The 56453-nt window shown below is 70.2% G+C and carries 51 protein-coding genes and 4 pseudogenes (1 of these 55 running past the window's edge); 35 read left to right on the forward strand and 20 right to left on the reverse strand.

Going from position 1 to position 56453, the window contains the following annotated elements; all coding sequences use genetic code 11:
* Positions 1 to 627, forward strand: a pseudogene (locus ACFU95_RS29165) (hypothetical protein); the annotation flags it as partial.
* 16 nt (positions 628 to 643) lie between these two features.
* Here ACFU95_RS29165 and ACFU95_RS29170 read toward each other — a convergent pair.
* Positions 644 to 1846: an amino acid deaminase/aldolase gene (locus ACFU95_RS29170; protein WP_383833069.1), complete on the reverse strand. Its 1203-nt coding sequence runs from the start codon at positions 1844 to 1846 to the stop codon at positions 644 to 646.
* A gap of 278 nt (positions 1847 to 2124) precedes the next feature.
* On the opposite strand from ACFU95_RS29170, the gene ACFU95_RS29175 reads away from it, so the two are divergent.
* Both ACFU95_RS29175 and mycP read left to right on the forward strand, forming a co-directional pair.
* On the forward strand, positions 2125 to 3846 hold the full coding sequence (locus tag ACFU95_RS29175; RefSeq protein WP_383833072.1) for a hypothetical protein: 1722 nt from the start codon (positions 2125 to 2127) through the stop codon (positions 3844 to 3846).
* An 80-nt stretch (positions 3847 to 3926) separates the two neighbouring features.
* Entirely contained in the window at positions 3927 to 5090 is a 1164-nt protein-coding gene (mycP, locus tag ACFU95_RS29180) for a type VII secretion-associated serine protease mycosin (protein ID WP_383833300.1), read from the forward strand.
* On the opposite strand, the gene ACFU95_RS29185 is transcribed toward mycP, so the two are convergent.
* Positions 5087 to 6046, reverse strand: a complete 960-nt coding sequence (locus ACFU95_RS29185; protein WP_383833075.1) for a serine hydrolase — start codon at positions 6044 to 6046, stop codon at positions 5087 to 5089. The two genes, mycP and ACFU95_RS29185, sit on opposite strands and share 4 nt — an antisense overlap.
* A gap of 149 nt (positions 6047 to 6195) precedes the next feature.
* On the opposite strand from ACFU95_RS29185, the gene ACFU95_RS29190 reads away from it, so the two are divergent.
* Entirely contained in the window at positions 6196 to 6927 is a 732-nt protein-coding gene (locus ACFU95_RS29190; protein WP_383833078.1) for an SseB family protein, read from the forward strand.
* Between the two features lies 1 nt (position 6928).
* On the opposite strand, the gene ACFU95_RS29195 is transcribed toward ACFU95_RS29190, so the two are convergent.
* On the reverse strand, positions 6929 to 7303 hold the full coding sequence (locus ACFU95_RS29195; protein ID WP_062722680.1) for a DUF1844 domain-containing protein: 375 nt from the start codon (positions 7301 to 7303) through the stop codon (positions 6929 to 6931).
* Positions 7304 to 7637: 334 nt separating this feature from the next.
* On the opposite strand from ACFU95_RS29195, the pseudogene infC reads away from it, so the two are divergent.
* From infC to ACFU95_RS29245, 10 genes and pseudogenes are all read left to right on the forward strand, one after another.
* A pseudogene (gene infC / locus ACFU95_RS29200) lies at positions 7638 to 8334 on the forward strand (translation initiation factor IF-3).
* A 111-nt stretch (positions 8335 to 8445) separates the two neighbouring features.
* Positions 8446 to 8640 (forward strand): 50S ribosomal protein L35, encoded by a 195-nt coding sequence (gene rpmI / locus ACFU95_RS29205; RefSeq protein WP_003977225.1) that lies wholly within the window; start codon positions 8446 to 8448, stop codon positions 8638 to 8640.
* A 100-nt stretch (positions 8641 to 8740) separates the two neighbouring features.
* A complete protein-coding gene (rplT, locus tag ACFU95_RS29210; protein WP_020938960.1) occupies positions 8741 to 9124 on the forward strand; it encodes a 50S ribosomal protein L20 in 384 nt (127 codons plus the stop codon).
* A gap of 97 nt (positions 9125 to 9221) precedes the next feature.
* Complete coding sequence (locus ACFU95_RS29215) at positions 9222 to 10070, forward strand: TrmH family RNA methyltransferase (protein WP_383833082.1); 849 nt, start codon at positions 9222 to 9224, stop codon at positions 10068 to 10070.
* 53 nt (positions 10071 to 10123) lie between these two features.
* Positions 10124 to 11260, forward strand: a complete 1137-nt coding sequence (locus ACFU95_RS29220; RefSeq protein ID WP_383833085.1) for an ATP-binding protein — start codon at positions 10124 to 10126, stop codon at positions 11258 to 11260.
* Positions 11261 to 11406: 146 nt separating this feature from the next.
* Positions 11407 to 12528, forward strand: coding sequence for a phenylalanine--tRNA ligase subunit alpha (gene pheS, locus ACFU95_RS29225; protein ID WP_383833088.1), 1122 nt, complete (start codon positions 11407 to 11409; stop codon positions 12526 to 12528).
* Positions 12528 to 15041: a phenylalanine--tRNA ligase subunit beta gene (gene pheT, locus ACFU95_RS29230; protein ID WP_383833091.1), complete on the forward strand. Its 2514-nt coding sequence runs from the start codon at positions 12528 to 12530 to the stop codon at positions 15039 to 15041. The genes pheS and pheT overlap by 1 nt, the downstream gene beginning before the upstream one ends.
* A gap of 223 nt (positions 15042 to 15264) precedes the next feature.
* Positions 15265 to 16290, forward strand: coding sequence for a PP2C family protein-serine/threonine phosphatase (locus ACFU95_RS29235; protein ID WP_383833094.1), 1026 nt, complete (start codon positions 15265 to 15267; stop codon positions 16288 to 16290).
* A gap of 256 nt (positions 16291 to 16546) precedes the next feature.
* A complete protein-coding gene (locus ACFU95_RS29240; RefSeq protein ID WP_383833097.1) occupies positions 16547 to 17887 on the forward strand; it encodes a transcriptional regulator in 1341 nt (446 codons plus the stop codon).
* 96 nt (positions 17888 to 17983) lie between these two features.
* Positions 17984 to 18529 carry an NUDIX hydrolase gene (locus tag ACFU95_RS29245; protein ID WP_383833100.1) on the forward strand — a complete coding sequence of 182 codons (546 nt, stop codon included), beginning with the start codon at positions 17984 to 17986 and terminating at the stop codon, positions 18527 to 18529.
* 15 nt (positions 18530 to 18544) lie between these two features.
* Here the strand turns inward: ACFU95_RS29245 and ACFU95_RS29250 are convergent, their stop codons facing one another.
* Together ACFU95_RS29250 and ACFU95_RS29255 are read right to left on the reverse strand one after the other, a co-directional pair.
* Positions 18545 to 18802, reverse strand: a complete 258-nt coding sequence (locus ACFU95_RS29250; protein WP_383833103.1) for a hypothetical protein — start codon at positions 18800 to 18802, stop codon at positions 18545 to 18547.
* A 193-nt stretch (positions 18803 to 18995) separates the two neighbouring features.
* Positions 18996 to 19868 (reverse strand): 3-hydroxybutyryl-CoA dehydrogenase, encoded by an 873-nt coding sequence (locus tag ACFU95_RS29255; RefSeq protein ID WP_383833107.1) that lies wholly within the window; start codon positions 19866 to 19868, stop codon positions 18996 to 18998.
* 196 nt (positions 19869 to 20064) lie between these two features.
* Here ACFU95_RS29255 and ACFU95_RS29260 point away from each other — a divergent pair, with 196 nt between their 5' ends.
* Positions 20065 to 21339 carry a glycoside hydrolase family 10 protein gene (locus ACFU95_RS29260; RefSeq protein WP_383833303.1) on the forward strand — a complete coding sequence of 425 codons (1275 nt, stop codon included), beginning with the start codon at positions 20065 to 20067 and terminating at the stop codon, positions 21337 to 21339.
* A gap of 501 nt (positions 21340 to 21840) precedes the next feature.
* On the opposite strand, the gene ACFU95_RS29265 is transcribed toward ACFU95_RS29260, so the two are convergent.
* Positions 21841 to 22287 (reverse strand): hypothetical protein, encoded by a 447-nt coding sequence (locus ACFU95_RS29265; RefSeq protein ID WP_383833109.1) that lies wholly within the window; start codon positions 22285 to 22287, stop codon positions 21841 to 21843.
* Positions 22288 to 22398: 111 nt separating this feature from the next.
* Between ACFU95_RS29265 and ACFU95_RS29270 the strand changes: the two genes are divergently transcribed.
* Together ACFU95_RS29270 and ACFU95_RS29275 are read left to right on the forward strand one after the other, a co-directional pair.
* The gene (locus ACFU95_RS29270; RefSeq protein WP_383833306.1) at positions 22399 to 23652 is read left to right on the forward strand and encodes a helix-turn-helix domain-containing protein; all 1254 of its coding nucleotides are present in this window, start codon (positions 22399 to 22401) and stop codon (positions 23650 to 23652) included.
* Positions 23653 to 24594: 942 nt separating this feature from the next.
* Positions 24595 to 25977: a replication initiator gene (locus ACFU95_RS29275; protein WP_383833309.1), complete on the forward strand. Its 1383-nt coding sequence runs from the start codon at positions 24595 to 24597 to the stop codon at positions 25975 to 25977.
* A 201-nt stretch (positions 25978 to 26178) separates the two neighbouring features.
* Here the strand turns inward: ACFU95_RS29275 and ACFU95_RS29280 are convergent, their stop codons facing one another.
* The gene (locus tag ACFU95_RS29280; RefSeq protein ID WP_383833112.1) at positions 26179 to 27747 is read right to left on the reverse strand and encodes a recombinase family protein; all 1569 of its coding nucleotides are present in this window, start codon (positions 27745 to 27747) and stop codon (positions 26179 to 26181) included.
* Positions 27748 to 27778: 31 nt separating this feature from the next.
* Between ACFU95_RS29280 and ACFU95_RS29285 the strand changes: the two are divergent.
* Positions 27779 to 28102 (forward strand): annotated as a pseudogene (locus ACFU95_RS29285) (hypothetical protein); the annotation flags it as partial.
* Between the two features lie 12 nt (positions 28103 to 28114).
* Here ACFU95_RS29285 and ACFU95_RS29290 read toward each other — a convergent pair.
* Positions 28115 to 28309: a DUF1918 domain-containing protein gene (locus ACFU95_RS29290; protein WP_030050395.1), complete on the reverse strand. Its 195-nt coding sequence runs from the start codon at positions 28307 to 28309 to the stop codon at positions 28115 to 28117.
* Positions 28310 to 28403: 94 nt separating this feature from the next.
* Positions 28404 to 29318, reverse strand: a complete 915-nt coding sequence (locus ACFU95_RS29295) for a DMT family transporter (protein WP_383833115.1) — start codon at positions 29316 to 29318, stop codon at positions 28404 to 28406.
* Between ACFU95_RS29295 and ACFU95_RS29300 the strand changes: the two genes are divergently transcribed.
* Complete coding sequence (locus ACFU95_RS29300) at positions 29317 to 30780, forward strand: PLP-dependent aminotransferase family protein (RefSeq protein ID WP_383833118.1); 1464 nt, start codon at positions 29317 to 29319, stop codon at positions 30778 to 30780. The genes ACFU95_RS29295 and ACFU95_RS29300 overlap by 2 nt on opposite strands.
* Here the strand turns inward: ACFU95_RS29300 and ACFU95_RS29305 are convergent.
* Together ACFU95_RS29305 and tnpA are read right to left on the reverse strand one after the other, a co-directional pair.
* The gene (locus ACFU95_RS29305) at positions 30777 to 31283 is read right to left on the reverse strand and encodes a DUF6461 domain-containing protein (RefSeq protein ID WP_383833312.1); all 507 of its coding nucleotides are present in this window, start codon (positions 31281 to 31283) and stop codon (positions 30777 to 30779) included. The two genes, ACFU95_RS29300 and ACFU95_RS29305, sit on opposite strands and share 4 nt — an antisense overlap.
* Positions 31284 to 31375: 92 nt before the next feature.
* The gene (tnpA, locus tag ACFU95_RS29310; protein ID WP_383833121.1) at positions 31376 to 31804 is read right to left on the reverse strand and encodes an IS200/IS605 family transposase; all 429 of its coding nucleotides are present in this window, start codon (positions 31802 to 31804) and stop codon (positions 31376 to 31378) included.
* A gap of 50 nt (positions 31805 to 31854) precedes the next feature.
* Between tnpA and ACFU95_RS29315 the strand changes: the two genes are divergently transcribed.
* The gene (locus tag ACFU95_RS29315) at positions 31855 to 32985 is read left to right on the forward strand and encodes an RNA-guided endonuclease InsQ/TnpB family protein (protein ID WP_383833315.1); all 1131 of its coding nucleotides are present in this window, start codon (positions 31855 to 31857) and stop codon (positions 32983 to 32985) included.
* A 63-nt stretch (positions 32986 to 33048) separates the two neighbouring features.
* On the opposite strand, the gene ACFU95_RS29320 is transcribed toward ACFU95_RS29315, so the two are convergent.
* Entirely contained in the window at positions 33049 to 33189 is a 141-nt protein-coding gene (locus ACFU95_RS29320) for a DUF6461 domain-containing protein (RefSeq protein ID WP_383833124.1), read from the reverse strand.
* A 90-nt stretch (positions 33190 to 33279) separates the two neighbouring features.
* On the opposite strand from ACFU95_RS29320, the gene ACFU95_RS29325 reads away from it, so the two are divergent.
* Both ACFU95_RS29325 and ACFU95_RS29330 read left to right on the forward strand, forming a co-directional pair.
* On the forward strand, positions 33280 to 33750 hold the full coding sequence (locus ACFU95_RS29325; protein WP_383833127.1) for a GNAT family N-acetyltransferase: 471 nt from the start codon (positions 33280 to 33282) through the stop codon (positions 33748 to 33750).
* 129 nt (positions 33751 to 33879) lie between these two features.
* Positions 33880 to 34473: a histidine phosphatase family protein gene (locus tag ACFU95_RS29330; RefSeq protein WP_383833130.1), complete on the forward strand. Its 594-nt coding sequence runs from the start codon at positions 33880 to 33882 to the stop codon at positions 34471 to 34473.
* On the opposite strand, the gene ACFU95_RS29335 is transcribed toward ACFU95_RS29330, so the two are convergent.
* The gene (locus ACFU95_RS29335) at positions 34455 to 34898 is read right to left on the reverse strand and encodes a DUF6314 family protein (protein WP_383833133.1); all 444 of its coding nucleotides are present in this window, start codon (positions 34896 to 34898) and stop codon (positions 34455 to 34457) included. The genes ACFU95_RS29330 and ACFU95_RS29335 overlap by 19 nt on opposite strands.
* Positions 34899 to 35024: 126 nt before the next feature.
* Here ACFU95_RS29335 and ACFU95_RS29340 point away from each other — a divergent pair, with 126 nt between their 5' ends.
* A complete protein-coding gene (locus tag ACFU95_RS29340) occupies positions 35025 to 37505 on the forward strand; it encodes an alpha-L-arabinofuranosidase C-terminal domain-containing protein (protein WP_383833136.1) in 2481 nt (826 codons plus the stop codon).
* A gap of 12 nt (positions 37506 to 37517) precedes the next feature.
* Here the strand turns inward: ACFU95_RS29340 and ACFU95_RS29345 are convergent, their stop codons facing one another.
* The gene (locus tag ACFU95_RS29345) at positions 37518 to 38207 is read right to left on the reverse strand and encodes a DUF6215 domain-containing protein (protein ID WP_383833139.1); all 690 of its coding nucleotides are present in this window, start codon (positions 38205 to 38207) and stop codon (positions 37518 to 37520) included.
* Positions 38208 to 38381: 174 nt separating this feature from the next.
* Here ACFU95_RS29345 and argC point away from each other — a divergent pair, with 174 nt between their 5' ends.
* Genes argC through ACFU95_RS29370 form a run of 5 tightly spaced genes read left to right on the forward strand, consistent with a single transcriptional unit; the run spans position 38382 to position 43227 of the window.
* Positions 38382 to 39410, forward strand: a complete 1029-nt coding sequence (argC, locus tag ACFU95_RS29350; RefSeq protein ID WP_383833142.1) for an N-acetyl-gamma-glutamyl-phosphate reductase — start codon at positions 38382 to 38384, stop codon at positions 39408 to 39410.
* A complete protein-coding gene (argJ, locus tag ACFU95_RS29355; protein ID WP_383833145.1) occupies positions 39407 to 40558 on the forward strand; it encodes a bifunctional glutamate N-acetyltransferase/amino-acid acetyltransferase ArgJ in 1152 nt (383 codons plus the stop codon). Before argC ends, argJ begins: the two co-directional genes overlap by 4 nt.
* A complete protein-coding gene (gene argB / locus ACFU95_RS29360; RefSeq protein WP_383833148.1) occupies positions 40555 to 41466 on the forward strand; it encodes an acetylglutamate kinase in 912 nt (303 codons plus the stop codon). The genes argJ and argB overlap by 4 nt, the downstream gene beginning before the upstream one ends.
* Positions 41466 to 42662: an acetylornithine transaminase gene (locus ACFU95_RS29365; RefSeq protein ID WP_383833151.1), complete on the forward strand. Its 1197-nt coding sequence runs from the start codon at positions 41466 to 41468 to the stop codon at positions 42660 to 42662. The genes argB and ACFU95_RS29365 overlap by 1 nt, the downstream gene beginning before the upstream one ends.
* 19 nt (positions 42663 to 42681) lie before the next feature.
* On the forward strand, positions 42682 to 43227 hold the full coding sequence (locus ACFU95_RS29370; RefSeq protein WP_383833154.1) for an arginine repressor: 546 nt from the start codon (positions 42682 to 42684) through the stop codon (positions 43225 to 43227).
* An 85-nt stretch (positions 43228 to 43312) separates the two neighbouring features.
* Here ACFU95_RS29370 and ACFU95_RS29375 read toward each other — a convergent pair whose 3' ends face one another.
* The 5 genes and pseudogenes from ACFU95_RS29375 to ACFU95_RS29395 form a co-directional block, all read right to left on the reverse strand.
* Positions 43313 to 44116: an FAD:protein FMN transferase gene (locus ACFU95_RS29375; RefSeq protein ID WP_383833157.1), complete on the reverse strand. Its 804-nt coding sequence runs from the start codon at positions 44114 to 44116 to the stop codon at positions 43313 to 43315.
* Positions 44109 to 45191: an FMN-binding protein gene (locus ACFU95_RS29380; protein ID WP_383833160.1), complete on the reverse strand. Its 1083-nt coding sequence runs from the start codon at positions 45189 to 45191 to the stop codon at positions 44109 to 44111. Before ACFU95_RS29380 ends, ACFU95_RS29375 begins: the two co-directional genes overlap by 8 nt.
* 38 nt (positions 45192 to 45229) lie before the next feature.
* Complete coding sequence (locus ACFU95_RS29385; protein WP_383833163.1) at positions 45230 to 46612, reverse strand: ferric reductase-like transmembrane domain-containing protein; 1383 nt, start codon at positions 46610 to 46612, stop codon at positions 45230 to 45232.
* Positions 46613 to 46729: 117 nt separating this feature from the next.
* Positions 46730 to 47314, reverse strand: coding sequence for a pyridoxamine 5'-phosphate oxidase family protein (locus ACFU95_RS29390; protein ID WP_383833166.1), 585 nt, complete (start codon positions 47312 to 47314; stop codon positions 46730 to 46732).
* A gap of 126 nt (positions 47315 to 47440) precedes the next feature.
* Positions 47441 to 47884: pseudogene (locus ACFU95_RS29395) on the reverse strand (hypothetical protein); the annotation flags it as partial.
* Positions 47885 to 48215: 331 nt separating this feature from the next.
* Between ACFU95_RS29395 and argH the strand changes: the two are divergent.
* The 4 genes from argH to ACFU95_RS29415 all read left to right on the forward strand — a co-directional run bounded on the left by argH (position 48216) and on the right by ACFU95_RS29415 (position 52969).
* On the forward strand, positions 48216 to 49649 hold the full coding sequence (gene argH / locus ACFU95_RS29400; RefSeq protein ID WP_383833169.1) for an argininosuccinate lyase: 1434 nt from the start codon (positions 48216 to 48218) through the stop codon (positions 49647 to 49649).
* A gap of 171 nt (positions 49650 to 49820) precedes the next feature.
* The gene (locus ACFU95_RS29405; protein ID WP_383833172.1) at positions 49821 to 50792 is read left to right on the forward strand and encodes an aldo/keto reductase; all 972 of its coding nucleotides are present in this window, start codon (positions 49821 to 49823) and stop codon (positions 50790 to 50792) included.
* A 102-nt stretch (positions 50793 to 50894) separates the two neighbouring features.
* Positions 50895 to 51446 (forward strand): TetR/AcrR family transcriptional regulator, encoded by a 552-nt coding sequence (locus ACFU95_RS29410; RefSeq protein ID WP_383833175.1) that lies wholly within the window; start codon positions 50895 to 50897, stop codon positions 51444 to 51446.
* Positions 51443 to 52969, forward strand: coding sequence for an MFS transporter (locus ACFU95_RS29415; protein ID WP_383833177.1), 1527 nt, complete (start codon positions 51443 to 51445; stop codon positions 52967 to 52969). The genes ACFU95_RS29410 and ACFU95_RS29415 overlap by 4 nt, the downstream gene beginning before the upstream one ends.
* Before the next feature lie 139 nt (positions 52970 to 53108).
* Here the strand turns inward: ACFU95_RS29415 and ACFU95_RS29420 are convergent, their stop codons facing one another.
* A complete protein-coding gene (locus ACFU95_RS29420; protein ID WP_048581140.1) occupies positions 53109 to 53783 on the reverse strand; it encodes a 1-acyl-sn-glycerol-3-phosphate acyltransferase in 675 nt (224 codons plus the stop codon).
* A gap of 380 nt (positions 53784 to 54163) precedes the next feature.
* On the opposite strand from ACFU95_RS29420, the gene ACFU95_RS29425 reads away from it, so the two are divergent.
* The 3 genes from ACFU95_RS29425 to ACFU95_RS29435 form a co-directional block, all read left to right on the forward strand.
* Positions 54164 to 55336, forward strand: a complete 1173-nt coding sequence (locus tag ACFU95_RS29425) for a glycerophosphodiester phosphodiesterase (RefSeq protein ID WP_383833180.1) — start codon at positions 54164 to 54166, stop codon at positions 55334 to 55336.
* A gap of 74 nt (positions 55337 to 55410) precedes the next feature.
* Positions 55411 to 55920, forward strand: a complete 510-nt coding sequence (locus ACFU95_RS29430) for a sigma-70 family RNA polymerase sigma factor (protein ID WP_383833183.1) — start codon at positions 55411 to 55413, stop codon at positions 55918 to 55920.
* Between the two features lie 45 nt (positions 55921 to 55965).
* Positions 55966 to 56453, forward strand: partial view of a GNAT family N-acetyltransferase gene (locus ACFU95_RS29435; RefSeq protein WP_383833186.1) — the 5' portion only. Its footprint extends 10 nt past the window's final position; 488 of the gene's 498 nt are visible here — the first part of the coding sequence; it begins with the start codon at positions 55966 to 55968; its stop codon lies beyond the right edge, outside the window.

The raw sequence follows: 56453 nt of genomic DNA on the forward strand, positions 1-56453 counted from the left end.
GCACCCACGCTCGCCACCTCGCAGTCCACACCCCCGGAGCCGGCCACCGACCCGCCCACCCCCACCCCGTCCGAGTCCACTTCGGAGCCCTCCGCCGACGACCCGGCCGTCGTGGTGGACCAGCTCAACGGCATCACCCTGCCGCTGCTCACCGGCTGGGTCAGGCCGCGGAACGCCACCGAGGCCGACATCCTCATGACCACGGACGGCACCTACGAATGCCCCGGCGACCGCGGCTACTGCCGACACGGCAAGGTCAGCTCGCGCACGGCCGCAGCGGGCGACGGGACCTCCCCCGAGGCCCTCGCCGAGGCCGACATCCAGGACGCGGCCGACGACGCCTATCACCGTGACGGCATCGGCCGGCGCCCCTTCGGCGGCATCGAGTCACACCAGGTCGTCAGGTCCGGCCCGGCCCAGGTGGCGGGCCGCGCCGGCTACCTCGTGCGCTGGCGGGTCAGGACGGCCGAGGGACCGGGCGGCTACGTCCAGTCACTCGCCTTCCCGTCCCGCGTCGGCACCGAGGCGCCGGTCATCGTCCGCTACGTCTTCGACGCGGGCGAGGACGGGCCGCCACTGGCCGACATGGACCTCCTGACCAAGGGCATCCGGTCCACGTCGCAGTGAGCGACGCGGGACGTGGCTACAGGAAGGTTCGGCCCTCGCCCCGGTACGTCGGCACCGCCGCTGTCACCGCGTCGCCCTCGACGAGATGCAGCGTGTCGAACCGCTCGCACAGCTCACCCGCCTTGGCATGCCGGAACCACACCTTGTCGCCGAGCAGCAGATCGTCGGCGGGGGAGCCCATCAGCGGCGTCTGCACCTCACCGGGCCCCTCCTGGGGGTCGTAGCGCAGGCCCTCCGGCAGATACGGCACCGGCAGCCGGTCGGGTCCCGCCGCGCCCGAGGCCGGATACCCGCCGCCCAGGACGGTCACCACCCCGACCCCCGGCCGGCGCACGACGGGCTGCGCGAACAGCGCGGCCGGACGCCCGCTGAAGGACGTGTAGTTGTCGAACAGCCGCGGCACATACAGCCCCGACCCGGCCCCGATCTCCGTGACGCAGTCCTCGGCGGCCGTGAACTGCACACTGCCCGTCCCGCCGCCGTTGACGAACTCCAGCCCCGGCGCCACGGCCCGCACCGCCCGCACCACCTCGGCCCGCCGCTCGGCGAGCTCCCGGCGGGCGGCGGCCTGCATCAGCCGCACGGCCCGCGACCGCAGCGGCCGCCCCGCCACGGAGTCCCCGACCCCGGCGATATGACCCTCGTAGGCCATGATCCCGACCACCTCGAACCCCGGCCGCCCGGCGACGAACCGGGCCATGTCGGCGACCTGCCCGGGGGAGTGCAACGGCGAACGCCGGGCGCCGACGCGCACCCGCCCGCCGAGCAGCTTCAGCGAGGTGTCCAACTCCAGGCAGACCCGCACCACTTCCCGCCCGCCGTCCCGGGCCTCGTCGATCAGCCGGAGCTGCGCCGGGTCGTCGATCATCACGGTGACGGCGGAGGCGAGCTTGGGATCACTCGTCAGCTCGGCGAAACCGGCCCGGTCGGCGGACGGGTAGGCGAGCATGACGTCGTCGAACCCGGAGCGCGCCAGCCACAGGGACTCGGCGAGGGTGAAGGACATGAGACCCGCGAAGCCGTCCTTCGCGAGGACGCGTTCGAGCAGGGCCCGGCAGCGCACGGACTTGCTGGCGACACGGATCGGCTTTCCTCCGGCCCGGCGGACGAGATCGTCCGCGTTGGCGTCGAAGGCGTCCAGGTCCACGATCGCGAGAGGGGCGTCGAGATGGGCGGTGGCCCGGTCGTAACGGGCCCGGTCGGCGGCGCGCGCAGTCATGAACGAAGCCTGCCATGCAGGATTACCGCAGGGTAGGGGGATGTTCCGGGCAGATGCACACGGGGTCCAGGACTGGTTCCCGTTCGCCCGGGGTCAACCCGTAGAGTGACGCGCACGCATGTGGGGAACGTTCCCGGGCGCACATCCCGCCGGGATGACGCTCCTCCGGTGCGGGTATGCGTGCCTGGTCGGACGAGTCCGTGCCGGGCCGGGCGGGGAACACGGAACAACGGCCCGCGTACGGGATCGGGCCCGGGACATGAGGAAACGGGGGGTGCATGAGCACGGAAGCGCGGCGCGCCCCCATCCCCCCACGCCCGGGAACACCCCCACCGCCTTCCCTCCCGCCCCGCCCCGCGACCCCGCCGAGACCCACCGACCCGCTGCCGCCCGACGACGCGCGAGGCGGGCAGACGGACACCCCCGGCTCCTTGGCCGCCTCCGGCGCGCAGCCCCTCCCGGACCTGCGCGTCCCGACCTCGGAAGACAGCGCACCCATGGCTCCGCCACCGCCCCGGGCGTCCGCCCGCTTCCCGGACGCGCCGCCCTCGGCCGGGCAGGCGGAGAGCGGCGGACCGCCCCACCGCCACAGCGCCGCCCAGCCCGCGACCGGCGGCACACCGCCCCGCCCGGCCGACCGGCCCTCGCCGCCCCGCCGTCCGGGCGCCCCCGCCGAGACTGCGGCGGAGACCACCTTCCGCCTCCGGCCGATCCCGGCGGCCCCGGCCCCCGGGTCCGGCAACCCCCGGCCCACCACAGCGGGCCCGACGGGCGCGCCCGCACGGTCCGGCTCCGGTCCGGCGCAGGGATCCGCCGGTCTGCCTCGGCAGCAGGCCACCGGGCCCGCGCGGGGTACTCCCGGTCCGCCCCCGCAGCCGGCCACCCCACCCGCCCGGGGCGCCGTGGGCATGCCCCCGCAGCCGGCCGCCCGCCCCGGCTCCGCCCCCGCCGAGCCGCCTCGTCGCCCCGCCTCCGTCCCGCTGCCCCCGCAGCGACCCGTGCGCGAGCCCGCGACCGGTGACGGACCGGTGGCCCCCGGGTACACGGGCCGGGCGCCCGCCGGACCCTCCCGCACCGCCGACCACTCGCCGCACGGCCACGGCACCGCCGCGTTCGCGCCCGACCCGTCCCTCTCCTGGAGCGCCCCGATGGCGCCGGGCGGGGCTCCGGGGAGCGGGCGGCCCGTTGTGTCGTTCGGGCAGCCCGAGGGGTACGACGAGCAGGCGCGACCCCGGCCCCTCGGCGGGCGCTTCCGCCCGCGGATCGCCGCGGCGGCCGCCTGTGTCGTGCTCGGGCTGGGACTCATCGGCGGGGCCGCGACCGGGAGTTGGCTGATCGGCGACTCGGGCGACGGCGACGCGCAGGACACCTTCGCCGCGGCCGGAAACCTGTGGCACAGCATCCCCGTCGACCAGCTGTTCCCGCCCAGCGTGACCGGGCAGGGTGCCGGACCCGGCGGCGCCGACCGGGTCTGGACGCGGATCGCCGTCGCCCCGGACACCGGCTGCGCGAGCGCCTTCGACCCGCTCCTGCGCAGGACCCTCGCCCCCGTCGGCTGCGAACGGCTCCTGCGCGCCACCTACATCGACGCCACCCAGAGCTACGTCACCACCGTCGGCCTGCTCTTCACCGACGCCGACGCCGCCGCCATGCGCTCACTCGACACCAGCGTCACCAAAGAGGGCCTCGACCGCCGTACGGACCTGATGCCCCGCCCCTACGCCCCGAAGGGCACCCTGGCCGCCGGATTCGGCGACGAACAGCGCGCTTCCTGGACCATCTCCGTCCTGACCGACGCCCCGGTCGTCGTCTACGCGGTCTCCGGCTGGGCCGACGGCCGCACCGTCGACGAGCCCGAGCCCGCCGAGGAGGCCATGCGGTCCGGCGACACCACGGCCGTCGCCCAGGCCGGCCTCGGCCACGAGGCACAGGGCCTCGCCGACCGCGTCGAACGCGCCCTGCGCAAGAACGTCGGCCCGTCCACGGAGCAGTCGTCATGAACAGCGGCATGAGCCCCGCCCCGCACCCCGGGGTGAACAGTGCGACGCCCGGCGCCGTGACCAGAGCTGTGAAGACCTTCATGACCCGGCCGACCGGCCCCCTCGCCGTCCTGCTCGGCGCCTGCCTCGCCGTCCTGCCGTCCACCGCCGCGCACGCCGACTCCATACGTGCCCAGCAGTGGGCCCTGGACGCCATGCACACCGAAGAGGCCTGGCGGACCACCAAGGGCGCGGGCGTCACCGTCGCCGTCCTCGACACCGGCGTCGAGAGCGACCACCCGGACCTCGCCGGCAACGTCCTCGAAGGCAAGGACATGGTCGGCTTCGGAGCCGAACGCGGCGACCGCGCCTGGGCCCGGCACGGCACAGCGATGGCCGGCATCATCGCCGGCCACGGACACGGCACCGACAACGGCGACGGCGTCATGGGCATCGCCCCCGAGGCAAAGATCCTCCCCGTCCGCGTCATCCTGGAGGACGGCGACCCCGCGCGCTCCAAGGCCCGCAGCACCCGGGGCAACGCGCTCGCCGAAGGCATCCGCTGGGCCGCCGACCACGGCGCCGACGTCATCAACCTCTCCCTCGGCGACGACTCCAAGTCCGCCCACCCCGAAGCCGGCGAGGACGAGGCCGTCCAGTACGCGCTGAAGAAGGGCGCCGTCGTCGTCGCCTCGGCCGGCAACGGCGGCGAGAAGGGCGACCACATCTCGTACCCGGCCGCCTACCCGGGCGTCATCGCCGCGACCGCCGTCGACAAGTTCGGCACCCGCGCCTCCTTCTCCACCCGCCGCTGGTACGCCACGGTCAGCGCCCCCGGCGACAAGGTCGTCATCGCCGACCCCGACCACAAGTACTACGAGGGCTGGGGCACCAGCGCCGCCGCCGCGTTCGTGTCCGGCGCGGTGGCCCTGGTCAAGGGCGCCCACCCCGGCCTGACCCCGGCCCAGATCAAGAAGCTCCTGGAGGACACGGCCCGCAACCCCCCGGCCGACGGCAGGGACGACTCCCGCGGCTACGGCTTCATCGACCCGGCCGCCGCCATCAAGGAGGCCGCCCGCACGGAGCGGGAGAACCTCAAGCCGGCGGCCTACGGCGAGGAGTACTTCGGCGCGGGCCCTGACGCCGCCGAGTCGGGGGACGACGCCTCCGGTTGGACCGCCCCGCTCGCGGGCGGCGCCGGTGCCCTCCTGCTGGTGTGGGCGGTCGTACTGTGGCGCGGCCGACGCGCACGCCCAGACTTCTAGGAAACGGCCGCGGTCGCGTCCTGCGCGGCGAACACCGACACCGCCGCCACCGACGCCGCCTCGACCAGCGCGATCCCCGCCGCCTGCGTCGAGTTGCCGTCCGACAGCGCGGCCACCAGACAGTCGCGGCCGTCGACCGTGACCCGGCCGATGCTGTTGATGTCCCACAGCCCGGTCGCCGTACGCGGCAGCCATCCGTTCTTCAGCGCCCACCCGGAGCCGTCGGCCGCCGCCGACACCCCCCACCGCTGGCCCACGGCGATCTGTCCCATCAGCCCGCCCAGATACGCCCGCGAGGCGGCGCTCAGCTCCGAGTCCTCCCCGAACACCTGCCGCAGCAGCCGGAGTTGATCGGCGGCGGTGGTCTGCGTCAGCCCCCACAGCATCCCGTCACCGCCCTCGGTCCCCGTGAGCCCGAGGCGCTCGTTCGCGGCGTCCAGCCCCTCCGCCTGCCCGATCGCCCGCCACAGCTCCGACGCGGAGGCGTTGTCGCTGTTCTCGATCATCGCGGTGGCGTACGACCTCTCCGTCGCCGTCGGCCGCCGCCCCGCGTCCTGCGCCTGAAGCAGCAGCGCCGCCAGAATGTCGACCTTGACGATGCTCGCCGTGTCGAAGACACCGTCCCCGTACGAGGCGCTCGCGCCGGACGCCATGTCCAGCACCGCCACCGCCACCTCGACGCCTTCGGGGACGTCCACCGCCTCCATGGCCGTCGCCAGCAGCTCGTCGTGGTCCACCGTCGGCCGCGCCACCGATTCCACCGAAGCCTCCTCGCTCGCCGACGGCGTCGCCGCCGACGATACGGCGCCCGTCCCGGAGTGCGCCCGCGCCTGCACGTAGACGGTCCCGGCGGCCGTGGCCCCCAGAACGGCGACGGTGGCGAGAGCGCCGTACAGCAGCGAGCGGCATCCGGTCGCACGAGCGCGGCGGCCGCGGCGGGCTCTGGAGGACTCCATGCCGCGATCGTCGGGGCGGCGACTGTGCGGGCGGTTAGACGGACGTTAGATGTGCGTCAGGGAAATCTGAGATTCCGGTGAAACGCGTCACAGCCGGGTTTCCGGGCCCGCACAAGCGCAGCAGCATCCCCCCGATAGGGTCGGTGACCGTGGCGAACAAGAACATTCCCGACTCTCCCTTCTCCGACGACGACGGCTCCGCCTCCCCCCGGCTGAGCGCCGCGCTCGCCGCCTGGGCGGAGGACCGCACGGCCGAGGGCCCGGTCCTGGAGGCCCTCAAGGAGGCCCGGCTGCTCGTCCCCGTCGTGGCCGTGCTCGGCGAGGTCGAGGAGGACGAGAACGGGCTGCGCCGCGAGAAGACCAGCGACATGGCCGTACCGACCCTCAAGGCCGGCGATCGCGTCGCTCTGCCCGCCTTCACGTCCACCGACTCGCTCGCCCGCTGGGACCCGGCGGCCCGCCCCGTCGCCGTACCGCTGCACCAGGCCCTCCAGGCCGCGGCGCACGAGAAGGCGGACACGATCGTGCTGGACCTGGCCGGGCCGGTGCCCTACGAGCTGACGGGCCGCTCGCTGCTCGCGCTGGCCGAGGGCCGGACCACGACCGACCCGCTGGCCGACCCGGCGGTGCGGGCGGCGGTGCGGGCCGCGGTGGTCGCCGAGTCCTCCGTGCTCAGCGCCCACCTCGGGCCGGGGCAGGCCGACGGCACCCTCGCCCTCGTGCTGGACGGGTCCGCCGCACCCGCCCGGGCCGCCCGCGCCGTCGCCGAGCGGCTGGCCGCGGACGAGACACTGAGGGCCCGCCTGGTGCGCGGTCTCGACCTGGCACTGCTGCCGGCCGGGACGACGCCGCCGGGCGAGCCCCTGTATGTACGAGGATGAGCTAGCCGTAGACCGGGCCGGTGTACTTCTCGCCCGGTCCCTGGCCGGGCTCGTCCGGGACGATCGACGCCTCACGGAAGGCCAGCTGGAGCGACTTCAGGCCGTCGCGCAGCGGCGCCGCGTGGAAGGAGCTGATCTCGGTCGTGCTGGCGTCCAGCAGACCGGCGAGGGCGTGCACCAGCTTGCGGGCCTCGTCCAGGTCCTTGTGCTTGTCGCCCTCCTCGGTCAGACCGAGCTTCACGGCGGCGGCGCTCATCAGGTTGACGGCGACCGTCACGATCACCTCGACGGCGGGGACCTCGGCGATGTCGCGGGTCATCTCGTCGAAGTCGGGGCCCGCGGCAGACTCGGCGGACTCGGCAGGGGTGTCACTCATGTCCCACACGATAGGCCCCGGTGTACACGGATTAGCACCACCCCCGGGTAGCTGCTAACCTTGTGTAACGACCGGCTGGACAGCTACTGCCCAGCCCACAAGTGGAGGCTCCGACTTCCCACCTGACCGTCCTCCGGGGCGGCGGGTCACCCGGTCAGGCGGCCACCATCGTTCCGTACGGACGATGGAGTCGCCCGAAATCGCGCCCCGCGTCATCGCGGCGGTGCTCCGGCAGTGTTTTGGAGCCCCGCCTGTGATCGTCCGGGGCATTTTTTGTGCTTCGGCGCGGTTAGGTCTTATGAAAAAGACATACGCGGCTGTCCGCCAGACCGCCGTGTGGTGCTAACCGAGGAGGATCCATCAGCGCCGAGCCCCGCATCAACGACCGGATTCGCGTTCCCGAGGTGCGACTTGTCGGTCCCAGTGGCGAGCAGGTGGGCATCGTCCCGCTGGCCAAGGCACTGGAGCTTGCGCAGGAGTACGACCTGGACCTGGTCGAGGTCGCGGCGAACGCCCGTCCGCCCGTCTGCAAGCTCATGGACTACGGGAAGTTCAAGTACGAGTCGGCCATGAAGGCCCGTGAGGCGCGCAAGAACCAGGCGCACACGGTCATCAAGGAGATGAAGCTCCGGCCGAAGATCGACCCGCACGACTATGACACCAAGAAGGGTCACGTCGTCCGGTTCCTCAAGCAGGGCGACAAGGTCAAGATCACGATCATGTTCCGTGGTCGCGAGCAGTCCCGGCCCGAGCTGGGCTACCGACTGCTGCAGCGTCTCGCGACGGACGTCGAGGACCTCGGGTTCGTGGAGTCGAACCCGAAGCAGGACGGCCGAAACATGATCATGGTTCTCGGTCCGCACAAGAAGAAGACCGAGGCGATGGCCGAGGCCCGCCAGGCGCAGGAAGCCCGCAAGGCCGACGCGAAGGCCAACCCCGGCAAGTCGCAGAACGCCGCGGAGTCCGAGGGCGCCGCGGAGTCCGACGCCGTGGAGACCGAGGTCTCTGCCGAGGCTTCCGCCGAGGCGTGATCCCGGGGGACGCGAGTCCCCAGGACGTAACCGATACAAAGAGCGACGTTCCACCGTGCCCGGTTTCACGACCGGGCACCGGAACGCCACCGACGAGGAGAGAACGGCGCTATGCCGAAGAACAAGTCGCACAGCGGTGCCAGCAAGCGCTTCAAGATCACCGGCTCCGGCAAGGTGCTCCGTGAGCGCGCCGGCAAGCGCCACCTGCTCGAGCACAAGTCGTCCCGCGTGACGCGCCGCCTGACCGGCAACGCCGAGATGGCCCCGGGCGACGCCGCGAAGATCAAGAAGCTTCTCGGCAAGTGACGTACGCGGCGCTTCGACCGAGCGCCGTACGTCTGGACCGGGACCCAATCGATACCGGGCCGTGTGAGTCCAACCACGGCCCCGCTACAAGGAGTTAAAAGTGGCACGCGTCAAGCGGGCAGTCAACGCCCACAAGAAGCGCCGGGCGATCCTCGAGGCGGCCTCCGGCTACCGCGGTCAGCGTTCGCGCCTGTACCGCAAGGCCAAGGAGCAGGTCACCCACTCGCTGGTCTACAACTACAACGACCGCAAGAAGCGCAAGGGTGACTTCCGCCAGCTGTGGATCCAGCGCATCAACGCCGCTGCCCGCGCCAACGGCATCACGTACAACCGCTTCATCCAGGGTCTGAAGGCCGCGAACGTCGAGGTCGACCGCAAGATCCTCGCCGAGCTGGCCGTCAACGACGCCAACGCCTTCGCGGCGCTGGTCGAGGTCGCCCAGAAGGCGCTGCCGAGCGACGTCAACGCGCCCAAGGCTGCGTGACCACTGCGCTCGGTTGAACCGACGTGACTGAACGGACCCGTGGGTTTTACCCGCGGGTCCGTTGTGTTGGCGGAAAGATCCCTTGAAAGTGAGCCCCATGCCTTCCGGCGCCCCCGAGCTGATCTCCCCCCGTTCCCCCCGAGTCCTGGCCGCCCGGCGGCTCGGCAAGCGGAACTTCCGGGGCAAGGAGCGGCTGTTTCTGGCCGAGGGACCGCAGGCGGTGCGGGAAGCGGCCGGGCACTCGGACACCCTGGTGGAGCTGTTCGCCACGCCGGACGCCGCGGAACGGTACGCCGACATCATCGGCGAGGCGCGGGCCGCGGGCGCCCGAGTGCACCTTGCCGCGGAGCAGGTGATCGCCGACATCTCCACCACCGTCACACCGCAGGGGCTCGTCGGTGTCTGCCGGTTCATCGACACCCCGTTCGAGGAGATCCTCGCCGCCCGGCCCAGGCTCGTGGCCGTCCTCGCCCATGTGCGGGACCCCGGGAACGCCGGCACCGTGCTGCGGTGCGCCGATGCCGCCGGGGCCGAGGCCGTCGTGCTGACCGACGCCTCCGTCGATCTCTACAACCCCAAGGCCGTGCGGGCCTCCGTCGGCTCGCTGTTCCATCTGCCCGTCGCCGTCGGGATCCCCGTGGAGCGGGCCGTGGCCGGGCTCCAGGACGCCGGGGTGCGGATCCTCGCCGCCGACGGGGCGGGGACGGACGATCTCGACGACGAGCTCGACAAGGGGAGCATGGGCGGGCCCACCGCCTGGGTGTTCGGCAACGAGGCCTGGGGGCTTCCGGAGGAGACCCGCGCGCTGGCCGACGCCGTCGTGCGCGTCCCGATCCACGGGAAGGCCGAGAGCCTGAACCTCGCCACCGCCGCCGCCGTATGTCTCTATGCGTCGGCCCGTGCACAGCGCGCCTCCGGAGGGTGCCGCACCGTCACCGAGAGCTAGTAGGGTGACCAGCTCGGGGGCCCCAAAGCCGTCGTGAGAGGTGGGGTACGGGGATGAGTGTCGGCACGAGCAGCGCACCTGGGGCACGGGAGGTGCAGCGGCCGTCCGCGTCCCGGCCCGGTGATCCGGCCGGGCTCGGCATCGATCCCGACGACCTGCCCGACGGCCTTGTCGTCGCCGACGAGCAGGGGCACGTCGTGTGCTTCAACGCCGCCGCCGAGCGCATCACCGCCGTCCGCGCCGCCGACGCCCTCGGGCAGCGGCTGGAGAAGGCCCTGCCGTTAGAGGACCTGGAGGGGCGGCGCTGGTGGCAGCTGACCGACCCGTACGGCGGGCTCGCCATCCGGCGACGGCAGCCCGAGCGCAATCTGCTCCTCCCGGGCGGGCGTGAGGTGCTCGTCTCGGTGCGGTACGTCCGTGCCGAGCCGACCGGCCCCGTCCGCCGCGTCGTCGTCTCGCTGCGCGACACCGAGGCCCGCCGGCGCACCGAGCGCAGCCACGCCGAACTGATCGCCACCGTCGCGCACGAGCTGCGTTCGCCGCTCACCTCGGTCAAGGGCTTCACCGCCACCCTCCTCGCCAAGTGGGCACGGTTCACCGACGACCAGAAGCGGCTGATGCTGGAGACCGTCGACGCCGACGCCGACCGGGTCACCCGGCTCATCGCCGAGCTGCTCGACATCTCCCGGATCGACAGCGGGAGGCTGGAGGTGCGCCGCCAGCCCGTCGACATCGGCGCGGCCGTGGGGCGGCACATCCAGGCGTACGTCGCCGCCGGCCAGCCCGCCGACCGGTTCCTGCTGCGCATCGAGCAGCCGCTGCCCGACCTGTGGGCCGACCCCGACAAGATCGACCAGGTGCTCAGCAACCTCATCGAAAATGCGGTGCGGCACGGCGACGGAACGGTCACCATTGACATCACGGCCACCGCGTCCCCCCGCGAGGGGGAGGACACCGGCACGTCGGTCACGGTGAGCGACGAGGGGCCCGGCATCCCGGAGGAGTCCATGAACCGCGTCTTCACCCGCTTCTGGCGGGGCAGCAAGCGCGGCGGCACGGGCCTCGGGCTCTACATCGTCAAGGGCATCGTCGAGGCACACGGCGGTGCCATCGAGGTCGGCCGCGCCCCCGGCGGCGGCGCGCAGTTCCGATTTACGTTGCCCGTGGCGGCACCGGCGTATCTCACCTGAGACCCGGACCGAGCCCCACGGGCGCATTCGCTTACCCCAACCCCGTTAGACTCGGCCATTGGCACCTTTGCGTCCAAAACCAGAGACGGATCGTCTCCAGGTCGAGACGGGGCACTTCAGCCAGCCAACCGGAAGCACGGGAAGAGATGTCGGCACCGAATAAGTCGTACGACCCTGTCGAGGTCGAGGCGTTGAAACCGGAAGAGATCGAGCGCATGCGGGACGAGGCGCTCGCCGCCTTCGCCGCCGCGGACTCCCTCGAAGCGCTCCAGGAGGCCAAGGTCGCCCACACCGGCGGCACGTCCCCGCTGGCGCTCGCCAACCGGGAGATCGGCGCTTTGCCCCCGCAGGCCAAGGCAGCCGCCGGCAAGCTGGTCGGCCAGGCCCGCGGCGCCGTGAACAAGGGCCTCGCCGCCCGCCAGGCGGAGCTGGAGGTCGAGCGCGACCAGCGGGTACTGGTCGAGGAGGCGGTGGACGTCACGCTGCCGTACGACCGCCTGCCGGCCGGCGCCCGCCACCCGCTCACCACCCTGTCGGAGCGCATCGAGGACGTCTTCGTGGCCATGGGCTACGAGGTCGCCGAGGGCCCGCAGGTCGAGGCCGAGTGGTTCAACTTCGACGCCCTGAACATCGGCCCGGACCACCCGGCCCGCGGCGAGGCCGACACCTTCTTCATCGAGGGCTCCGACGGCGGCGGCGACTCCGGTGTCGTGCTGCGCACCCACACCTCGCCCGTGCAGGTCCGCTCGCTGCTCGACCGTGAGCTGCCGGTCTACGTGATCTGTCCCGGCCGCGTGTACCGCACCGACGAGCTGGACGCCACGCACACCCCGGTCTTCCACCAGGTCGAGCTGCTGGCCGTGGACGAGGGCCTGACCATGGCCGACCTCAAGGGCACCATGGACCACATGGTCCAGGCCCTGTTCGGCGAGGGCATGAAGACCCGGCTGCGGCCGAACTTCTTCCCGTTCACCGAGCCGTCCGCCGAGATGGACATGGTGTGCTACGTCTGCCGCGGCGAGTCCGTCGGCAACCCCGACCGCCCCTGCCGTACCTGCTCCTCCGAGGGCTGGATCGAGCTCGGCGGCTGCGGCATGGTCAACCCGCGGGTGCTCACCGCCTGCGGTGTCGACCCGGAGAAGTACAGCGGCTTCGCCTTCGGGTTCGGCATCGAGCGGATGCTGATGTTCCGCCACAACGTCGAGGACATGCGAGACATGGTCGAGGGTGACGTCCGGTTCACCCGGCCGTTCGGGATGGAGATCTGATGCGGGTCCCGCTTTCTTGGCTGCGGGAGTACGTCGACCTGCCGGCCACCGAGACCGGCCGTGACGTCCAGGCCAAGCTCATTTCGGCCGGTCTGGAGGTCGAGACCGTCGAGCAGCTCGGCGACGGCCTCAAGGGCCCGCTCGTCGTCGGCCAGGTGCTGACCATCGAGGAGCTGACGGAGTTCAAGAAGCCGATCCGCTTCTGCACCGTCGACGTCGGCCAGGCCAACGGCACCGGCGAGCCCCAGGAGCTCATCTGCGGCGCCCGGAACTTCCAGGTCGGCGACAAGGTCGTGATCGTACTCCCGGGCGCGGTGCTGCCCGGCGGCTTCGCGATCGCCGCGCGCAAGACCTACGGCCGTGTCTCGCACGGCATGATCTGCTCCAGCAACGAGCTGGGCATGGGCGACGACGGCACCCACGGCATCATCGTGCTGCCGCCGGAGACCGAGGTCGGCAAGGACGCCATCGAGCTCCTGGAGCTGGTCGACGAGGTCCTGGACATCGCCGTCACCGCCAACCGCGGCGACTGTCTGTCCATCCGCGGCGTCGCCCGCGAGACCGCCATCGGCTACGGCCTCCCGCTGCGCGACCCGGCCCTGCTCGACGTGCCCGGTCCCAACGCCTTCGGCTACCCGGTGCAGGTCTCCGACCCGATCGGCTGTGACCGCTTCACCGCCCGCACGGTGACCGGCCTCAGCCCCGAGGCGCGCTCCCCGATCTGGCTCCAGCGCCGGCTGCAGAAGGTCGGCATGCGCCCGATCTCGCTCACCGTCGACGTCACCAACTACGTGATGATGGAGCTCGGCCAGCCGCTGCACGCCTACGACCGCAACCTGGTCCACGGCACCATCGGGGTGCGCCGGGCCGAGGAGGGCGAGCGGCTCGTCACCCTCGACGACGTCGAGCGCGAACTGCACGCCGAGGACCTGGTCATCACCGACGAGCGCGGTCCGATCGGCCTCGCGGGCGTCATGGGCGGCGCCCACACGGAGATCGCCGACCACGACGACGTGGAGAACGCGACGACCGACGTGGTCATCGAGGCCGCCCACTTCGACCAGGTCGCCATCGCGCGCACGGCTCGCCGGCACAAGCTGTCCTCGGAGGCGTCGCGCCGCTACGAGCGCGGTGTCGACCCGGCGGCCGCCGCGGCAGCGGCCCAGCGCACGGTCGACCTGCTGGTACTGCTCGCGGGCGGCACCGCCGACGCCGGTGTCACCGAGGTCGTCACGCCGTCCGCCCCGCACACCCTCACCGTCCCGGCCGACCACCCGGACAAGGTCGCGGGCGTCGAGTACGGCCGCGAGACCGTCGTCCGGCGACTCCAGCAGATCGGCTGCGACGTGTACGGGCAGGACGAGCTGATCGTCACCGTCCCGTCCTGGCGGCCCGACCTGCTCGAGCCGAACGACCTGGCCGAAGAGGTCATCCGCCTGGAGGGCTACGAGAACCTGCCCTCCACGCTGCCCAAGCCGCCGTCCGGACGTGGGCTGACCCACCGCCAGCGGCTGCACCGCCGGGTCGGCCGCGCGCTGGCCGGGGAGGGCTATGTCGAGGCGCCGAACTACCCCTTCGTCAGCGAGCAGGTCTTCGACCAGCTCGGACTGGCGGCGGACGACCCGGCCCGCCGCGTCGTCAAGCTGGTCAACCCGCTCAACGACGAGGAGCCCGCGCTCCGTACGTCGCTGCTGCCGGGTCTGCTCGGTGCGCTGCGCCGCAATGACGGGCGGGGCTCGCACGACCTGGCGCTGTTCGAGACGGGTCTGGTCTTCCAGCCGCGTGCGGAGCGGCGCGTCGCCGGGCATCTGCCGGTCGACCGCCGCCCGACCGACGAGGAGATCGCCGCGCTGAACGCCGTACTGCCCGAGCAGCCGCGCCATGTCGCCGTCGTGCTCGCCGGTGCGCGTGAGCAGGCCGGCTGGTGGGGCAAGGGCCGTCCGGCCGACTGGGCCGACGCGGTCGAGGCGGCACGGGTCGTCGCGCGGGAAGCCGGTGCCGAGCTGATCGTGCGGACCGGGCAGTACGGGCCGTGGCACCCCGGTCGGTGCGCCGAGCTGGCGATCACCGCCGACGGCGGGGAGCGGGTCATCGGTCACGCCGGTGAGCTGCACCCGAGGGTGCTCAAGGCGCTGGGGCTGCCCGCGCGCACCGGCGCCATGGAGCTGGACCTGGACGCCCTGGAGCAGGTCGGCGACGGTGCGCCGCAGGCGCCGAGCATCTCCACGTTCCCGGTGGCCACGCAGGATGTCGCCCTCGTCGTCGACAAGCCGGTGCCGGCCGCCGATGTCGAGGCCGCGCTGCGGGAGGGGGCGGGTGAACTCCTCGAGGCGATCCGGCTGTTCGACGTGTACGTCAACGACGAGCAGCTCGGGGACGGGAAGAAGTCGCTCGCGTACGCGTTGCGCTTCCGCTCGGGGGACCGGACGCTGACCGTGGACGAGGCTTCGGCGGCTCGGGATGCCGCGGTGGCCCTCGCGGGCGAGCGTACGGGGGCTGTACTGCGGGGTTAGTTCGCCCAAGAGGGGGCGGGATCGTGGTTGCTCGCGCCCACGCAGCGGAGCCGCACATCGACACAGTCCCGCGCCCCTGAAGGGGCGCGTTGCGGTCACCTCACTCAATAGGGTGACTTCTCTGGGTGATCCGGTACTTCCGGGGCATCCCCCGACAGAATCGGACCGGCCTTTCGGGGCCGGTCCGTTCTGCGTTGTCAGGGCCTATTGGGGGGCCATCGGCATGTTCCGCATCAAGGGTCGGGTTCCCCGCAAGGTCCTGGCGTGGGGGCTGCCCACCGCCTGGGGCGCGATGGCGATCTCGTACAAGCTGGCCTGTCCGCTCGCGCAGGACGACGACCTCGGTGCCCGGGTCGTCACCAGTGCCGTCTTCTTCGCCGTGGGCACGGGGCTCATCGTGCATGTGCGGCAGGCGCTGCTGCGCGAGCTTCGGCAGGTGCGCAAGGTCGCGGGTGCCGCGCAGAGCGCGCTGCTGCGGCCGCTGCCCGCGCGGATCGGCGGGCTGAACGTCGCCGCCGCCCAGCTCTCCGCGGATCGCAGCGCCTGTGTCGGGGGTGACCTGTACGAGGTCATCGCCACCGAGCACGGCGTACGGGCGGTGATGGGCGATGTGCGCGGCCATGGCATCGCCGCCATCGGCACCGTCGCCGCGGTCCTCGGCAGCTTCCGCGAGGCCGTGCACGACGAACCCGACCTTGGGCGGGTGCTGGGCAGACTGGACCGGGCCCTGGCGCGGCATCTGCGCCAAGGGGCACACGACGAGCATGCCGAGGAGTTCGTCACCGTCCTGCTGCTGGAGATCGGCAGGGACGGCGAGATCACGATCCTCAACTGCGGTCACCCCTGGCCGTATCTGCTGAGCGACAGGGGCGTGGAGCCCCTCGCCCGCGCCGACCCCCTCCCGCCCCTCGGCCTCTTCCCCCTTCCCGCCGAACTGACCCCGCTGCCCTGCGGTTCCCTGCTTCCCGGCGACGCCCTGGTCCTGTACACGGACGGTGTCGAGGACGCGAGGGACGCGAGAGGCCGGTTCTTTTCCCTCCAGGCGGCCCTCATCGGCGTACGACATCACCCGATCACGCCCCAGGCGATCCTGCGTACCCTCTTCACGGCCGTCCTCCGGCACACAAGGGGCAGGCAGTCGGACGACATAGCTCTCCTGGTCCTGGGCAACGATCGAGGGATGCCCGCCTGCCACCCGCCAGGGACGCGACCTGCCACAACGAACCCGCAGCCGACGAACCACCTTTGACGCGACGGCGATGAGACGCCATCCGCCCAGCCACGGAGTGTCGGGCAGGCAGCTGGGCGGACGGCGCGGGAGCGGGCCGCCGCACTGTACGAGGGGGAGCCGGCGGCCCGGCCGGCCTCTTGCGAGGCATTTCAGTCAACCGGCCGGAAACTCTCCGCAACAGCGCGCGCACGCTGCGGATTCGGGCACTCCGTTCACACCCCGTGTGAAGCGGTTCGCACTACTCTGTCGGCACCGAGCCACCCGGGGGGCATATATGCAGCCCAACACTCTGCTCGACGCGATCCTGGACGAGGCGGGGATCTCGCATGCGGGGCTGGCCGCGCACGTGAACCAGGCAGGGAGGGCGCGCGGGCTCGCGCTCAGATACGAACACACCGCCGTGGCGCGGTGGTTGAAGGGGCAGCGGCCGCGCGGCCAGGTGCCCGACCTGATCTGCGAGGTGCTCGCCGGCCGACTGCACCGTACGGTCACGCTCGACGACATCGGTCTCGGCGTGCCCGGTGAGCAGTCCGCCGCGCACACCACCTCGTTGTCCGGCTTCGTGGAGCGGGCCACCGCCCTGTGGCGCTCCGACGAGCAACAGCGGCCGCACATCCTGGGCGCCCCGGCGGTCACGGGCACGCCCGCCGTCATGCCCGTCTGGGAGTGGGAGAACCCGCCCGAGGACGTCGACGTGTCGCGGGGTGGCCGGCACCGGGTCACCCCCGCCGACCTGGAGATGCTGCGTGCCGCCCGGACCCACTACGAGCAGATGTACCGCAAGGCGGGCGGCATGGCGACCCGCACCCGGATCGTCGGCTTCCTCAACTCCGAGGCCGCTCCGCTGCTGCGCGGCAGCTACACCGACGCCACCGGCCGTCAACTCCACCGGGCGACGGGCGGGTTGGTGGCCATCGCGGGCATCTGTGCCTACGACTCCGACGCGCACGGCCTCGCCCAGCGCTACTTCCACCAGGCGCTGCGGCTCGCGAAGGCCAGTGGGGACCGGGGACTCGGCGCGTATGTGATCGCGCTGCTGGTCAACCAGGCGCTGTTCATGCGGGAGTTCCGGCAGGCCGTCGCCTTCGCGGAGGCCGCGCTGCGGGCCGCCGGCAAGCACATCACCCCGGCCCTCGCCTCCGACCTGTACGCGATGCAGGCGAAGGCGTACGCCCACCTCGGTGACGGCACGAGTGCCCTGTCCTGCATCCGTCGTGCCGAACAGGCCGCCGAACGCATCCGGCGCGGATACGAACCCGACGAAACCGGCTATGTCCAGCCGGGGTTGGTCAATGTCCAGGTGGCGGAGGCGCTGCTCAGTCTCGGGGAGCTGATGGCGGCGGGGGAGCACGCCGCGGCGGCCGTCGACAATCCCGCCCACGACCGGGGCCGGGTGCACCGGCTGGCCATGCTCAGCACGATCGAACTCCGTCAGGGCAACGCGGACAAGGCGGTTGCCATCGCGGTGCAGATGGCCGAGCAGGCCCGGGGAATGGAGTCCCAGCGCCTGCGCGACAGACTCCGGGCGGTGCGCGAACACCTGGTGCGCAACGGCTGTGCGGGCACGGCCGAGGCCGCCGAACTCATCGACGGAGCACTGCGCGTACCGCTGTAGGCCGCTACAAGTCGGTGCAGGCCGGTACTCGAACACCGACACCTTCATAGTCCCTGCTGCGATATTGCCACTTACTCGACGGAAGGTGGCAGAACCGTGCAGTGGACGAAACAGAACGAACAAACTGTGTATGAAAACCGCTGGTTCACCGTCAACCTGGCAGACGTGGAGCTGCCGGACGGCCGGCACCTGGATCACTTCCTCATACGGCTGCGGCCGGTCGCCGTGGCCACGGTGGTCAACGAGGCCAATGAAGTCCTCCTTCTGTGGCGCCACCGTTTCATCACCGACAGCTGGGGGTGGGAACTCGCGGCGGGCGTCGTCGAGGACGGCGAGGACATCGTCCGCGCGGCCGCCAGGGAACTGGAGGAGGAGACCGGCTGGCGGCCGGGACCTCTGCACCACCTCATGAGCGTGGAGCCCTCCAACGGGCTCACCGACGCCCGGCACCACATCTACTGGGCCGACGAGGGCGAGTACGTAGGGCATCCCGTGGACGACTTCGAGTCGGACCGCCGGGAATGGGTGCCTCTCAAGCTCGTCCCCGACATGGTCGCCCGTGGGGAGGTCCCGGCCGCCAACATGGCGGCCGCGTTACTGCTGCTGCACCATCTCAGGCTCGGTCAGGATGCCCGGCCCTGAAGTGACGCCCCGGAACTAGTGCCCGACGGCCTGCCAGATCGCCACGACGAGCGCACCCACGGCGGTGACTGCGGCGACCGCGGGCAGCGGCCAGCGCGCGTGTTCCAGTGCGTTGATCCGGGTGTTCAGCTCGTCGAGCTCCTTGGCGGTCTCCTCGGTGCGGTGGGTGAGCAGAGCCAGCCCGCCCTCCACACGGGCGTAGGCGACGTCGAGACGACGTCGTAACTCTGCGAGTTCTCCAGTGACGACCGGATGCTCGGGATCGACGGTCACGAGTCCGCTCCTTTCCGTAGTGGTCTCACATCCCTTGCATGCGCAGGGAAAGTGAACTCGCCTGGTGGACGCGTGGGGAGCGTGTGCGAGGGGCATATGCGGGCCCGGCGCGCACACGGTGTGTGAATGACGCGGGCCCGGCACCTTATCGGTGCCGGGCCCGTGTGGTTGGCCGGAATCTGACCGTCTGTAATCAGCCGTAGGTGTAGAAGCCGGAGTTCGTCTTGCGGCCCAGCCGGCCCGCGTCGACCATGCGCAGCAGCAGCGGGGGAGCGGCGTACAGCGGCTCCTTGAACTCGTCGTACATGCTCTGCGCCACCGACGCGACCGTGTCCAGGCCGATCAGGTCGGACAGCTTCAGCGGGCCCATCGGGTGGGCGCAGCCGAGCTCCATGCCGTTGTCGATGTCCTCGCGGCTGGCGATGCCCGACTCGAACATCCGGATCGCGGAGAGGAGATAGGGGATCAGCAGCGCGTTCACGACAAAGCCGGAGCGGTCCTGGGCGCGGATCGCGTGCTTGCCGAGCAGCTTCTCGGCGAAGGTCTGGGCGCGGGCGATCGTGCCCTCGGAGGTGGTGAGCGCCGGGATCAGCTCGACGAGCTTCTGCACGGGTGCCGGGTTGAAGAAGTGGACGCCGATGACCTGGTCGGGGCGCGAGGTGGCGACCGCCAGCTTCACCAGCGGGATCGAGGAGGTGTTGGAGGCCAGGATCGCGTCCGGCCGGGTCACGACCTGGTCGAGGACCTGGAAGATCTCGGTCTTCACCTGCTCGTTCTCGACGACGGCCTCGATCACCAGGTCACGGTCGGCGAACTCGCCGAGGTCCGTGGTGAAGGACAGCCGCGCCTGCGTCTCGTCCCGCTCCTCCTCGCTGATCTTGCCGCGCTCGGCGGCCTTGGCCAGGGAGTTGAGCAGCCGGGTACGGCCGATCTCCAGGGCCTCGCCGGTGGTCTCGGCGACCTTCACGTCCAGGCCGGAGCGGGCGCACACCTCGGCGATGCCCGCTCCCATCTGGCCGCAGCCCACCACGCCGACGCGTGCAATATCTCCGGAGATGCCGGTCACATCGTCCCCTTCGCTGATCCACGACTGCGGCAGGTCCGCCGTTGTTCGGCGCCTGCTCCAAACCTGCACGTTACCTTCGGCGAAGCTTGATCGATCGTTCGGGTGCCTCATGAAAGGCTGACGCGGGGATGGTCCGGTACGCCCGGATCCGTCTCGGGGTGGGCCTTTGACCACGGCACACGGAGGTACGAAGAAGATGCTGCACCGCAAGTCCCGGATCTCACGACGGGCGTTCACGGTGACCGCCCTGTCGGCACTCGTGGCCTCGGGCGGCGCGATGGCCGCAGGATCCGCCATGGCGGGCGGAAAGGACCGGGACCGGCGACGGGCGGCCCGGGAGATGCGCGGCGTGTGGGTGGCGACCGTGGCGAACCGGGACTGGCCCTCCGCGCAGGGGCTGACCGCGCAGAAGCAGCGCGCCGAGCTGATCGCCCACCTCGACGCGGCGGAGAAGTCCCACCTGAACACCGTGGTCCTCCAGGTACGGCCCACGGCCGACGCCCTGTGGCCCTCGCCGTACGAGCCGTGGTCGCAGGTCCTCACCGGTACCCAGGGCGAGGACCCCGGCTGGGACCCGCTGGGCACGGCCGTCGAAGAGGCCCACGCCCGCGGCCTTCAGCTGCACGCCTGGTTCAACCCGTACCGCATCGCCAACCACACGGACCTCGGCAAGCTGGCCGCTTCGCACCCCGCCCGGGTGCACGAGGACTGGGTGGTGTCGTACGGCGGCAAGCTCTACTACAACCCGGGGCTGCCCGAGGTCCGTGCCTTCGTGCAGCGGGCGATGCTCGACGCGGTGGAGAAGTACGAGATCGACGCCGTCCACTTCGACGACTACTTCTATCCCTATCCGGTGGCCGGCCAGACCTTCGACGACGACGAGGCCTACGACCGCTACGGCGGCGGCTTCGCGGTCCGGGCCGACTGGCGGCGGGACAACATCGACCAGCTGGTCCGCGAGATGGCGGCCGGCATCAGGAAGATCCGGCCCGGCACGGAGTTCGGCATCAGTCCGTTCGGCGTGTGGCGCAACGCCGGCACCGACCCGCTCGGCTCCGACACCCGGGCCGGGGTGCAGACGTACGACGATCTCTACGCCGACACCCGCAAGTGGGTCCGCGAGGGCTGGATCGACTACATCTGCCCGCAGCTGTACTGGTCGGCACACCCTCTTGACCAGCAGGTTCCTGCGAATTATGCAGTGCTCGTGCCCTGGTGGTCGGAGGTGGCGCGGGGCAGCAGGACGAAGCTGTACGTCGGTGAGGCGCTGTACAAGGCCGGTGATCCGGCGCAGCCTGACGAGTGGCGGGACCCGGCCGAACTCTCCCGGCATCTCACGCTGGCCGCGAAGTGTCCGGAAGTGCGGGGGCACGTCTTCTTCGCTGCGAAGGAGGTCGGGGCGGACCGGATCGGCGCGATGGCCCGCGTGGTTGCCGATCACTACCAGCAGCCAGCGAGGGCGCCGCGATGACGGACAGCGGTAGCTCGGGACTCGATGATCCCTACACCGTGCTGGCCAAGCTTCTTGATCAGCACAGCGAGCGAGAGCAGGACCACATTCGAGGGGCGTTGCTCAGAGCTGGGGCAGTTCCCCGGCAGCGACGCGCAGAACCGGCGGAGGTTACTCCGCTGCCTCGGAGGAAGCCCGGGGCTGCTGCCATCAAGGTTGTTGTGAGACGGCAAGGGTAGAGCCGTCCTGATGCCTGCACGGGGACGTGGATGGCTCCTCTCCAAGGAGAGGAGCCATCCGGCTACCACCGGATGGGGTGCAAGGTGCCACCGCTGCACACGGGGCAACGCACGCGCCGGGTGTGGCGGCACGTGGTGCACCCGTCGTAGCCGCAGCAGTCGGGGCACCAGATGGTACGGAAGCCGGTGCAGCACCCGCAGTACTGCGTAACCGGCTCAGCGATCACGGGGACGGGTGCCTCAGCGGCGTTCTCGCGCCGAGTGGACATGGCTGTGGTGACGCTCACCCGGATGACTCGGCCGGGAGCTGCGGAAGGTCTTGATCGTCGCCGCCTTCGTCCGTGTCGTCGATGACATCGGGGTCGGTCCATGACGTATCGGCCAGACGGCCGCCCCGGCTCTCCGCGACGCGGTGTACGTCGGTGAGTGCTTCAGTGAGCTGGACGGCCAGCAGGTGGAGTTCCCCCGGGGTCCACTTGCGTGCGTCGAGTACCGTTCTGGCTTCCTTGATCAGGTCGGCGGCCAAACCGAGCTGTACCGCTTCCATGTTGTCCGCGAGCCGTGAGAGATAGCCGCCGGAGCCATCTCCGGAGAGATAGCAGGGTTTGCCTCCCGAACCCGCCCACGGCAGAAGTCGCACTTCGGCGTACCGGGCCGATGGCTCCGTGCCGCGAATCCGGGACCCGATGGCTTGCGTCATGTCGTTGATCTCCATGGGGTTGATGGCCACGCCCCCGGGCCGTCCATCACGGCTGCGGGGGGCGTCTTTCACCAAGACCCTTCCGCCGGATGCCCGTTGCTCCCATCCCGCGGCCCTATAGAGCCGTCCTATATTTGGGGCATGGGGGAATTTCCCGGGAACCTGTGGTCCCATCCGCAGCTGGCGACGGCCGTCACCAGTGAGGACTGGGGCGCCGTTTTCCGCACGTACCGGAAACTCACCGGGTTGAGTCAGACGAAGCTCGGGGAACGCGTCGGCCTCGTCCAGCCCGACGTGTCCGACATCGAGCGTGGCCGTCGACGGGTGACCTCGGTGGAGGTGCGGCAGCGCATCATGGAGGGTCTCGGCGTTCCACCCGATTTCCGGTCCGCCAGCGTGCCACTGAACAGGGACACGGATCCCGTGCCAGGCCTGTCCCTTCCTGGCGCCGCGCCGGACGAAGACCTGTTGGCTCGCGTTACGAGCGTGGTCGACTCCTCGCACCGCGTGGACGCCGCGACTCTCGACTGGCTTGACCGGCTTCTCGCCGAGCACCGCCGCGCCGAGGACACCATCGGCTCACGGCCGCTCGTAGACGTGATGCGGCAACAGCTCCGGACCGTCGTCGACCTGTACGCGGGCGCGCGTGGCGACCTGGCCGACCGCGTGGTCCGTCTCGCGTCCGAGCATGCGCAGTTCCTCGCCTGGATGGCTCAGGACCAGGCGCAGACAGCTGCTGCGCTGGCTTGGTACGACCGGTCCCACGAATGGGCGTTGGAAGCAGGCGACGCCAACATGGCGGCCACGACGCTCAGCATGAAGGCACACATGGCGTGGTCCGGCGGGCGTGGGACTCGATGCGTACGCCTCGCTGAGGCGGCCCGCTGGTCGGCCCCCGGCACGTCTCCGGGAGTACAAGGCATGGCCGCGCAGATGGCCGCAAGGGGGCACGCCCTCGACGGCCAGGCGGACGACGCCGTTCGCCTGCTCGATGAAGCTGAGGGGCTGATCAGACGAGCCTCGGAGCATCCCGAGGACGAACCAGTGTGGATGTACTTCTACGACGAGACATGGTTCACCCTTCAACGCGGGATGACGGCGCTGCACCTGGGCGACTGGCGGGCAGCGGTGGATCACATCACGGTGGGGCTCGACGCGTTGCCGGACGAGTACCGGCGCGACAAGACGTGGTACCGCGCCTGTCTGGCGCACGCCCTCGCAGGGGCGGGTGAATCGGCGCAGGCCGGTTCCGTAGCTGTGGCGAGCGTCCCCGATGCGGCTGCGGTTGGGCGTCCTCACTCTTGGAACGAGCTGCACACCACAGCCGCCTTGCTGATGCGGCGGGGGGCAAAAGAAGGTCAGCAACTGGTTGCCGCTCTCCGAGAGTTCGACTGACTCGGCGGGCTGCTGCTCTCTGTTGGCGGCTTGTGCCTGAGTTGGATGAATGGCGCGGTGTGGGCACGCCGCCGGCCGTAGAGGCTTTGGGCGGGAGCTGCCATGGGGCGAGTGAACAGGGGGCCTTACGCTCGCCAGCGGATCGGGCAGTCTCTTGGAGCCTGCCCGCATTAGCCCGATCGGCCCCCTGTTCTTCGAGGCTCGCCCCATGGTGGCTGCCTAGAGCCTCGTAGGCCGTCGGCCCCCAGCCCGAGAGGGTGTGTGCCGGGTGCCAGCGCAGGGCGGTCAGGCTTGGCCGGTGCTGGCGTGAAGGCTGGCCGGTGAGTGTCGCGGGGCCGGATCGGTGCCGTGGGTGCTGGAGGCCGTGAGCCTCGGGCCATAGTCCACGGAACAGGGGCGGGCAAGGTTGGCGTGCTGGAGCTGGCGCAGATCTCAGGTCGCCTCGTCCGCGCCGGGGCGGCGGCGCCCAGGACCGGACCGGCCGAAGGCCGCATGCCGGGCCGGGGTGCGGCAAGCCGCATCCGGCGGCGCGCCGAAGGCGCGCCTGGAGAAAGTGAAGACAGATTCCGACACCTGCTCCACACCGCTGCCCGATCCCGCCTCCCGGTGGGCACATGGTCCGGAGCGCAACCGGGTCGGACAGCTTCCCTCTGGCAACCTGATGACGGCGGCACCAGCTCTCTCCGGGCGTGCTCCAAATGCCCAGCATTCGACCGGGGTTGGCCTACGCTCCCGTGACACCATCCGAGCACATCGCGCAACTCATCCGGATAAGTGGTTGACCCGACGGTCGGGGCGAGCGATCATAACCACCCCTAACTCATCCGGATAAGTGGTCCGGTGGGTGTGTTGTGGAGGTGCCTTGTGTCCAGTTCCTCGTCTGAGGTGACCACGTCGCATAACCGCTCCGCCGAGCTGGAACGCGAGAAGCGACTGTGGACGATGTCCGATGTTGACCGGGACATCAGCCGCCTGGTGAAAGATCCCCTGTTCTCACGCTGGAAAGAGCAGATCAAGGCCATCGGGGGGTGTGCCCATCCGGTCTACCTGTCCGGCTCCACTCTCACCAGCGATGCCGTCACCGGTGAGGTGATCTCGTCCTACTCCACGGCCGGGGAACCCGGTGAACGCCTGGCCGTGCGCTGCCGCAACCGGCGGGCCTCGGTCTGCGAGCCGTGTGCCTACCTGCACGCGGGCGACACCTTCCAGCTGATCCGTGCGGGCCTGTCCGGCGGCAAGAACGTTCCCGCCACGGTGCGGGGGCAGCCCCGCCTGTTCGTCACCCTGACGGCCCCCTCCTTCGGCCCCGTACACCGGGTGCTCGAAGGGGAGTACTGCCGACCTCGCCGGGATGATCCGCGCTGCGAGCACGGGCGGCGCCTCGGCTGCGGCCTGGTGCACGCCGAGGATGACCCGCTGGCCGGTCTGCCGCTGTGCCCGGACTGCTACGACTACGTCGGCCACGTGCTGTGGCACGCGCACGCGGGGCGGCTGTGGGACCGGTTCACCACCGCCGTACGGCGCCACCTGGCCTCTGCGGGAGGCATAGCCCGCTCGAAGCTGCGTGACCACCTGGTGGTGTCCTTCGCCAAGGCCGCCGAGTACCAGAAACGGGCAGCGATCCACTTCCATGCGGTGGTGCGCCTCGACGGTCCAGCCGGTCCCGGCGCACCCTCCCCGGACTGGGCCACGGCCGAACTGCTCACCGATGCCGTGCACGCGGCTGCCGCAGCGGCGAACGTGCGCGTCCCGGAATCCGACGCCTACGGGACCGAACTCCTCATGTTCGGTGGGCAATTGGCGGTACGGCCGATCTGGGCCTTCGCCGACGACGAGGGGCCTACCGATGAGGCGGTCGCCGCCTACGTGGCCAAGTACGTGTCCAAGGGAACCGCCGAAACCGGCGCCGGACTGGACTACCGCGTCACCACCCTGGACGACATCCACGCGGCCGTCGTCACCCATCACGTACGCGCCCTGATGGGCACCTGCTGGCGCCTGGGCGGCCTGCCCGAACTGGAACACCTCCGACTCCGCTCCTGGGCCCACAGCCTCGGCTACCGAGGCCACATCCTCACCAAATCCCGCCGCTACTCCACCACCTACGGCGCACTGCGCGAGGAACGAGCCGAATACCAGCGCGGCACTCCCGGGGCGACCGACAACCCGGACGTCATCACAGAGTCGAACTGGCGATACGCCGGATCCGGCCACACCCCCGGCGCCGCCCTCTTCGCCGCAGGCATCGCCGAAGACATCGCCATAAACCGCCAACTGGCACGCGAAGCACGAGAGGACGCAGAGCAGTGGGGAGAGTGGCTGTGACCAACTCGGAGAAGAAGGGGAAGAAAACGCAGCCCGTCAAAGTGATCTCCCGCAGGCGAGCCGTTGAGCGCGGTGAACGGGTGACGGTTCGCGTGTATCGGGTAAGTGAGGCCGGAAGTAGGACGCTCGTCCGGATAAAGAAATCGTGACACAAAGGAATCCCGGCTCCCTTGAGGGGGGGGCCGGGATTCCTTTCCGCTCTCAGAAACCCGGTGTGAAAGCGTCCTCTCGAATTACCAGGCGCTCTCTCACATCCTCGGGAATCAGGAGGTCGGCCTCAAGATCGTTAGACTCGTTGTAGCCCACTTCAAACTTGATGCCTGCGCGTAGGAGATCTTGAGACATGGCTTCCATGCCTCCCGTCTGCCACTGCTCTTGATACGTGCTCCCGCCATGAACGAGGACCCACCTGTCTTTGGTGCTCTCCGGATCGATTTCGTCCAACTGATTGAGCAGCGACTGAAGGGTTTCCTCAGCGGTTTCCTTGACGAACCCGCCTCGGTCGAACCGCCCCCCTGGGGCGAGGCCCTCCATGTAGTACTTGATGGATGCTTCCACCTGGCGTACCTGCTCCCGCTTTTCCGCGCCACGGGCGTACTCCCTGTATTCAACGGGGTGATGCCCAAGCTCCTCAAGCACGGCCTCGATGAGCGCTGCGTAAAGCTCTTCAGGAGGTGTTCCCTTGCCCCCACATACGCGGCAGCGAAGGTACTTGTACCGAACTCCGCGGCTGGTGGATGTTCGGACGGTGTAGTTTCCCTTGCAGTTGCGGCACACAATGACTCCCAGGAACTTCGTTGCCCCCGGAGTCCAGGCATTCTCGTTGGTTCTGCTGGCGCGGTCCAAAACGCGCTGTAGCTTGTCGAATTCCATCTGTTTCAGGATAGGTTTCGCGACCCTGATTGGATTTCCCTTGGGATCGAGAACCTCCTTCGATCGATTCCGTCCAGATCGCCCATCGACTTCAACGCGAACTCCTTTGATTGCCGGGTTGCGAAGCAGAATCAAGATTGTGGTTGACGTCCATTTTCCACCGTTGGCTCCCGGGATTCTCGCGCGATTGAGAACCTTGGCCATTTTCGAGGCGGAGACGCCGCGCAGTGCCGCTCCGTATGCCCACCGCAGGACCTTATTGCCGAGCGGGTCAATTGCTAGCCGAACTTTTCCGTCCTCGCCCTTCTCCGTCACGTATCCGTACGAAGGTCGACCGACAATCCAGGCATCTTGAGTCTTGGCGTGCTGCCACAAGGAAGCAACCCGAATACCGGTGTTCGCGGCTTCAATTTCCGCCATGCCAGCGATAAGAGAGACGATCGTCTTGCCCATCGTGCTGGATAGGTCGATTGGGTCGTGAAGAGACTTGAGATTCTTCCCGTATTCCTGGCACCAGTTGATGATGACTTGAAGGTCCAGGATGCGGCGCACGAAACGGTCAAGCTTCCAGAACATCAGGACGTCGAACTCTGGGGACCGGTCGTTGAGCCAGCTTCCCAGTTCCTTACGTTTCCACGGTGGAACCTTGGTAGCCGAGACGTTCAGGTCCCTGGCGACCCCCACCACCCTGACCCTGTCGTCGTTCGCCTTGCGCCAGAGGTCCAGCTCTTGGCGTACCGGAGACGTTGTGTCGTCGGTCAGGACGGACAGGCGGACCGAGAGCAGCGCGCGCGGAGAGTCCTCCGGGAGTTGCTCGTTCACGGCCTTGAGGTGCGCAAGCTCGGTCAGCTCGCCCTCAGTCCATGAGTGCTCAAGGCTTGCTTTCGCGGTCGTCATGTGTCCAGCCTAGCGGCGTTGTCACACTGGATACACATGCCCGCAGCTGTACTGGAACATCGGCTTCGCCGCCGCCGACTACGCCAAGCTCGTGCCCTGGTGGTCGGAGGTCGCGCGGGGCAGCAGGACGAAGCTGTACGTCGGAGAGGCGCTGTACAAGGCCGGTGACCCGGCGCAGCCCGCGGCCTGGCAGGAGCCGGCCGAACTGTCCCGGCACCTCACGCTGACCAAGGACCACCCGGAGGTCTGCGGGCACGTCTACTTCGCCGCGAAGGACGTGGCGACCGACCGGATCGGGGCCATGGCACGGGTCGTCGCCGACCACTACGGGCAGCCGGCGATTCCCCCGCGCTGACGGCTCGCCCAGCTACTTGATCGTGTTCCTGTGACGGATCTCGGTGTCCGGGCCGGGGGAGCACAGGCCCTCGTGCCCGTCCTCGAAGCGGACGCGGTACGGAGGGTTGCCCTCCTGGCCCATGACTTCGACGATCTCGCCGACCTTGTCGTGTTGCCCGACCACCCTGCCGTGCTGGACAAGCTGGTCGCCCACGGTTGCACGCATCTGTCGGTCCTCCTCACCAGGAGCGGGAGCAGCGGTCCGTGGCCTTGAGTCTACGGCGTGGAGCGGTGGTGGGAAGTGGGTCGCCAGGGCCCGCTCAGCCACGCGCCCGCTGGGTCACGGCGATGCACACGAGCACCGCCGCGGCCGTGAGCGGGGCGGCCACTGTCAGGTGCTCGCCCAGCAGCAGCACCGACCACACCAGTGTGAGCAGGGGCTGGGCCAACTGCAACTGGCTGGCCTTCGGGATGCCGATGGCCGCCATGCCCCGGTACCAGACGACCAGGCCCAGGAACTGCGACCCCGCCGCGACCCACAGCACTCCGGTGACACTGTGCGCGGTCAGCTGGACGGGCTCGTACGACAGCGCCAGTACGGCGGCCGGCACGCTCAGCGGCAGGCACAGCACCAGCGCCCAGCCGACGACCTGCCAGCCCGGCATGCTCCGGGCCAGCCGGCCGCCCTCGGTGTAACCGGCCGCGCACACCAGCAGGGCCGCGAAGAGATACAGGTCGGCCGTGGTCAGGCTGCCGCCGCTCTGCTGCACGGTGAACGCGACTACCGCGGCCGCCCCGGCGAGCGCCGCCGTCCAGAAGGTGCGGGAGGGGCGGGTGCCGACGCGCAGGGCCGAGAACAGCGCGGTGGTGAGCGGGAGCAGCCCGACCACGACCGCCGCGTGCGCGGTGGTGGACGTCTGGAGCGCGAGCGTGGTGAGGAGGGGGAAACCGAGCACCACACCCACGGCGACCACCGCGAGGCCCGCCCGGTGCCGGCGGGCGGGAAGAGGCACGCGCAGGGCGAGCAGACAGCCGCCCGCGATGAGCGCGGCCAGCACGCTGCGCACGGCGACCAGGGACCAGGGGCCGAAGCCCTCCAGGCCCCAGGCGGTGGCCGGGAAGGTGAGGGAGAAGGCCGCGACACCGAGGGCGGCCTGGAGGGTGCCGACCGAATTGCCGGGCCGACCGCTGACCGCTATCCCGATCGGGGCGATAGCGCTACTCTGTGTTCTCATGCACGAGCGTAGCAGTGTGGCTGACCTGGCGGAACAGCTGCGAAGGGAACTCGACCGCTACTCTCCTGGTGGAAAGCTCCCGTCGAGCCGGGCGCTGGTCGAGCGGTTCCGGGTGAGCCCGGTGACCGTCTCGCGCGCCCTCGCGCAGCTCACCGCCGAGGGGCTGGTGGTGACCCGGCCCGGTGCAGGCGCCTTCCGCGCCCGGCCGCGCGTCCCGCTCGCGGCGGCGGGCGACACCTCCTGGCAGGAGGTCGCCCTCAGCGCCGACGGCGCCGCCGACGTCGTACCGCGCACCGTGGACGCCTCCGGTGTCACCGTTTGTCTCGCCACGCCGCCGCCCGGGGTGATCGAGTTCAGCGGCGGCTATCCGCACCCCTCCCTCCAGCCCGAGAAGGCCATGGCTGCGGCGCTGTCCCGGGCCGGCCGCCGACCCGGGGCCTGGGGCCGGCCGCCCCTGGACGGACTGCCCGAGCTGCGCGAGTGGTTCGCCCGCGAGATCGGCGGCACCGTCACCGCCGCCGAGGTGCTGATCGCGGCGGGCGGCCAGTCCGCGCTGACCACCGCACTGCGCGCGCTCGCCCCGCCCGGTGCCCCGGTGCTGGTCGAGTCGCCCACCTACCCCGGCATGCTGGCCATCGCCCGCGCGGCCGGACTGCGCCCGGTGCCCGTGCCGGTGGACTCGGACGGAGTGAAGCCCGCCCTGCTCGCCGACGCGTTCCGCGCCACCGGCGCCCGGGTCTTCGTCTGCCAGCCGCTCTTCCAGAACCCGACCGGCGCGGTCCTCGCCCCCGAGCGCCGCCCGGAGGTGCTGCGCATCGCGCGCGAGGCCGGCGCCTTCGTCGTGGAGGACGACTTCGTACGGCGCCTGGTGCACGAGGACGCGGGCCTGCTGCCGGGTCCGCTCGCCGCCGACGACTCCGACGGCGTCGTCGTGCATGTCTCCTCGCTCACCAAGGCGACCTCGCCCAGCTTCCGGGTCGGTGCCCTCACCGCCCGCGGACCGGTCCTGGAACGGCTGCGCGCCATCCAGGTCGTCGACACCTTCTTCGTGTCCCGCCCGCTCCAGGAGGCGGCCCTGGAACTCGTCGGCTCGCCCTCCTGGCCCCGCCATCTGCGGGCCCTGTCCGCCGAACTCAGGGCCCGCCGCGACGCCATGACCGCGGGCCTGCGGCTGCACCTGCCCGAACTCGCCCTCCCGCACATCCCGTCCGGCGGCTACCACCTCTGGCTCCGCCTGCCCGACGGCACTGGGGGCACCTCCCAGGCTTTCGGCCCTGGGGGAGAGTCCGCCCTGACCTCCGCCGCCCTGCGCGCGGGGGTCGCGATCACTCCCGGCCGCCCGTACTTCAGCGCGGAGCCGCCTGCGGGGCATCTGCGGTTGAGTTTCGCGGCGGTCGCCCGGGCCGGGGAGATCACGGAGGGGGTGCGGCGACTGCGGGCGGCGTGCGACGAGGTGCTCTAGCCGCGGGGGAGCGGAGCGATGCCGCACACGAACTCGGCGGATTCGAAGAGTTCCGGGGTCAGGCGTATCCCCGTGAGGCGGTGGGCCAGGGCGAAGGCGGCCTCCGTGTGCAGGGCGTAGTCACGGTCGCGGCCGCTGCGGAGGTCGAAGCCCGACTCCCGCATGTCCGTGAGGAGTTCATCGGCGTGGCTGCCGTCGCGGGAGTAGGGGAAGAGGGGCTCGAAGTGCAGGCGTCTCTCGCCGTCCTCGAACCAGAAGAAGTGGTCCACCGCGTTGATGTTGCGGAAGTGGGAGACCACTCTGCGGCCGCGCGAGACCGGGAGCATGGCCGCGGGGGTGACTCCGAGAAAGCCGTTGAACTCCACCATCAGGGACCAGTCGCCGACGGCGGTGACGCCGACGAAAGGGCCGTCGCCCTCGTGGTACTCCCAAGCGTCGTAGCAGGGTTCACTCAACGCGTCCACGCCGGTCTGGCTGGGCTCCGGCTCGGCCTTCAGCTTGATCTAGCGCGGAACCCCGGGCGTTTACGCCAGGGAGGAAGCGCTTCTCTGGATCGCTCTGACCCGCAGGTGTCCACGAGTCTGCGCTGTGGGCCTCAGCCGGGTCGCTTCTGGTTCTCGATGTACTCCTTGATGATCTCCAGCGGTGCTCCGCCGCACGAGGCTGCGAAGTACGAAGGCGACCAGAAGTGGTCACCCCACAGGTACTTGCGGATATGGGCTGGGAACTCCTGGCGGAGCCGCCGGGCGGAGACGCCCTTGAGGGATCCGACCAGCCGGGACAAGGCGACTTTGGGTGGGTAGTGCACCAGCAGGTGGACGTGGTCCCTTTCCCCGTTGAACTCCACCAGCTCGGTGTTGAAGTCCGCGCACACGTCACACATGACCTCTTCGCAGCGCTGCAGGATCTCATCGGTGAACGGGCCGCGCCGGTACTTTGGCGTGAAGACCAAGTGCGCGTGAAGGGTGTAGACGACTGTTCTACCCCTGCGAATGTTGGGGTTTGGTTCCCAGCGTGGTGACATAGACCAATGCTACGATCACGCCCGTGAAACTCGTTGTGCAGGTGAAGCTGATGCCGGAGGCCGAGCAGGCCGCCGCGCTTATGGCGACCCTGCGCACGGTCAACGAGGCCGCCAACTGGGTATCGGCGGTGGCGTTCGAGCAGGGTGTGCCGCGCGAGTACGAGCTGCGCAGGCACACCTACGCCCAGTTGAAGGGGCGCGGTCTGGGCGCGCAAGCCGCCCAGCACACCATCAAGAAGGTCCGCGACGCCTACACGACACTCAAGGCCAACATCAAGGCCGGAAACCTCGGCAGACCGGGCTCGAAGCGGCGCCAGAAGGCCGAGTCCAAGCCCATCGCCTTCCGGCCCGAGGCAGCCCAGCCGTACGACGACCGGTGCTTGTCCTGGCAGTACGACGCGCAGACGGTATCCATCTGGACCACCACCGGACGCATCCGGGGTGTGCGGTTCGTCTGCTCCGCCGACGGCCTGAAGATCCTCCAGCAGTACCGCAAGGGCGAATCGGATCTGATCGAACGCGACGGTGCGTTGTACCTGGTCGCCACGTGCGAGGTGCCCGAGGCTGAAGAGTACGAGCCCGGCCACTTCATCGGCGTCGATCTCGGCATCGTCAACATCGCCACCACCTCCACCGGCTACCAGGCCGCCGGGCGTGGCCTGAACCGGCGCCGCACACGCGAGCGTGACCTGCGCGGCAAGCTCCAGAAGAAGAACACCAAGTCCGCCAGGAGGCGGCTCAAGGCCCGTGCCCGCAAAGAGCAGCGGCATGTGAAGAACACCAACCACGTCATCGCGAAACGCATCGTGACCGAGGCTGAAGGCACCTCGGCCGGAATCGCCCTGGAAGACCTGGGCGGCATCCGGCAGAGGGTACGGCTCCGCAAGCCCCAACGGGTCACGCTCCACTCCTGGGCCTTCGCCCAGCTCGGAGAGTTCATCGCGTACAAGGCACGCCGCGCGGGCGTGCCCGTGGTCCACGTCGATGCCGCCTACACCTCGCAGACGTACTGCGAGTGCGGGCACGTCGACAAGAAGAACCGGGTCGACCAGGCCCTTTTCCTCTGCCGGAACTGCGGGGTCGTTGCCCACGCGGACCGGAACGCTTCCCACAACATCGCCCATCGAGGCGCCGTGGTGTGGAACGCGGGGCGTGAGTCACGCGTCCCTGCCACCCCGTAAGGGGTGTCTGGACGGAGGAGTCCACCCAGCAGCCAGCTGGGCACTACCTCCAAGCCCGGTCCCTCAGGACCGGGTCAAGTTGACCTCTGTCAGGAGCGCCTCGGGGGTGAGTCCGCGCACCAGCGTGACGCAGTATGCCTCCATCAGGTGCTTGTGCCGCTTGTCCAGCCACGCGTAGTCCGCGGCCGTCGTCGTCCCAGTCATGCGCGCAGCATCGCACCCGCCACTGACAACGCCCCTCCCGCCAGGGAAATCCGCTCGACGCCCGCGCCGCGGCCCTGCGAATCTGGCCGCATGACCGACACCCCGCCCCTCGCCGACGGATACGAGATCTCGACCGACTCCCGGCACATCGACGCCGAGCGCGTGCACCGGTGGCTGTCCACCGACGCGTACTGGGCGCTCGGGAGGGAGCGGGAGAAGCAGGACCGGGCGATCGGTGGGTCGCTGAACTTCGGGGTGTACGACACGGTTTCGGGGGATCAGGTGGCGTATGCCCGGGTCGTCACCGACGGGGTGACCTTCGCGTGGCTGTGTGACGTGTACGTCGATCCGTCGGTGCGCGGCAAGGGGATCGGGACGGCGCTCGTCGGAGCCGTGCGCGAGCACCTGAGGCCGTACGGGCTGAAGCGGATGCTGCTCGCCACGCACGACGCGCACGGGGTCTACGAGAAGCTCGGGTTCGCGCCGCTGGAGAGGCCGGACCGATGGATGGCGCTGTCCTTCCAGGCGCCCGGTACAGACACCACCGGCAGCTGTACTTGAATGTCCAACAGCCGTTTTCCAGCGACATGTCCGCCTGGGTCCTGACCCTGTGGTAAGGCTTCGGCCACCCTCGGTGACACCCGCACAACGCCTCTTGACCTGCGCACTTTCGCGACACACCATCGCCGCATGTCGCTTCGGGTCACGTTCGTCGCCGCGGCGCGCAGCTCCCCGCTGCTCGCCGAGCGCTTCGAGGACGACCGGCCGCTGGACCAGGCCGGCTGGGACGAGGTGCAGCGCGTCGCGCGCGACCTCCTGCCGCTGGCGGCGGCCGAGCTGCGCTACTGCTCACCGACCCCGCGCAGCCGTGCCACCGGCGACGCGCTCGGCTATGCGCCGCTGGTGCAACTCGCCCTGCGGGACTGTGACATGGGCCGCTGGCGCGGGCTCACGCTGGGCGAGGCGATGGCCCGGGAGCCGGACGCGGTGGACACCTGGCTCGCCGACCCGCGTGGCACACCGCACGGCGGCGAGTCGCTGCTCGCGTTCATCGCCCGGGTCGGCGGCTGGCTCGACACCCGCCCCGTGGAGGACGGCGGCCGGATCGTCGCGGTGGCCGAACCGTCCGTGATCCGCGCCGCCCTGGTGTACGCGCTGAAGGCGCCGCCCGCCATGTACTGGAACATCGACGTGCGCCCCCTGTCGACGACCACCGTGACCGGCCGGGCGGGCCGCTGGAACCTCCGCTTCGACGGGGCGTCGGCTCAGTCCTCGCGGGCGTAGTCCGTGCTGAGGACCAGGTCCTTGGCCGGGCCGCGCACCCGCCACACCGAATGCCAGTGGTTCTCGTCCCGGACGGTGAACTCGCCCCGGTAGAGGTCGGCCGAGCACGGGTGGTCGGCGATGTGCCGCCCCGACGTCAGGTCCAGGTCGTGGAACGGGCGGCCGTCGGTGAAGCGGACGTCCGCCGTTCCCGGTGGGCTTCCCGGCAGGAAACGCAGCGTCCGTTCGGCGGGACGCGGGACCTCCCGCCAGACGAAAAGGCCGGACTCGTGATGCAGGAGCCCGCCGCCGTCCAGGGGGCCGAAAATCGTCGTCCCGGAGAACTCCCCTTCCTCCCCGCCGGCGAGATCCCGCACCGTTCGCTCGACCCGCCAGCTCCCGGCCAGATAGGTCAGCGCATCCGGCACTGGCCAGAACTCGCCCATCCGCTCCCCGCTTCCGACACTTTCGATACCGCGCGACCCGTTGACGCTCCGGATCCCCCTCCCTATCTTGCCGTTCGAAGTGCTGATCAGCGTTTGATATTTCGAACAACGAGCCGCGGAGTATCCATGCCACGCAATTCCAGCCGCTGGAGATTGGGCCTCGCCGCCACCGCCGTCCTGGTGGCAGCCGGTCTGATCCCGTCGCCCGCCCACGCCGAGGACGTCACCGACTACGCGATCACCGTCGACCCGGCCGCCAAGGGTGCGGCGATCGACGACACGATGTACGGCGTCTTCTTCGAGGACATCAACCGGGCCGCGGACGGCGGACTGTACGCCGAGCTCGTGCAGAACCGGTCCTTCGAGTACTCCACCGCCGACAACGGCTCCTACACGCCGCTGACCTCCTGGACGGTCGGCGGCACGGCCCAGATCGTGAACGACGCCGGCCGACTCAACGAGCGCAACCGCAACTACCTCTCCCTGAGCGCCGGTTCGTCCGTGACGAACGCCGGTTACAACACCGGCGTCCGCGTCGAGCAGGGCAAGAAGTACGACTTCTCCGTGTGGGCCCGCGCCGACAGCGGCACCACGCTCACCATCTCCCTGAAGGACGCCGCGGGCACGCTGGCCACCGCCCGCCAGGTGGCCGTGAAGGGCGGCTGGGCCAAGTACAAGGCCACCTTCACCGCGACCCGCACCAGCAACCGCGGCCGCCTCGCCGTGTCCTCGGCCGGCGCCGTCGCGCTCGACGAGGTGTCGCTGTTCCCGCGCGACACCTACAAGAACCAGCCGAACGGTCTGCGCAAGGACCTCGCCGAGAAGATCGCCGCGCTGAAGCCGGGCTTCGTCCGCTTCCCCGGCGGCTGCCTGGTCAACACCGGTTCCATGGAGGACTACAGCGCGGCCTCGAACTGGCAGCGCAAGCGCAGCTACCAGTGGAAGGACACCATCGGTCCGGTCGAGGAGCGCGCCACCAACGCCAACTTCTGGGGCTACAACCAGAGTTACGGGCTCGGCTACTACGAGTACTTCCGCTTCTCCGAGGACATCGGAGCCATGCCGCTGCCCGTCGTGCCCGCCCTGGTGACCGGCTGCGGCCAGAACAAGGCCACCGACAACGAGGCGCTGCTCAAGCGCCACATCCAGGACACCCTCGACCTCATCGAGTTCGCCAACGGCCCGGCGACCTCCAAGTGGGGCAAGGTCCGCGCGCAGATGGGCCACCCCAAGCCGTTCCACCTGACCCACGTCGGGGTCGGCAACGAGGAGAACCTCCCGAACGAGTTCTTCGCGCGGTTCCAGCAGTTCCGCGCCGCCATCAAGGCCGCGTACCCCGACATCACCGTCGTCTCCAACTCCGGCCCGGACGACTCCGGCACGACCTTCGACACCGCCTGGAAGCTGAACCGCGAGGCGAACGTCGACCTGGTCGACGAGCACTACTACAACACCCCGAACTGGTTCCTCCAGAACAACGACCGCTACGACTCCTACGACCGCGGCGGCCCGAAGGTCTTCCTCGGTGAGTACGCCTCCCAGGGCAACGCCTGGAAGAACGGCCTCTCCGAAGCCGCCTTCATGACCGGCCTGGAGCGCAACGCGGACGTCGTCAAGCTCGCCTCGTACGCCCCGCTGCTCGCCAACGAGGACTACGTCCAGTGGCGGCCGGACATGATCTGGTTCAACAACCGGGCCTCCTGGAACTCGGCCAACTACGAGGTCCAGAAGCTGTTCATGACCAACGTCGGCGACCGCGTGGTCCCCTCGAAGGCCACCACCACACCGAACGTCAGCGGCCCCATCACCGGTGCCGTCGGCCTCTCCACATGGGCGACCAGCGCCGCGTACGACGACGTGAAGGTCACCTCGGCGGACGGCTCGACCCTGCTCAGCGACGACTTCTCCGGTGACGCCGGCAAGTGGACGCACAGCGGTGCGGGCAGCTGGACCGTCCAGGACGGGCAGTACGTCCAGACCGACGCGGCCGCCGAGAACACCCTGGTGACGGCGGGCGACCCGGCCTGGAAGGACTACGACCTGCATGTGAAGGCCACCAAGAAGTCCGGCAAGGAGGGCTTCCTCGTCGCCTTCGGCGTCAAGGACACCGGCAACTACTACTGGTGGAACCTGGGCGGCTGGAACAACACCCAGTCCGCGATAGAGCAGGCCGTGGACGGCGGCAAGGGCACCCTGATGACGAAGGCCGGGTCGATCGAGACGGGCCGCGCCTACGACATCGACATCAAGGTGCGCGGCCGCCAGGTGACCCTGCTCCTCGACGGCAAGGAGTGGGGCAGCTTCACCGACGACAAGCCGGCCGAGCCCTTCCGCCAGGTCGTCACCAAGGAGGTGAAGACCGGTGACCTGATCGTCAAGGTCGTCAACGCCCAGTCGGCCGAGGCCCGCACGGCCGTCGACCTCGGCGGCGCCAAGGTCGCCGCCACGGCCCGTGTGACCACGCTGGCCGCCGACCAGGACGCGGTGAACACCGAGACGGACACGCCGGTGACCCCGGTGAGCTCCACCTTCCGGGGCGTGAGCGACAAGTTCACGTACACCTTCCCGGCGAACTCCGTCACCTTCCTGCGGATCAAGCAGAGGTAAGGGCGGACACGCTCAGCTGCCGGCGGCCCATCCCGGGACCGTCGGCAGCACCTTTTCCGCCACCCGGAGCAGGACGGCGTCGTCCGGCACCATGCCGTCCTCGCGCCACAGGGTCACGTCGTAGGAACCGCCGCTGTCCTTGGTGTCCTGGGCCACCATGAGGGAGCGGAGGGGGACGCCGGTACCGGTCTCGGCGTCGCCGCCGTCGAGGCGGAAGTTGATCCTCATGGTGCGGTTCGAGTACAGGACCGCCGGGCGGTCCAGCACCGTGCGCTGCGACTCGTCCCATCCCAGCACCTCATAGGAGGCGGTCACGGGGAGGTCGTCGTAGGTGGCCGAGAGCGTCACGGTGTAGGTGTCGAACTCGACCTCCGCGGTCGGCATGGGGGTGCTCTTGCCGCCTTCGAGTCCGACGGAGCCGTCGTTGCCGAAGGCGGTCTTCGCGGTCTCCGTCGGTGTGCCCAGCAATTCCGCGAGGTCGGGACGGAGCAGTGCCTCGCACAGCTGCTTTCCGGTCACCCGCCCGGTCGACTTCCCGGGTTCCTCGTCGGAGCAGCTGGCGGCCGGCGGGCCGCTGCTCCCGGACGACGTCGCCTCGGACACCCAGAGAGCGCCGCCGATCGCCGCGAACAGCGCCACCGCGGCGACGGCCTGCCCCCACGGGTTGATTCTCTTCTCAGGCGTGCCGTTTTCTGCGGCCATGTCCCCCACCTGCCGTGATCCCCTGATACGTGCCCGGGGACAGTAGCGCATGGGCATGACCCGGACAAAGCTGGTTTCCCCGGGCCCGCCCGCCGAACGGGGCACGGGCGGCAAACCAAGATTGCATAAACGTGCAGCGAAACGTATAGTCATGCCATCTAGGAGGAGGATTCCATGGCGGTACGTGCGGCAGTGGCCGGAGCGAGCGGATACGCGGGCGGGGAACTGCTGCGTCTGCTCCTGGCGCACCCCGAGGTCGAGATCGGGGCCCTGACCGGCCACTCGAACGCGGGGCAGAGGCTCGGTGCGCTCCAGCCGCACCTGCTGCCGCTCGCCGACCGTGTGCTTCAGGCGACGACCCCCGAGGTCCTCGCCGGCCATGACGTGGTCTTCCTCGCCCTGCCCCACGGACAGTCCGCCGCCGTCGCCGAACAGCTCGGCCCGGACGTGCTCGTCGTCGACATGGGGGCCGACTTCCGGCTGAAGGACGCGGCCGACTGGGAGACGTTCTACGGCTCCCCGCACGCCGGCACCTGGCCCTACGGCCTCCCCGAACTGCCGGGTGGCCGCGCCGCGCTGGAGGGGTCCAAGCGCATCGCGGTACCCGGCTGCTACCCGACCGCCGTCTCGCTCGCCCTCTTCCCGGCCTACGCCGCCGGCCTCGCCGAGCCGGAGGCCGTGATCGTCGCCGCGTCCGGCACCTCCGGCGCGGGCAAGGCGCTCAAGCCCCATCTGCTGGGCAGCGAGGTCATGGGCTCCATGGCGCCGTACGGCGTCGGCGGCGGCCACCGGCACACGCCCGAGATGATCCAGAACCTCAGCGCGGCCGCGGGCGAGCGGATCTCCGTCTCCTTCACGCCGACCCTCGCCCCGATGCCCCGCGGCATCCTCGCCACCTGCAGTGCGAACGCCCGCCCCGGCGTCACGGCGGACTCCGTCCGCGCCGCCTACGAGAAGGCCTTCGCCGACGAGCCCTTCGTCCACCTCCTCCCGGAGGGGCAGTGGCCCGCCACGGCGTCCGTCTACGGTTCGAACGCCGTTCAGGTGCAGGTCGCGTACGACGCCGCCGCGAACCGCATCATCGCGATCAGCGCCATCGACAACCTGACCAAGGGCACCGCGGGCGGTGCCGTCCAGAGCATGAACCTCGCCCTGGGTCTCGCCGAGACCACCGCACTGACGACGATCGGAGTTGCGCCGTGAGCGTGACGGCAGCAAAGGGATTCACGGCGGCGGGCATCGCCGCCGGAATCAAGGAGAACGGCAACCCGGACGTGGCCCTCGTGGTCAACACCGGGCCCCGCCGCGCCGCCGCCGGTGTCTTCACCTCCAACCGTGTGAAGGCCGCGCCGGTCCAGTGGTCCGAGCAGGTGCTGAAGAGCGGCCAGGTGTCCGCCGTCGTCCTCAACTCCGGGGGCGCCAACGCCTGTACGGGCCCCAAGGGCTTCCAGGACACCCACGCGACCGCCGAGAAGGTCGCCGAGGTCCTCGGACGCGGTGCCATCGAGGTCGCCGTCTGCTCCACCGGCCTCATCGGCGTCCTCCTCCCCATGGACAAGCTGCTCCCGGGCGTCGAGAGTGCCGCCGCGCAGCTCTCCGAGCACGGCGGCGAGAAGGCCGCCATCGCCATCAAGACCACCGACACCGTCCACAAGACGTCCGTCGTCACCAAGGACGGCTGGACCGTCGGCGGCATGGCCAAGGGCGCGGGCATGCTCGCGCCCGGCCTCGCCACCATGCTGGTCGTCCTCACCACCGACGCCGCCCTCGACGACGACGTCCTGGACAAGGCGCTGCGCGCCGCCACCAAGGTCACCTTCGACCGCGTCGACTCCGACGGCTGCATGTCCACCAACGACACCGTGCTGCTGCTCGCCTCCGGCGCCTCCGAAGTCACCCCGCAGTACGCGGAGTTCGCCGACGCGGTACGGGCCGTCTGCGACGACCTCGGGCAGCAGCTGATCCGGGACGCCGAGGGCGCCAGCAAGGACATCAAGGTCGAGGTGGTCAACGCCGCGACCGAGGACGACGCCGTCGAGGTGGGCCGCTCCATCGCCCGCAACAACCTCCTCAAGTGCGCCCTGCACGGCGAGGACCCCAACTGGGGCCGTGTCCTCTCCGCGATCGGCACCACGTCCGCCGCCTTCGAGCCCGACCGGCTCAACGTCGCCATCAACGGTGTCTGGGTGTGCAAGAACGGCGGCGTCGGCGAGGACCGCGAGAAGGTCGACATGCGCTACCGCGAGGTCCACATCGTCGCCGACCTCGCGGCCGGCACCGAGACCGCCACCATCTGGACCAACGACCTCACCGCCGACTACGTCCACGAGAACAGCGCGTACTCGTCATGAGCAACTCACCCGCGCGCAAGCACACCGCGCTGCCCAAGGCCCAGATCCTCATCGAAGCGCTGCCCTGGCTGGTCCGGCACAACGGCAAGACCGTCGTCATCAAGTTCGGCGGCAACGCCATGATCGACGAGGAGCTCAAGGCCGCTTTCGCCCAGGACGTCGTCTTCCTGCATCACGCCGGTCTCAAGCCGGTCGTCGTGCACGGCGGCGGCCCGCAGATCAGCGCCGCCCTGGACAAGCACGGCATCGTCAGCGAGTTCAAGGCGGGACTCAGGGTCACCACCGAGGACGCCATGGACGTCGTACGGATGGTGCTGGCCGGACAGGTCCAGCGCGAGCTGGTCGGCCTGCTCAACGAACACGGGCCGCTGGCCGTGGGGTTGACCGGCGAGGACGCGCACACCATCACCGCCACCAAGCACCAGCCGGAGATCGACGGCGAGCTGGTCGACATCGGCCGGGTCGGCGAGATCACCTCCATCGACACGGGCGCGATCGAGGCGCTGCTCGCCGACGGCCGTATCCCGGTCGTCTCCTCGATCGCCCGCAGCCAGGACGACGGACATGTCTACAACGTCAATGCTGATACGGCGGCTGCGGCACTCGCTGCTGCTCTGGGCGCCGAAACCCTCATGGTCCTCACGGACGTCGAGGGCCTCTACGAGGACTGGCCCAACAGCGACGAGGTGATCAGCCGCCTCACCGCAGCCCAACTGGAGAAGCTGCTGCCGGAGTTGTCCTCCGGCATGGTGCCGAAGATGGAGGGCTGTCTGCACGCCGTACGCAACGGTGTCCAGACCGCCCGGGTCATCGACGGCCGGGTCCAGCACTCGATCCTGCTGGAGATCTTCACCGACGAAGGGATCGGCACGATGGTCGTGCCGGACGCAACCGAGGGGGACGCGTAATGACCGGGACCGCAGCGAACGCAGAGTACGCCCAGCGGTGGCAGGGCTCGCTCATGAACAACTACGGCACCCCCCGGCTCCCTCTCGTGCGCGGTGCGGGCCTCAAGGTCTGGGACGCCGACGGCAAGCAGTACCTCGACTTCGTCGGCGGTATCGCGACGAACGCGCTGGGCCACGCCCACCCCGCCATCGTCGAGGCCGTCAGCACGCAGATCGCGTCCCTCGGCCACATCTCCAACTTCTTCATGGCCGAGCCGACCCTCGCCCTCGCCGAGCGGCTCCTCCAGCTCTTCGGCCGGGACGGCAAGGTCTTCTTCTGCAACTCCGGCGCGGAGGCCAACGAGGCGGCCTTCAAGATCGGCCGGCTGACCGGCCGGACCCATGTCGTCGCCACCGAGGGCGGCTTCCACGGCCGCACCATGGGCGCCCTCGCGATGACCGGCCAGCCCGGCAAGCGGGAGCCGTTCCTGCCGTTGCCCGGTGACGTCACGCACGTGCCGTTCGGCGACGCGCAGGCGCTGGCCGCAGCGGTCACCGAGGAGACGGCCCTCGTGATCATCGAGCCGATCCAGGGCGAGCTCGGGGTCGTGATGCCGCCGGCCGGCTATCTGAAGGCGGCGCGGGCGATCACCGCCGCCAGCGGTGCGCTGCTCGTCCTCGACGAGGTGCAGACCGGCATCGGCCGGACCGGGCACTGGTTCGAGTACCAGGCCCACGAGGGCGTCCTGCCGGACGTCGTCACCCTCGCCAAGCAGCTCGGCGGCGGGCTGCCGCTGGGTGCGACGGTCGCCTTCGGGCGGGCCGCGGAGCTGCTCCAGCCGGGCCATCACGGGACGACCTTCGGCGGCAACCCGGTCGCGTGCGCCGCCGGCCTGGCGGTTCTGGACACCATCGCGAACGACGGCTTGCTGGAGAACGTCAAGCGGCAGAGCGAGAAGTTGCGCGACGGGATCGAGGCGCTGGGCCACCCGCTGATCGACTATGTCCGGGGTGTGGGACTGCTCCTGGGTATCGTGCTCACCGAGCCGCACGCCGCCAAGGTGCAGCAGGCTGCTCAGGACGCCGGGTTCCTGGTGAACGCGCCCGCCCCCGATGTCGTACGGCTCATGCCGCCGCTGAACCTCGGGGACGACGAAGTGGAGGCGCTTCTTCAGGCCCTGCCCGGCATCCTTGATCTGGCCAACGGGGACGGATGATCCGGGGAATGAGACGACGATGAGTCAGGCGCAGGACCATGAGCAGAACGGGGCCGCCGGGCCTGCCGTGCCGCAGACCCGCACCGCACGCCACCGCCGGATCGTGGACATCCTCAACCGGCAGCCCGTGCGGTCACAGAGTCAGTTGGCGAAGCTGCTGTCGGACGACGGGCTGAGCGTCACACAGGCGACGCTCTCCCGGGATCTGGACGAGCTCAACGCGGTGAAGATCCGTAACAACGAAGGCGACCTGATCTACGCGGTGCCGAGCGAGGGCGGTTTTCGTACGCCTCGGGCGCCGCTGGGGGAGTCGGCGAAGGAGGAGCGGATGCGGCGGTTGTCGCAGGAGCTGCTCATCTCCGCGGAGGCCTCCGCGAATCTCGTGGTCCTGCGGACCCCTCCGGGGGCGGCGCAGTTCCTGGCCTCGGCCATCGACCAGGCCGAGCTGCAGGACATCCTGGGGACCATTGCCGGTGACGACACGTTGCTGTTGATCAGCCGGAACCCTACGGGGGGTCAGGCTCTGGCTGATCATTTGCTGCGGTTGGCTCAGAACGGGCACTAGTCGCCGTAGGGGTGCGTGTAGTCCGTTTACTGCGGGTTGTTTGTGGCTGGTCGCGCCGTTCCCCGCGCCCCTGAGGGCGTGGCGGTCAGCCCAGTCGAGATGCGAGGCCGCCTGTGCAGCGGACTTCGTCCCCCGCCGTGATCAAGAGGGCCTCCACGTCCGGCAAGGACTCCAGCCAGCGCAACCCCTGCCGCGAACCCATCGCGAAAGCCGCTGTCGCCCAGCAGTCCGCCCAGGTCACCGACGGGGCCACCACCGTGACCGCCACCAGGTCCGTCACCGCTGAGCGGCCCGTGCGGGGGTCGACGATGTGGGCGCCCCGTTCCGCCGTGCCGGATGTGGCCACCGCCAGTTCGGGCAGGCCGGCGGCGGAGATGACGGCCGCGAGACCGCCGGGACGGAGAGGGTCGGAGACGCCGACCCGCCAGGGGCGCTGAGTGCCGGGCACGCCCAGCAACTGGACGTCGCCGCCGCCGTTGACGCTGACGCCGCTCACGCCGGGGACGGTCGCGAGGCGTCGTGCGGCGCGTTCGACGGACCAGCCCTTGACGATGCCGGTCGGGTCGAGGCGGCCCTCGTACGAGGTGCTGAACCAGCCCTCGCTGGTCCGCCCCGCCTCGGTGCCCAGTTCGAGGACCTCGGCGACCTCCGGATCGCACTCGTCGACGGTCAGCTCGCCGCGCGCCAGCCGGGAGATCTGGCTGTCGTCGCGGTAGGTGCTGAACACCTCGTCGACCCGGTGCAGTCCGGCGACCGCCTCTTCCAGCGCCGACCGGACGGCACCGGGGTCCCCGCCGCGGACGTCGAAGGAGAAGACCGTCCCCATGGCCTCCTCCGCATGACGCACCGCGGCGGGAGCTTTCGTCGGTTCCGCCACCGTGTCAGCCACCGGCCTGGTCCAGCGCCGACTGGAGTGATTCCTTGTAGCCGGCGCTGGTGTAGGTGGCTCCGGAGACGGCGTCGATGTCGGCGGTGCCGGCTGCTATGGCGGCCTGGTTGAGTTTGGGTACGGCGTTGGCGGTGATCCGGTCGCTCTGGCCGCCCTTGGGTGCCTGGACCGTCTCGGCCTTGGTGATCTTCCCGCCGTCGACGGTGATGCGGACCTGGACCGGACCGTACTGCGTCTGGGAGACACCACCGGTGACCGTGCGGGCCTGGGCGGCGCCGGAACCCTGGGAACCGGAATCCTGCGAGCCCGAGCCCTGGGACGAACCGGCGCTCGCCTCGGCCTTGTCCAGGGCCGACTGGAGTGATTCCTTGTAGCCGGCGCTGGTGTAGGTGGCTCCGGAGACGGCGTCGATGTCGGCGGTGCCGGCTGCTATGGCGGCTTGGTTGAGCTTGGGGACGGCGTTCGCGGTGACCTGGTCGCTCTGCCCGCCCTTGGGTGCCTGGACGGTCTCCGCCTTGGTGATCTTCCCGCCGTTGACGGTGATGCGGACCTGGACCGCGCCGTACTGGGTCTGGACGGCGTCGCCGGTGACGGTGGCGGCCTGGGCGGCGCCGGACCCCTGCGAACCGGCGCTCGCCTGCGCCTTGTCCAGGGCGGACTGGAGGGATTCCTTGTAGCCGGCGCTGGTGTAGGTGGCTCCGGAGACGGCGTCGATGTCGGCGTTGCCCGCTGCCACGGCGGCTTGGTTGAGCTTGGGGACGGCGTTTCCGGTGATCTGGTCGCTCTGGCCGCCCTTGGGTGCCTGGACCGTCTCCGCCTTGGTGATCTTCCCGTTGGCCACCGTCAGGCGCACCTGCACGGCTCCGTACTGGGTCTGCGCCGCGTCACCGGTGAACGTGCCGCTGGCGGCCGCCTGTGCGCCGCCCTGGGCCGAGGCCGCCGGCGGTGCGCCGACGCCCGCCGCCTGCGCGGACCCCGGGTCGGACGCCGGCTTCAGCGACAGCAGCAGCACGATCCCGGACACGGTGGCGGCGCCGGCCAGCACGACACGCCGGATGGGGTGACTCTTCCTCATGGCTCCTACAGCTCCTGAAGTCTTGGGAGTCCCGTCGCTCACATCTCGAACGACTCGTGATGGATGCGGCGGGCGGGCACACCCGCGCCGCGCAGGGCTTCGTAGACGGACTGCGCGAAGCCGGCCGGCCCGCACATGAAGACGTCGTGCTTGTCGATGTCGGGCAGCTTCTGCTGCAACCGCTCCGCCGAGATGTCGGGCCGCTCGCCGTCCGGGCTGTTGACCGCGTACATCAGGCGGGCGCCGCGCTCGTCGGCGATCTTCGCCAGCTCGTCCCACAGCGCCAGGTCCTGGGTGCTGTTGGCCCGGTAGAGCAGGGTGATGTCGCCGGACGCGCCCGGCAGCGTCTCGAACAGGGCCCGCATCGGCGTGATACCGACACCGCCGGCGACCAGCAGCACCTTGCCACGGCTGCGGCGCTGCGCCGTCATCGCGCCGTACGGGCCCTCGGCCCACACCTTGGTGCCGGGCTTCAGGTCACGCAGCCGCGACGTGTGGTCGCCGATCGCCTTGACCGTGATCCGCAGCATGTCCGGGCGGGGCGCCGCCGACAGCGAGTAGGGGTGGGAACTGAACCGCATCCCCGGTGCCTTGAACCGCCACCGGAAGAACTGCCCGGCCTCCGCCCCCATACGGTGCAGCTTGCGCCCGCCGATCAGCACCGACACGATGCCCGGCGTCTCTTCGATGACCGCCTCGACGTACATCCGGTGCCGCAGGTTGAGACGGACCGGCGTGATGACCCGGTACCAGAGCACCAGCGCGGTCACGATCGCGTACAGCCCGTACCAGAACGTCTTCGCGGTGGGCTCGACGGCGAACTCGTTGCCGGTGGTGATCTGGTGCCAGAACGTCAGATACACCGCCGCGTACGTCAGCAGGTGCACGTGGTACCAGGTGTCGTACGGGATCCGGCGGCGGATGCCCCCGATCGAGATGAACGCGATGAGGAACAGCAGCCCGGTGCCGATGGCCGCCTTGCCCATGTCCGGCAGTGTGTTGACCGAGTCGATCGTCTGCTGGACGACGTCACCGACCGTCTTGCCGGCCTGGAGGGCGTACGCCCACATGGTGAGGAAGACATGCGCGATGACCAGGCAGATCGTGTAGCGCCCGCTCATCGCGTGCCAGCGGGCGACCCGGTCCGAGCCCACCCGCCTCTCCAGAGCGGGCACCCGGGCCATCTGGAGCACGACTAGCGCCATCAGATAGCCGGCCAGCAGTCCGGTGATCCGCCCCGCGGCGAGGATCTTGGCCGTGTTGTCGGCCAGGGACGGGGTGTTGTCCCACCACAACCACAGCACCGCCGCCGCACCCGCCCATAGGGCGATCACCAGCGGAACGGCCGGGGAGCGGCGCGGGCGGATGCGGCGCATCGTCTGGCGGCGAGCGGCACGGCCGCCTGCGAGCGTGGTGGTCACGGTTCCTCCGGGAACGGGAGCAAGGGGGGTGCGTGATGGGCGTGGTCCCTTGGCCCTGAGATACGTGCGGGGAGGTCCGTGTGTTCAGTGGTGATCGGTCCGTGGTCGCGCGGTGGCTCAGACGCCGCAGGGCGGCAGCGGCAACGGCACCCCGGGCAGGCCGTCCAGGCTGTTCGCGATGTGCCTCTTGGCGAAGTACGCGCTCAGCGAGTCGTCGTCCTCGCGCGCGAACCGCCTGGCGTGCAGGTCGCGGTCCTCGTCGTACGTCATGAGGGGGACCGCGTATCCGCAGGAGTCGCGGATGACATCGGCCCGCACCACGATGATCGCGCGCAGGCCGTGAAGGGACGGGTCGATGTCGGGGAAGTGCCCGAGCAGTTCCTTGAATCGTGGGTCGTCGCGGAAGACGGCCTCACCGCGCCCGTGCACCCGGACGATGTTCGGCGGCCCCTGGAAGGCGCACCACATGAGGGTGATCCGGCCGTTCTCCCGCAGATGCGCGACGGTCTCGGCGTTGGAGCCGGCGAAGTCGAGGTAGGCCAGGGTCAGTTCGTCGAGGATGACGAAGGAGCCCTTGAGGCCCTTGGGGGAGAGGTTGACCGTTCCGTCGCCGGACAGGGGGGCGGTCGCGGTGAAGAAGAGAGGCTGCTCCTCGATGAACGTGCGGAGTCTGCCGTCTATGCGTTCATAAGTTTTTCCCACGTCCACCGAGTATGGACGTGGGTCGTTCGTTTGTCTAAGGAATTGTGCGGTCCGTCCGGCGTCACCATGGCCGCCCCGGCCGGCGTGCCAACGGGGCGGCCATGGCTGCCTGTCACGTCACTGGGTGAGCGTGCAGGCGGCGAACGCCTCCAGTCCCTCGGGCTTCTCGGCGGCTCGGCCGATGGAGGTCTCGATGCGGTTGAGGGCGGCGACGCGCTTGTCTTCCAGGGGGCCGAGGATGGCGTTCTGGACGAAGTTGGGTCCGCCCTGGCCGACGGTGTCGACGAGGCGCTGGTTGGCTTCGTCGATCTGGGTCTGGAGCTGGGCGAGGTTGCGGTCGACCTCGGCCTGCGCGGAGGCGGGGATCGCGGGCAGCTGGCCGGTCACGTCCGGGCACGAGATGGTGCCGGGCCCGGCGAGCGTCCGGGCGTTCGTGCCGGCGCTCTTCGAAGACGATGTCTCCCCGGCGAGGGCGAAGCCGGCGATCACCGTGCCGGACAGCGCCACCGCGGCGGCGCCGCCGATGAACGCGACGCGACGCTTGTTGTACTTCGGAAGAGCCCTGGACATGCGGATGCCTCACTCGGGTTCGGGGGTGTCGGGTTCGGGGTGTTGTGCCTGCGTGTCGTCTGTACGTGTCGCACGTGTCGTACGTGCCGTACGTGTCGACTGGTGCGAACGCGGCGCCTGCGTTCGGCGAGAGGTACGGGTAAGCGGTTTCCCGTGTTCAAAGGGAGAGCGAATTTCCCGGCATCGCCGACCCAAATTGACGAATCATACATAGGTCTGCATACTCATGCAGGTGAATGTGTGGTCAGCGCGCACTAGCCTGACGACCGCCTCCCCGTTCACGCCACGGGGAGGCGGTGCCACATCCAGACCCTCCCGAGGAGCGCAGCACGTGAGCAGCAACAACGGTGACGTCCGGCTCTGGGGCGGCCGTTTCGCCGACGGTCCCGCCGAGGCCCTGGCCAAGCTGTCCGCATCCGTCCACTTCGACTGGCGGCTCGCGCCCTACGACATCGCCGGTTCACGCGCCCACGCGCGCGTGCTGCACAAGGCGGGGCTCCTGACGGAGGACGAGCTGACCCGGATGATCGCGGGCCTCGACCAGCTGGAAGCGGACGTGGCCTCGGGCGAGTTCGTGGGCACGATCGCCGACGAGGACGTGCACACCGCCCTGGAGCGTGGCCTGCTGGAGCGCCTCGGCCCCGACCTCGGCGGCAAGCTGCGTGCGGGCCGCTCCCGCAACGACCAGGTCGCGACCCTCTTTCGGATGTATCTGCGGGACCACGCCCGCATCGTCGGCGGCCTGGTCGCCGACCTCCAGGACGCCCTGGTCGGTCTCGCGGAGGCCCACCCGGACGTGGCGATGCCCGGCCGTACCCACCTCCAGCACGCCCAGCCGGTGCTCTTCGCCCACCACGTCCTGGCCCACGTCCAGTCCCTCTCCCGGGACGCCGAGCGGCTGCGTCAGTGGGACGAGCGGACGGCGGTGTCGCCGTACGGTTCCGGGGCCCTGGCCGGCTCCTCCCTCGGTCTGGACCCGGAGGCGGTGGCGAAGGACCTCGGCTTCGAACACGGCTCCGTCGGCAACTCGATCGACGGCACGGCGTCCCGTGACTTCGTCGCCGAGTTCGCCTTCATCACCGCGATGATCGGGGTGAACCTCTCCCGGATCGCGGAGGAGGTCATCATCTGGAACACGAAGGAGTTCTCCTTCGTGACCCTGCACGACGCGTTCTCGACCGGCTCGTCGATCATGCCGCAGAAGAAGAACCCGGACATCGCGGAGCTGGCGCGCGGCAAGAGCGGCCGCCTGATCGGCAACCTGACGGGCCTGCTGGCGACCCTGAAGGCGCTCCCGCTGGCGTACAACCGTGACCTCCAGGAGGACAAGGAGCCAGTCTTCGACTCCTGCGACCAGCTGGAGGTCCTGCTCCCCGCCTTCACCGGCATGATGGCGACCCTCACCGTCAACCGCGAGCGCATGGAGGAACTGGCCCCGGCCGGCTTCTCCCTCGCCACCGACATCGCCGAGTGGCTGGTCAAGCAGGGCGTCCCCTTCCGCGTCGCGCACGAGGTCGCCGGCGAGTGCGTCAAGGTCGCGGAGGCCGACGGCAAGGAACTGGACGGTCTGACGGACGAGCAGTTCGCGAAGATCTCCGCCCACCTGACCCCCGAGGTGCGGACCGTCCTCAACGTCCCGGGCGCCCTGGCGTCCCGCAACGGCCGCGGCGGCACGGCGCCGAGCGCGGTCACGGTCCAACTGGCCGAGGTGAAGGCGGACGTGGCGACCCAGCACGAGTGGGCGACGGCCAAGAGCAAGCACTAGGCGCCCGTCGAGCGGCACAGCCGCTTTCCCGGGGGGTGCGGGAAGCGCGCGACAGGCCACACGCGACCCGCAGCCGCCGAACCACCGCATGAACCCAGCTCTGAGGCGAAGGTCGTCGCGGGGTACGTTGGTCGGAATCCCGTACCGGAGCCGACCGAAACGGAGCCCGCGATGCCCTTCGCCCGACTGGCCACAGCGACCACCTCGACCTGTCACATCGGACTGGGCCTCGCCGCAGTCGGCCGCCCCGGCTACATCAACCTCGGCCGAGACGAGGATCTCGGGGAGAACCGCAGCGCCGACGCCCTGCGCACCCGCACCCACGAACTCCTCGACGCCGCCTACGCGCAGGGCGTCCGCTACTTCGACGCCGCCCGCTCCTACGGCCGCTCCGAGGAGTTCCTCGCCGACTGGCTGAACTCCCGACCCGACCTCGACGACATCGTCATCGGCAGCAAGTGGGGCTACACGTACACCGCCGGCTGGACCACCGACGCCGAGAAGCACGAGGTCAAGGACCACAGCGTCCAGACGTACGAACGCCAGCGCGCCGAGACGGCCGAACTGCTGGGCGAGCGCCTGGACCTCTACCAGATCCACTCGGTGACCCCGGACAGCCCCGCCCTCACCGACAGGGAACTCCACGTCAGGCTCGCGGAAGCCGCCGCTCAGGGCACCACCGTCGGCTTCTCCACCAGCGGCCCCGACCAAGCGGCGGCGATCCGTGCCGCCCTCGCCGTGACGGTCGACGGCGAACCCCTCTTCCGTACCGTCCAGTCGACGTTCAACGCCCTGGAGACCTCGGCCGGCCCCGCACTCGCCGAGGCCCGCGACGCCGGACTCACGGTGATCGTCAAGGAGGGCATGGCCAACGGGCGGCTCGCGGACCCGTACGCCCCGGCCGCGCTGAAGGCCGTGGCCGAGGAAACGTCCCTGGGGTGCGACGCCGTCGCCCTCGCGCTGATCCTGCGGCAGCCTTGGGCCGGCGTGGTCCTCTCCGGCGCCGCGACGACCGTACAGCTCGCGTCCAACCTGCACGCGGCGGTCGTCGACCTCGACGACGAGCAGCTGGACCGGCTCGCTGGGCTGGTGGAGGAGCCGGGCGCGTACTGGGAGCGGCGCGGGCAGCTGCCCTGGCACTGACAGACACCCGTTTGTACTGACAGACATCCGTTTGATCAGCGGCTATGAGTCACGCATGCCCATTGTGAGACATCAATGTCTCACATGCGCTACTCTTGTCTCATGGCCGTTGATCGAGACCACGTGCTGCGCACCGCCGCGGCCCTGCTGACCCGTAAATCCACGGCGACCATGGACGAGGTCGCCAAGGCGGCCGGGATCAGCCGGGCCACGCTGCACCGGCACTTCGCCGGGCGGGACGCGCTCGTCCGGGCGCTGGAGTCGCTCGGCATCGAGGAGTGCGAGGCCGCGCTGGACGCCGCCCGCCTGGACGAGGGGCCGGCGCGGGACGCCGTACACCGGCTGGTCCGTGAGATCGAGCCCGCGGCCGGACTGCTCGCGTTCCTCTACACGGAGAACCAGCTGTTCGAGGGCGAGCAGCAGAACGCCGGCTGGGCGCGCATCGACGACCGGGTCGCGGCGCTCTTCCGGCGCGGCCAGCGAACCGGTGAGTTCCGCATCGACCTCACCCCGGCCTGGCTCACCGAGGCGCTCTACGGGCTGCTGGGGTCAGGGGCCTGGGCGGTCGCGGAGGGCCGGGTCGCCCGCAACGACTTCACCCACATGATCGTCGAGCTGTTGCTCGGCGGCGCACTCAGAAGAGAGGAATCATGACCAGCACCCTGCGGCCGGCGACCACGACCGAGGCGGTGACCAAGCGTCCCGGCCGTTGGCTCGCGCTGTCCGTCCTCGTACTCGCCGTGCTGCTGGTGGCCGTCGACGCGACTGTCCTCGGTCTCGCGACCCCCTACATCAGCGAGGACCTGAACCCCTCCGGCACCCAGCTCCTCTGGATCGGCGACGTCTACTCCTTCGTGATCGCCGGCCTGCTGGTCTCGATGGGCAGCCTCGGCGACCGCATCGGCCGCAAGCGGATCCTGCTCGTCGGCGCCACGGCGTTCGGCGTGATATCCGTCCTCAACGCGTATGCGACGACACCGGAGATGATGATCGTCGCCCGGGCGCTGCTCGGTGTCGCGGGCGCGACCCTGATGCCCGCCACGCTCGCCCTGATCCGCAACCTCTTCCACGACCCGCGCGAGCGCAGCCTCGCCGTCGGCATCTGGGGCGCGACCGCCTCCGCCGGTACGGCCGTCGGCCCGATCGCCGGTGGCTTCCTGCTCGAACACTTCTGGTGGGGCTCGGTCTTCCTGATCAACCTGCCCGTGATGGTGGTCCTCGTCCTGGTCGGCAGCAAGCTGCTGCCCGAGTCGCGCAACCCGAACCCCGGCCCCTGGGACATGACCAGCGTCGCGCTGTCCCTCGTCGGCATGATCGGTGTCGTGTACGCGGTCAAGGAAGCGGCCGCCCACGGCTTCACCTGGGTCACGCCGGCCGCCGGCCTGGCGGGCGCGGCCGCGCTGTACGGCTTCGTACGCCGCCAGCTCACGCTGCCGTCCCCGCTGCTGGACATGCGGCTGTTCCGCCATCGCGGCTTCAGCGGCGCGGTACTGGCCGACCTGCTGACCATCCTCGGCCTGTCCGGCCTGGTCTTCTTCCTCTCCCAGTTCCTGCAACTCGTACAGGGCAGGGGCCCCTTCGAGGCGGGTCTGGCCGAACTGCCCGCCGCGATCGGCGCGGTGGTGGCCGGCCTGATCGCCGGTCGTGTGGCCCGTCGCTACTCGGTACGGGCCGTGGTCTCCGGCGGCCTCGCGGCGATCGGCATCGCCCTGGCCGTGCTCACGGTGATCGACCGCTCCACGGGTTACCCCCTGCTCGGGGCCGCCCTCCTGGTCGTCGGCGTCGGCGCGGGCTTCTCCTTCACGGTGACGTCGGACGTGATCCTGTCCAGCGTGCCGAAGGAACAGGCGGGCGCGGCGTCAGCGGTTTCCGAGACGGCGTACGAACTGGGCGCGGCCCTGGGGATCGCCGTACTGGGTTCGATCGTGACCGGCGTGTACCGCGACTTCACCGGCCCGGCGGGCACTCCGGCCGAGGCCCACGAGTCACTGGGCGGAGCGGTGGAGGCGGCGGCGGGGATGCCTGCGCAGACGTCCGAGGCGATGCTGGACGCGGCCCGCGGCGCGTTCGTGGACGGCCTGGCGATCGCGGCGGGCGCGGGCGCGGCGGTCCTGCTGGCCGCGGCAGTGGCAGCGTGGTTCCTGCTGCGGGGGCAACGCCTGGACAACGTGGCGTAAGAGGCGGCGGCCGCGGGAATCGTCGACCCCGCGGCCGACAATGCGGGCCACCCATGGAGTGACCCGCCTGGGACGCGTCCTCAGGGGTGCGGGAACCGCACGCACCCGAAGCCCCGAGCCCCCGGCCCGACCGGCGGAGCTACGCCGCCTCTTTGGCCTTGGTGGCGTACATGTCCACGTACTCCTGGCCGGACAGCTGCATGACCTCGGCCATGACCGAGTCGGTCACGGCCCGCAGGACGTAGCGGTCGCGGTCCATCCCCTCGTACCGCGAGAACTCCATCGCCTCACCGAAGCGCACCGTCACCTTGCTCGGTCGCGGCATGCCCGCGCCGCCCGGCTGGATCTTGTCCGTGCCGATCATGGCGAACGGCACGACCGGCGCGCCGGTCATCAGCGTCAGCCGCGCGATGCCCGTACGCCCCCGGTACAGCCGCCCGTCGGGAGACCGCGTGCCCTCGGGGTAGATGCCGAAGACCTTGCCCTCCTCAAGGATCCGGCGGCCGGTCATCAGCGCCGCGACCCCGCCCCGGCCGCCGTCCCGGTCGACCGGGATCATGCCGGTGCCGGTGAAGAACCAGGCCATCAGACGGCCCTTGAGGCCCTTGCCGGTGACGTACTCGTCCTTGCCGATGAAGAAGACCTGACGGTCGCAGACCAGCGGCAGGATCATCGAGTCGATGAACGTGAGGTGGTTGCCGGCCAGGATGACCGGACCGTCGCCCGGGATGTGCTCCGCGCCCTCCACCTGTGGGCGGAACATCAGGCGCATGATCGGTCCGAGCACTGCCTTGATGAGCGCGAAGCGGGACAACGGGCCCTCCGGGGTCAAGGGGATGGCGACGGATCTGTATAAGTCTGTGCAGGTGAGGACGATACTCGCGGTTCCCGGGGTCCCGCACATCGGGTGGGCCGACTTCACCGAGGCCTTACGCACTGTTGACACAGGTTTACCTGCGGTGACGCGGCGTGGACGGCCCGTAACACGCTGGCCATGATGTGACGGACATCGCCCCAAGGGCGCAAAGGACGACTTCCCCGCACCCCCGGACCCATTCCGACGGACCGTCACCTCACCCTTCCCGTACGACATTCAGCGTCACCCGCGAGTTCCGCCGCAGGTCTCCCATCCGTCATGTCCACGCACCTACGATCGGCCCGCACTGAATGAGCGGATGGTCAGGGAGGGCCCTCATGGGAACCCAGGAGAACGAGCAGGCGGGCGTGACCGGACGGAGGACGCTTCTCGGCGCGGCCGTGCTCGGCGCGGGCGGAGCGGTCCTCGGGCTGGCCGGTACGGCGAGAGCGGCCGACGCCCGGCACGGTGGCGGCGGTGGCGGCGGCCTGAAGAGCCTGCCCAAGCCGACGATCATCGGCCACCGCGGGGCCAGCGGCTACCGGCCCGAGCACACCCTCGGCTCCTACCAGCTGGCCCTCGACCTGGGCGCCGACATCGTCGAGGCGGGCGACCTGGTGCCCACCCGGGACGGCCACCTCGTCTGCCGGCACGAGCCGGAGATCGGCGGCACGACCGATGTCGCGGACCATCCCGAGTTCGCCGACCGGAAGAAGACGACGTCCCTCGACGGCGTCGCCACCACCGGCTGGTTCACCGAGGACTTCACGCTCGCCGAGCTGAAGACGCTGCGCGCGACCGAGCGCATCCCGGCCAACCGGCCGCACAACACCCTCTACGACGGGCGCTCGGAGATCCCCACCTTCGAGGAGGTCCTGAAGTGGCAGGCCGAGCAGACGCGGGGGCGCGGCAAGCAGGTCTGGATCTACCCCGAGCTCAAGCACCCCACCTACTTCCGCAAGCTGGGCCTCGGCCTGGAGGAGCGGGTCGCCAAGGTGCTGCACAAGCACGGCAGGGACCGGCGCGACTCGCCGGTCATCCTCCAGTCCTTCGAGCCGACCAGCATCCAGCGCCTGAACAAGCTGGTCGACAACCCGCTGGTGGTCCTGCTCTCCGGCGCGACGACCCGCCCCTGGGACTTCGTCGAGACGGGTGACCCGCGCACGGTCGCCGACCTCGTCAAGCCGGCCGGCCTGAGGGAGATCGCCTCCTACGCCCAGGGCATCGGCCCCACCCTGGACCTGGTCATCCCGAAGGACGCGGGCGGCAACCTCACCACGCCCACCACGCTGGTGAGCGACGCGCACAAGGTCGGCCTGCTCCTGCACCCCTACACGATGCGCAACGAGAACCCCTTCCTCCCCGCGAACTTCCGCAAGGGCACCGACGCGGACGCCTACGGCGACGTCTTCGGCGCCTACCGCACGTACTTCGCGACCGGCATCGACGGTGTCTTCACCGACAACCCCGACACGGGCCTGCTGGCCCGCGAGGACTTCGTCAACAGCTGAGACCCGCGCCCCGGTTGGGGTGACTGTCGGCCGCCCGGGCAACCCCATGCCCGGGCGGCCGCGTCGTGCCGCATATGACGGACGACCTGGTTGCCGCCCTGCGCCCGCTGCTCCTCGCGGAAGCCTCCGCCGAGGCACAGGCCTCCGGATCGGAGCCGGGCGACCTGGAACAGGCGGTCTGGCTCCGCCTCCTGGAACGCCTCGACTCGGACGGCCCGCCCCCGGACCCGCCGGGCTGGCTGCGCCGTGCCGTGCGCTTCGAGGCCCGCCGCAGCCGCAGTACGACCCGCCGTGAACAGCCCTACGAGCACGAACCCGCCGCCGACACCGACCGGCACGACCCCGAGCTCCTCGCCCTCGCGGCCGCCCGCCGCCGCGCCCTGCGCGAAGCGGTGCGCCGCCTCCCCGGCCGCTGCCCCCGTCTCGTCGAGGCCCTCCTCTCCCCGCGGGACCCGACATACCGGGAAATCGCGGGGGAGTTGGGTATCTCACAGGGCAGTCTCGGCCCGGAACGTTCCAGATGCCTGGGATGTCTGCGCCGATTGCTCACAGCGGAGGTTGCGGCCCGCGAAGCGCGGGGATAGGAGTGGGGGACAACAGGCGATCAGGTGAGCGGGAGGCGTGCGCACATGGGCATGAGCGTGACCATCTCTGCGGCGACCGAGCAGGACGCGGAGCAGATCTTCAGGTTGCAGTACCTGTGCTTCCAGAGCGAAGCGGCGCTGTACGGCAACTACCGCATCGACCCGCTGGTTCAAACCCTGGACTCGGTCCGGGCCGAGGTCGCCGCGGACTGTGTCTTCGTGGCACGGCTCGGCGAGGAGGTCGTCGGCTCGGTCCGCGGCAGTGTCACCACGGACGGCGCCGCCGCCATCGGCAAGCTCTGCGTCCACCCCCGCCTCCAGGGCCACGGCATCGGCGCGAGGCTGCTGCGCGCGGCGGAAGCGGCCCTGGCCGAACAGCGGGGCGCCAAGAGGTTCCGCCTGGAAACGGGCCAACGCAGCGAGGGCAACCTCCGCCTGTACCGCAAGGTGGGCTACGAGGCGGTGGGCACGTCGAAGGGGGCCGACGGCGTGCCGATGATCGTCCTGGAGAAGGCGGCAGGGGCGTACGCGAC

Origin of the sequence: Streptomyces sp. NPDC057623 (genome assembly GCF_042800355.1) — a bacterium.
In the GTDB taxonomy this organism is placed as follows: domain Bacteria; phylum Actinomycetota; class Actinomycetes; order Streptomycetales; family Streptomycetaceae; genus Streptomyces.

Bases quoted from the DNA above. Each gene is read 5' to 3' on its own strand.
- ACFU95_RS29170 (WP_383833069.1), bottom strand. From the start codon at position 1,846: ATGACTGCGCGCGCCGCCGACCGGGCCCGTTACGACCGGGCCACCGCC.
- ACFU95_RS29175 (WP_383833072.1), top strand. From the start codon at position 2,125: ATGAGCACGGAAGCGCGGCGCGCCCCCATCCCCCCACGCCCGGGAACA.
- mycP (WP_383833300.1), top strand. From the start codon at position 3,927: ATGACCCGGCCGACCGGCCCCCTCGCCGTCCTGCTCGGCGCCTGCCTC.
- ACFU95_RS29185 (WP_383833075.1), bottom strand. From the start codon at position 6,046: ATGGAGTCCTCCAGAGCCCGCCGCGGCCGCCGCGCTCGTGCGACCGGA.
- ACFU95_RS29195 (WP_062722680.1), bottom strand. From the start codon at position 7,303: ATGAGTGACACCCCTGCCGAGTCCGCCGAGTCTGCCGCGGGCCCCGAC.
- rpmI (WP_003977225.1), top strand. From the start codon at position 8,446: ATGCCGAAGAACAAGTCGCACAGCGGTGCCAGCAAGCGCTTCAAGATC.
- ACFU95_RS29215 (WP_383833082.1), top strand. From the start codon at position 9,222: ATGCCTTCCGGCGCCCCCGAGCTGATCTCCCCCCGTTCCCCCCGAGTC.
- ACFU95_RS29220 (WP_383833085.1), top strand. From the start codon at position 10,124: ATGAGTGTCGGCACGAGCAGCGCACCTGGGGCACGGGAGGTGCAGCGG.
- pheS (WP_383833088.1), top strand. From the start codon at position 11,407: ATGTCGGCACCGAATAAGTCGTACGACCCTGTCGAGGTCGAGGCGTTG.
- pheT (WP_383833091.1), top strand. From the start codon at position 12,528: ATGCGGGTCCCGCTTTCTTGGCTGCGGGAGTACGTCGACCTGCCGGCC.
- ACFU95_RS29235 (WP_383833094.1), top strand. From the start codon at position 15,265: ATGTTCCGCATCAAGGGTCGGGTTCCCCGCAAGGTCCTGGCGTGGGGG.
- ACFU95_RS29240 (WP_383833097.1), top strand. From the start codon at position 16,547: ATGCAGCCCAACACTCTGCTCGACGCGATCCTGGACGAGGCGGGGATC.
- ACFU95_RS29260 (WP_383833303.1), top strand. From the start codon at position 20,065: ATGCTGCACCGCAAGTCCCGGATCTCACGACGGGCGTTCACGGTGACC.
- ACFU95_RS29270 (WP_383833306.1), top strand. From the start codon at position 22,399: ATGGGGGAATTTCCCGGGAACCTGTGGTCCCATCCGCAGCTGGCGACG.
- ACFU95_RS29275 (WP_383833309.1), top strand. From the start codon at position 24,595: ATGTCCGATGTTGACCGGGACATCAGCCGCCTGGTGAAAGATCCCCTG.
- ACFU95_RS29280 (WP_383833112.1), bottom strand. From the start codon at position 27,747: ATGACGACCGCGAAAGCAAGCCTTGAGCACTCATGGACTGAGGGCGAG.
- ACFU95_RS29290 (WP_030050395.1), bottom strand. From the start codon at position 28,309: ATGCGTGCAACCGTGGGCGACCAGCTTGTCCAGCACGGCAGGGTGGTC.
- ACFU95_RS29300 (WP_383833118.1), top strand. From the start codon at position 29,317: ATGCACGAGCGTAGCAGTGTGGCTGACCTGGCGGAACAGCTGCGAAGG.
- ACFU95_RS29295 (WP_383833115.1), bottom strand. From the start codon at position 29,318: ATGAGAACACAGAGTAGCGCTATCGCCCCGATCGGGATAGCGGTCAGC.
- tnpA (WP_383833121.1), bottom strand. From the start codon at position 31,804: ATGTCACCACGCTGGGAACCAAACCCCAACATTCGCAGGGGTAGAACA.
- ACFU95_RS29315 (WP_383833315.1), top strand. From the start codon at position 31,855: ATGCCGGAGGCCGAGCAGGCCGCCGCGCTTATGGCGACCCTGCGCACG.
- ACFU95_RS29320 (WP_383833124.1), bottom strand. From the start codon at position 33,189: ATGACTGGGACGACGACGGCCGCGGACTACGCGTGGCTGGACAAGCGG.
- ACFU95_RS29325 (WP_383833127.1), top strand. From the start codon at position 33,280: ATGACCGACACCCCGCCCCTCGCCGACGGATACGAGATCTCGACCGAC.
- ACFU95_RS29330 (WP_383833130.1), top strand. From the start codon at position 33,880: ATGTCGCTTCGGGTCACGTTCGTCGCCGCGGCGCGCAGCTCCCCGCTG.
- ACFU95_RS29335 (WP_383833133.1), bottom strand. From the start codon at position 34,898: ATGGGCGAGTTCTGGCCAGTGCCGGATGCGCTGACCTATCTGGCCGGG.
- ACFU95_RS29340 (WP_383833136.1), top strand. From the start codon at position 35,025: ATGCCACGCAATTCCAGCCGCTGGAGATTGGGCCTCGCCGCCACCGCC.
- ACFU95_RS29345 (WP_383833139.1), bottom strand. From the start codon at position 38,207: ATGGCCGCAGAAAACGGCACGCCTGAGAAGAGAATCAACCCGTGGGGG.
- argC (WP_383833142.1), top strand. From the start codon at position 38,382: ATGGCGGTACGTGCGGCAGTGGCCGGAGCGAGCGGATACGCGGGCGGG.
- argB (WP_383833148.1), top strand. From the start codon at position 40,555: ATGAGCAACTCACCCGCGCGCAAGCACACCGCGCTGCCCAAGGCCCAG.
- ACFU95_RS29365 (WP_383833151.1), top strand. From the start codon at position 41,466: ATGACCGGGACCGCAGCGAACGCAGAGTACGCCCAGCGGTGGCAGGGC.
- ACFU95_RS29370 (WP_383833154.1), top strand. From the start codon at position 42,682: ATGAGTCAGGCGCAGGACCATGAGCAGAACGGGGCCGCCGGGCCTGCC.
- ACFU95_RS29380 (WP_383833160.1), bottom strand. From the start codon at position 45,191: ATGAGGAAGAGTCACCCCATCCGGCGTGTCGTGCTGGCCGGCGCCGCC.
- ACFU95_RS29405 (WP_383833172.1), top strand. From the start codon at position 49,821: ATGCCCTTCGCCCGACTGGCCACAGCGACCACCTCGACCTGTCACATC.
- ACFU95_RS29410 (WP_383833175.1), top strand. From the start codon at position 50,895: ATGGCCGTTGATCGAGACCACGTGCTGCGCACCGCCGCGGCCCTGCTG.
- ACFU95_RS29415 (WP_383833177.1), top strand. From the start codon at position 51,443: ATGACCAGCACCCTGCGGCCGGCGACCACGACCGAGGCGGTGACCAAG.
- ACFU95_RS29425 (WP_383833180.1), top strand. From the start codon at position 54,164: ATGGGAACCCAGGAGAACGAGCAGGCGGGCGTGACCGGACGGAGGACG.
- ACFU95_RS29430 (WP_383833183.1), top strand. From the start codon at position 55,411: ATGACGGACGACCTGGTTGCCGCCCTGCGCCCGCTGCTCCTCGCGGAA.